This is a genomic window from Gayadomonas joobiniege G7 (genome assembly GCF_000300815.1).
Classification (GTDB): Bacteria; Pseudomonadota; Gammaproteobacteria; order Enterobacterales; family Alteromonadaceae; genus Catenovulum; species Catenovulum joobiniege.
This window is the reverse complement of the sequence record NZ_AMRX01000003.1, coordinates 115343-173013: the sequence shown is the minus strand read 5'-3', so window position 1 is coordinate 173013 and position 57671 is coordinate 115343. Positions and strand designations below refer to the sequence as shown.

Genomic DNA, 57671 nt, shown 5'->3' with positions numbered 1-57671 from the left:
AGATTTAGCTAACTTTCGCCGCGCATTCAAACGCTGGTTCAAAACGACGCCAAGCGAACTTAGACTCGCCTTTTTTTAATCAATTGTATTAACTTTATCCTGATACATGCGCTGATCCGCAACTTTTAACAGACTTTCAATATCTTTTGCATCGGCTGGGTAACAGGCACCGCCCATGGCAACCGAAATGGGTAATTCATGCCCTTGATAAAGCATTGACTGCGATGTGACTTTTTTCTCTAATTGCTCAATTATTTTATTTATATCGGCAAGCTCAGATTGCCTTGGCAAAATAATAAAAAATTCGTCACCGCCCAATCTTGCGACTACATCAGATGCTCGCAATGCGTGTTTAAAACGTTTAGCTACCTCAACTAACAAAGCATCACCAGCGTCATGGCCGAAGTTGTCATTCACGTATTTAAACTTATTGAGATCTAAATTGATCACTGAAAAACTTTGCTGTTTATTACTCTCCACCAGCTCAGTGAGGTGATGCATAACAAAACGGCGATTGACTAACCCGGTCAGTTCATCGTACAAAGACATCTGGTGCATTTTCCGATAAGAGCGATAAACAAGAAAAATTGCCAATACTAAACAAAATAAGGCTGAATAACTCACCCCGCGCACCCAGATAATATTTTGCACAGGGTGAGGTTTAAATTTGACAGCAATGATCCATCGCCCGCCTGGTAAACGGACTGAATCGCTATAATCGGGCTCGTCGAATACACCTTTATCGCCCATAAAAACTTTGCCATCGGCATGTTTAATTGCGAGCTCTGTTTGTTGTTGCAATTGATAAACGCCGGTATCTTCGAATAAACGTTTTACTGGCATCACAGCGCTGACAACTCCCCAATAATTTAAATTGTACGGTGGATCGGTAAATACTGGTAGGCGCGCAATAATACCTTCGTTACCATTTAATAAATTCAATGGACCATTAATCACAATGCTTTGTGATTGACGCGCAGCTCGCACTGACACCCATTGATCGGGCACGTCTATGTATCTAACACCAATAATTTCAGGTTCCCGCCCCAACGGAAATATGTTTCGGATCACATCATTAGGTGCAACGCCAATTTGCGAGGTATAGTTAGATTTGCGTAATAGTTCTGTGGTTAATCGGTCTAGCTCATCTTCATCGGCAAATGAACGCACAGTTAACAAAGTTGCAAGACTATCAGCGATATAAACATCCTGATAAATTGCCGCTTCTAAACGGGCCGATACGGTTGCCACCTGCATAGTCACTTTAAACTTCTGCTGGTTGTCGGCATCTTTTTCTATTTGGCCAACCATGCTTTCGGTTAAATACACAAGCCCAAAAATACAAAGTAAAATGATTAACAAACCTAACGCTTTTGACAATTTATATTTATACATTTATCTAGTCTCTAACTGAGCAGGGCTGGCAATCACAAGCGCGAGTTGTTCAATCGGTACAGGTCGACTTAAAAAGTAGCCTTGTAAAATGTTACAACCTGCACGGCTTAAAAATTGAGCCTGTTGGAGTGTCTCAACACCTTCAGCAACCACTTTTAAGCCCATGCTCTCGGCCATCGCCAGCACAGCTTTGGTGATGGCGATATCGCTTTGGTTATTTGGCAAACCTTGAATAAAACTCTTATCAATTTTTACTTCATCCACCTGCATTTGTTTAATTCGACTCAATGACGCATAACCCGTGCCAAAATCGTCAATAGAGGTTTTCACCCCTTCTTGCCGCCATTTTGCTAACAATGCTTGAGTATCATTGAGCGCCTGCATCGCAGCTGTTTCCGTAATCTCCATAACAATAGTCGGCAACTCTTCAGAAGATGACTGTAAACAGCTATCTATATCAGCGATTACGGCTTTGTGATTCATGAGGCTATGCGAAAAGTTGATTGATAAATAGCTTAGCTCTGCCGATGTAATACCAACCCTGTGTAGTTCTGCGCACGCTTTTTGCACGACCAAACGAGTAATGTCACCAATTAAACCTTCTTTTTCGGCCACTGGGATAAAACGCTCAGGTGAAACAAAACCTAAGGTTTCATGCTGCCAGCGAATGAGCACTTCAGCACCATGCCAACGCTTTTCTGTTAACGACCATTGAGGTTGATACACCAGTGAAAATGTTTGTTTAATACAGGCTTGTTTTAACGCTTTAACCAACTGTAAGTATTCAGTGAGTTCTTCTTCTAACTCTCTGTGAAAAAAGTATAACTGATTTTTACCATTATTCTTGATATGCATTAAGGCCGCGTCAGCAGCACGCAATAGATCCGTTGCATTGGTGCCATGCGGCCCATACTCAGCAGCGCCAATACTGGCTGTGACAAGGTGGGATTGTACAAAGTCTAAATGTTCTGTTTGTAACGCAGTATTTAGTTGGTTTAAGTTGTTAACTACCTTTTTTTTACCGACACCAGACGGTGAAATAAAAGCAAATTCATCACCACCGATACGGGCAATATACCAATCATCAGGCAATACTTGGTTAAAAAGACGGGCTAAATTCAGCACCAGACGATCACCCGCACCATGACCACTGCTATCATTGATGGCTGCAAAGTTATCAATATCTAAAATACTCACACAAAAATATTCTTTTTTCTCGCAGCAGACTTCTAGTTGACGACGAAAGGCATTTCGATTGGCTAACCCGGTTAACTCGTCTTTAAAGGAAACCGCTTCAACTTGCGCGATGCTTTTGCTAATTAAGCGATACAAAAGCAATGCAGAGATAGAAACGTAGATCCAACCTTTTAATGTATGCACATAGGTTAACCATATCGAGTCCTTTAATAACAAGGCAACCATTTGGTCAGAAAAAAGTATCCAAGTTATCGAAAATAGCAGGTAAATTAATGCGATGCGGACCGCATGTAAACGAAAGTTATCAGCCAAAATACTACCTTAAGCAGGATACTTAAAAATCAGCCTAATAGACTACTTTATCAACAAAAAAAAACAAGCTTCAGAACTTATTAATCGATTTTTGTTTGCTCTAAAACAAAACAATTACGGCCTTGATTTTTTGCCGCTTGCAATGAAGTATGAGCAAATTTAAGCATCCGAAAGACATCTGTCGATTGCCCTGTATTTGATCTCAAACACGCCCCAACACTTACACTAACACTTCGATTACCTGTTTCATCAACAGGTAACTCTAATAAGCGCACACTTTTTAATAATTGAGACAATACACTTTCGGCTTCGCTTTCATCACAACAAGCCATAATAATTGCAAAGGTTGCGTCATACAAGCGCACAAGATGACCGTTAAACATCATCAAGCGACCTGCCAATGCATGGGCGACTAAACGCAATACCCGGTCGCCAGCATGCCGCCCCTGGAGTTTGTTGTATCGGGCAAGATCATCAATATCCACTACCGCAAGCAGCAACTTTTCGTCATTTGCACATTTATGCTGAATTTTATTAAATAACTCTTCAATTTGGGCATAATTTGGAATACCGGTTAATGCATCTAGGTGGGTAAGTTTTTCAAACATTCGACGCTGCGAAATGTTTTTCAAATTTACATTTACTCTAGCTTTTAAGATAGAGGCATGAAAAGGTTTTTTAATATAGTCAACCGCACCGCTTAAGAGCGCTTTTTCTTCGGCTTCGTAGCTGTCACTGGCCGAAACAACAATAAGTGGGATATGCTGAGTACGCTCCTCGCTTTTTAATGCATTAATGAGCTCATAACCACTCAAATCAGGCAGTAAAATATCCAAAATAACAATATCTGGTTGCTGCTGACAAGCTTTCTGCATAGCCTCTTGCCCAGTAGAAGCCAATATCACCTGCCCTAATTCTGCTAAAAGCAAAGTTAAAATCTGGCGGTTCGATTTGTCATCATCGACCACTAAAATTTTATATTCAACTGATAAATTATACATCTTAGTTAGTATCCTAATGCCATTATAAGATTAACGTCCATGCCCATTCTTAAAGCCAGCTTTTACATCATAGCCCAATGACAAAATGCATGTGTATTATTATAGACAAAAAATAAAAAAACGATTAACTTTTACTAATTTGCAAAGGCAATAGTTTAATAAGCGAATTAATTTATAACAGACTAATTAAGGGTACTTCATCACAAACGCCAACATTCGCTGGCGCTTGCCCATTATTGTGAAGGCTTTTGGTGTTTTTGTTGCCATTGTGCCTGCATATGGGCACAACGTAAACTGCCAGTGGCGCCTGCGTAGGTCGCAACACAATAAGGCACCAAATAAGTGAAAAAAAATTTAAACCAGTTCACCTCAGCTGGCATGGATAATAATACACTGCCTTGGTTGAGTGAATTTAATAAAGTCCCCACCACGGCTGCTGTTAATAAGGCGTTTTTAATTTGTCGAGGGCAAAATGCAAATTGCCAAAAAGTTCGTTTAACTGGCTCAGTATCATCAATTGAAAGTAAAGCCATTGCACGCTCCGCTAGTTAAAGATTAAAAGCTATAAGTTAAGCCTATAATCTTTTATCTGGCCAGCTCTGACACAAACTTGGTCCTGTATCAGTCGGTCCCAAGGCTCGACGAATAAACGCCCTTTGCAGTGGTTTTAAATGAGCGACTGTGTTTAGTGCCAAGCTACGAAGCATTTTCAGCGGTGGCACAGTCATCGAAAAACCCTCTTTAAATGCCTGCATAACAGCCAGGTTTTCAATTGCTTCTGCTTGCCGGCCTCGCATCTGCTGCCTGATTTTAACAAGCTCTCTGTCACCAAGCTGTGACATTACGTCTGGTAACGAATCAAGCAAATAAAATACGTCTAATAAGCCGAGATTTGCCCCTTGTCCTGCTAATGGATGAATGGTGTGCGCCGCATCACCAACGAGTACGCAGCGGTTATGCACAAAAGATTTAGCATAATGCCCTTTCAGTGGAAAACTGACTCGTTCAGAAGCTAATTCAACATAGCCTAATACACCGTCAAAAGTCGCTGTTAAATGTTTGGCAAACGCGCGATTCGATAGCTGCATTACCTGCTGGGCCTTGCTTTTATCTAACGACCAGACAATAGAACAGCGATGAGTGTCGGCTAATGGTAAAAACGCCAGTGGACCCTCTGGGGTAAATATTTGCCGCGCTATTTGCTGATGCGGTAAATCAGTTGTTACTTCAGCAACAATTGCATCTTGGGCATAATCAGTATGCCAACAAGGTATGTTAAGCATGGAGCGGAGCGCAGAATGACGACCGTCGGCGGCTAGTAATAACAAACCTTGCATTATTTTTCCATCACTGACTTGCAGCCAAACACTTTGATCATCCGTTTCAACTTTAACCGCATTCGCTGTCACAAACTCGCACAAAGGTTCATCTTGTAATTGTTGGTAGACACTTTTTGCCAAATCCAAATTATTTACAATAGCACCTAGCTGCTCGTATTCTGTTTCTTTAGCGGAAAATGCCAGCTGTCCTGTGCTATTTTGATCCCATACCTGCATGTTTTGAAAAATACCGACGTTGGCAGAAATTAATGGCCATACGTTAAGGTTTGCATAGGCATTGATTGATGCTTGATTTAGGGCAACCACTCTTAACTTTGCGGCTTTAGCATGACTGTCATTTTTAAACTGAGCCAACTGCTCCCCCACTAGCGCAACTTTGTAACCTTTTCTGCATGCAGCCAGTGCAGCAGTTAAACCCACTAACCCAGCTCCTACGATGATAAGTTGATATTTATTAATCATTTTGTTCTGTAGCCCATGGCAAAGTGAGTCATCGCCTGTTTAAGAGGTGGTGCAATTTGCAAACCACAGAGTCCGATATTTCTAAGCAGTCTCAGTGGTTGGTAATTATTTGAAAAACATCGTACTAAAAATTCAGTCGCTTGACGCGTAACTAAAATATCCTGCTGACGCCTCTGATGATAGGCGACCACATCTGCAGCTCGCCAAGTCAAACGATTGACGGATTTACTATTATCTAGAAGCTGACAAGCGGCCAGTATATCACGGACAGCTAAATTAAAACCTTGCCCAGCAACCGGATGTAAGGTGTGGCAAGCATTGGCTAAAAACAGTGTACGCTGACAGTAAGCCTGTGGCATCCAATAGCTGTTAAGAGGATAAGTCGCCCCTAAACGTATGGTACGAATGCGGCCAGCTCGATAACCAAGCACTGTGTGTAACGAGTTTATTTGTGCAGCCGCAGACTTTTGTTTAAAGGTAGCTAATTGGGCTGGCGGTAAACACCAGACCAGAGCGAACTGATCCGGTTGTTTTAATGGCAACAAAGCCAGTGGACCAGTCTCACAAAAACGCTCATACGCTCGCCCCGAAAAAGGGTTATCAGAGACTGTGATAATTGCTGTTAAAGCCGATTGATCAAAACCTTCAGTTTGCACAGGTAATTGAGCTAACTGACGAACCTGACTATGGCTGCCATCACAAGCAAGTAAATAATCACAACTTATACGCCCCGACTTATTTAGTGTTAATTCAACCTCTTGCTCATCAGCTGTATAGTCGATGAGCTCATCAGGACTATACCAAGTGATGGACTGACTCAGAGCTGACTCGCTAAGGGTTTGTAAAAACAGTGTTTGCAAATCTGCTGCTGTCACCACATAACCGTATGGCCCTTCTCGTTTATTGCTGTTTAAAAAACTACTAGCTGCACTGCCAGCTTCGCTCACTTCAATGTCTAATATGGGTTCGCTAATTAACGACAACTTTGCATGATCCACCCAGTTTAACAAACTCTGATAGGTACTTTTTGATAATGCAATTGCGCGGCTATCGGCACCATTCCCAGCTTGAGGTGTCAGCACATCTTGTTTATCCAGCACAGCTAACTTTAGCCCGCGGCTGGTAAATTGTTTCAATAAAGCGAGTACGCTGCAAGTGCCTGCGAGCCCAGCCCCAACAATCACGGCGTGATAGTGATTTTTCTGCATAACTTAGCTGCTTTTCATCCATTGCTCGATTGCGGTGATGGTTTTGGGGACCGCCGCGGTCAAAACCCGATGGCCATCGTCTGTGATAACAATATTATCTTCGATACGTACACCAATCCCCTTCCAGCAATCGTCAACATCTGCTTGTTCGCTAATGTATAAACCAGGTTCAACCGTCAAAACCATTCCTGGCGCTAATAAACGTGCTTCTCCATTTTGCTGGTAATTACCAACATCATGCACATCTAAACCTAACCAGTGTCCTAACCCATGCATAAAAAATTGACGATAAGCTGGCGGCTGGCCGTCGCGCTCCTGAATAATATCTTCTAAAGAACCCGACAGTATTCCCAGCTCCAATAAACCTTGGCTTAATACCCGAATACAAATATCCTGCGCGTCTGTTAGTTTTTTTCCTGGACCAAGTGCAGCAAGTGCCGCTGTCTGTGCATCTAATACTAGCTGGTAAACTTTTTTTTGCGCTTCGCTAAAACAGCCGTTCACTGGAAAAGTTCGGGTAATGTCTGCTGCATACCCCTGGTACTCACAGCCAGCATCAATTAACACCAAGTCACCATCATTTAGGATCTGGTTATTCTCTGTATAGTGCAAAATGCAGGCATTCGCCCCACCAGCCACAATACTGGCGTAAGCTTCAAAGCGAGCCCCTTGCATTGCAAATTCATGTTTCAGCTCGGCTTCTAGCTGATATTCATAACACCCAGGCTGTACAAACTTCATTGCTCTTTTATGGGCATCTACGCTGATATCGGCTGCTTTTTGCATCACTGAGATTTCTGCGGCTGATTTAAACAAGCGCATTTCATGCAGCATGGGGCATAGGTCTATCCACTGACTTGGCACCTGAGCGTGTTTCCCTGTTTGCCGCTGAACCTTTAATAGCGCTTGCAGCTTATCGGTAAGTGCCTCATTTGCATGTGACCAATATAAAGTATCACAGCCTTTATTCAGACCAGCGAACTCAGTTGCAAACGCCTCGATAGGATAAGCTTGTGTTACCGCTAACTGGTCAACCGCAGCGTCTGGTCCTAATCGCCGGCCTTGCCAGATTTCCGCCAGCGCATCTTTAGTGCGGCAAAATAATACACTTTGCTGCGACTGGCCAAGGTTCACTAGCACTAAAATGGCTTCAGGTTCGTTAAAACCTGTTAAATAATAAAAGTCGCTGTCTTGGCGAAACGGATATTCAGTATCTCTGCTGCGTTTAGCTTCATCGGCAGCTGCAACGACCGCTAGGCTATTCGGTAACATCTGCGCAAAAACAGCTTCACGTCGAGCAACATACTCTTGTAGCGTGATCATTTTAGTTTCCATCTGATATTTAATTAGTGCAACGTCGGCTTAGCTGGCCCACCAGCTTGCTGGCTGTTGTGGTCCCCTAATTCGGCAAAACACATTAGGGTTGTCATACGGATATATTCCGACACTTCTTCAAAAGCGATCAAATTTTCTTCTGTCTCTTCCATTTCAGTATCCATCTGACTGATAGAAATCAAATCTTGATAAGCTTCTCTTACTTCTTTATCAACGGCAGAAAATTGTTCACCAACCACCGCCCCAAATGCAGAAATAAACGCTGCCAGCCATTCTAATAAAATTTGTGCTTTTTCATTTAATGGAACGTCCTCGGAAGTAGGCAGATAGATTTGAAATGAAAAATCAGGTTCCATTAATTGCTGATAAGTCACTTGGTAAATTTCTCTAAATTTTTCAGCCACTCGATCATCAACTTCAGCATCTTGTAAAACAAATTCGCTAATAAATTTTCGCCACTTAGCTTGTTGATATGGCATACCTGCGCATAAACAGCCACAGATAACACCGTGAATTTCGGCAGCGGTGCAAGTTAGATCGTTTTGATGCAGAAAAAAATCAAATGTATCGTAATCGGGAAGTTGGGCATCGGCCATTTTGACACCTATAATATTAAAAAACTCTGTGTATGTTATCATTGCAAACGAAAGGCCACCAGTCACAAGCGAATCTAGTCTGCTAGCGCTTGCAATTCGTTTTTGACATGTTAAAGTGCGCGCCTCGCTATACAGCATTATCTTAATTATGTTCCCTGAGGTGTTGGCTATTTGGGTTATGTCCCTGAGCCGATACTTTTTTATCAGGATCACATCTTGTCTGCTATTGAGCAAGCTCGGCATGTACCGAGAAGCCTACGGCAGACGGTTGTTTTCCGCCTTGAACTTTACGGTTCAAGGGCTAGACCCGAAGCGGCATTTCGGGGAACGCCCTCTCCAATCCTATAGATTAAGCTTTCACGGTAAGCAGGTGTACACCTGCCAGTAGATTTACACAACTTATTTTTCTTCGAGCTCAGTTAAATAAAACTAAAAATGCTTCATAATAAAAAACCGCCACACGGCGGTTTTTTATTAGGTTATAAATCGTTTACGCGCTGTAATTTATTCAACCTGATCCTGTTCATTAGCAACATCTTCCACTACTTGTTCTTTTTTCGTTTTAAGTAACAAGCGGTCACGTAAGATACCCTCAATTTCATCTGCCATTGCTGTGTTTTCTAATAAAAATTTAATACAGTTGGATTTACCTTGACCGATGCGATTACCTTGGTAACTGTACCAGGCACCTGATTTGTCAATTAAACCTTCTTTTACACCAAGGTCTAATAACTCACCCTGCTTAGAGATCCCTTGGCCATATAAAATTTGGAATTCAGCTTGTCTAAATGGTGGTGCAACTTTGTTTTTAACCACTTTTACACGCGTCTCGCTACCTGTCACTTCGTCACCGTCTTTAATGGCACCGGTGCGGCGAATATCCAAACGAACAGATGAGTAGAATTTTAACGCATTACCCCCTGTTGTGGTTTCTGGGTTACCAAACATCACACCAATTTTCATACGAATTTGGTTGATAAAAATACATAAAGTATTCGACTTTTTGATATTTGCTGTTAATTTTCGCAGTGCCTGTGACATTAAACGGGCTTGCAAACCAACATGTGAATCCCCCATATCCCCTTCGATTTCAGCTTTTGGTGTTAACGCAGCAACCGAGTCAACAATAATGACATCAACGGCCGCTGAACGAACCAGCATGTCGGCTATTTCTAACGCTTGTTCACCTGTATCCGGCTGTGAAACCAATAATTCATCAATGTTAACACCCAGTTTTTCAGCATATAAGGGGTCAAGGGCGTGCTCTGCATCAATAAATGCACAGGTTTTACCTGCTTTTTGCGCTTCGGCAATGGTTTCTAATGTTAAGGTTGTTTTACCTGAAGATTCAGGGCCAAAAATTTCGACCACTCGACCACAAGGCAGACCACCAATTCCTAACGCTATGTCTAAGCTCAGTGAGCCAGTAGAAATACTTTCAATATCTAGCGCCTGATTATCACCTAGTTTCATAATAGAGCCTTTACCAAACTGGCGCTCTATTTGCCCAAGTGCCGCACTCAGGGCTTTTTGTTTATTATCACTCATGGCTCACTCCATCATTTAAATCGTTCAATTCTGCTAAGTATACTGGTTAACCATACAGTATCAAGTTTTATTTGCTGTATAATTTTTTAATAAATGATGCGCTCTATTCAACGCATATTCAATTGCATTGGATCTAACTTGGCTGCGATTCCCGCTAAAAACTTCAGCAGATAAGCTCAACTGTTCTCCTTGCCACAACCAAGCAAAATGCACTAACCCAACAGGTTTGTCAGCCGTTGCTCCACCCGGCCCAGCAATTCCGCTGGTCACTAGCGCAAGGTCACAGTGGCTTAATTGATACAATCCCATAGCCATTTCACTCACTGTTTGCTCACTCACCGCACCATATTTTTGCAAAGTTGCTGCATTAACTTGCAAACGATCTTGTTTTGCCTGATTGCTGTAGGTCACAACGGATTGTTTAAAATAAGCTGAACTACCGGCGATTTCGGTGAGAGCATAAGCAATCCCACCACCGGTGCATGATTCTGCAGTTGCAATTGATAGCCCATATTGCGTTAAAATAGCGCCACATTGTGTTGAGCCGTTTAAAATCGATTGGCTTAACATGTTTAAAATTCTCCTTTCGGCCAAATAGAACCTTTATGCATACAGATATTTATTCAGAACAGTCGCTGAGTCAACACACCCCAATGATGCGCCAGTATTTAACAATAAAATCCGAATACAAAGATATTTTAGTATTTTACCGGATGGGTGACTTTTATGAGCTCTTTTTTGATGATGCTAAGAAGGCGGCTGAACTGATAGATATTTCGTTAACCCATAGAGGAAAAACAGCAGGTACCCCAATTCCAATGGCTGGCGTGCCTTACCACGCAGTCGACAATTATTTAGCGCGTTTAGTCGAATTGGGTGAATCGGTTGCCATTTGTGAGCAAATTGGCGATCCAGCGACTAGCAAGGGTCCGGTTGAACGAAAAGTAGTGCGGGTATTAACTCCAGCAACCATTACCGAAGAATCTTTATTAGAAGGTCGCCGAGATAACTTATTAATGGCCGTTGTTGAAACGGGTAAAGCACAGTTTGGTATTGCCAGTTTAGATATAACATCTGGTCGTTTTGCAGTTGGGCAATTAGCTTCTCGTGAGCAATTGCAAGCCATTTTACAGCAGTGGCAGCCAGCCGAGCTTTTATATCCGGATACTTTTGCTCAACTTGATTTAATTGAAAGCATTAAAGGGCTTAAAAGGCGTCCGGAATGGGATTTTGCAAGCGATACCGCAGCGCGTCAACTTTGTCGTCAATTTAAAACGCGGGATCTAACAGGTTTTGGAATTGAGCAAAATCACGCCGGCGTAGGGGCAGCTGGCGCTATATTACAATATATCAAGGATACTCAAAAATCAGCTATCCCGCATTTACGTGGTCTGCAAGTCATACGGTTAGATGACAAAGTTTATCTGGATGCGATTAGCTTACGCAATTTAGAGATCATACAAAGTTTATCAGGTGCTAAAGGTCAATCGCTATTTGATATCCTAGATCAAACAGCCACACCAATGGCAGCCCGCCTATTACAGCGCTGGTTGGTGCAGCCAATTAGAGATAGGCAAATATTAGAACAGCGGCTTGATGTGATAGAAAGCTTATTAGAGGCAGATATTTATCAAGAATTACGTCAAAATTTTCAACAAGTAGGCGATATTGAACGCATAGTCACGAGAATTGCCCTTGGCAGTGCTCGGCCACGTGATTTTTCGCGCTTGCGCTCGGCGCTTGGCTGTCTACCCAGCATCAAAGACAGCTTAGCTTTTACCCAAAACCCAATATTAATTCGCTACCAAGACACAATTAATACCTTTCCCAAACTCTATCAGCTATTGACTCAGGCAATCGTTGACAACCCACCCGTTGTCGTTAGAGACGGGGGGGTGCTAGCTGAAGGCTACAACGAAGAATTAGACGAATTAAGGCGGTTGAGTTCGGGTGCCCAAGAAACGCTTCAGCAAATTGAACAGCGCGAACGTGAACGCACTGGACTGAATACTTTGAAAGTAAGCTATAACAAGGTTCATGGTTTTTATATAGAAATTAGCCGAGCGCAAGCACAAAATGCACCCGTTGAATATACTCGAAGACAAACTTTAAAAAATGCAGAGCGTTTTATTACGCCAGAGCTAAAAGCTCTAGAAGATAAAGTACTAACAGCCCAAAGCAAAGCATTAGCACTGGAAAAACAACTTTACGAACAACTCTTTTGTTTTTTTGAGCCTCATATTAGCGAGCTGCAAGAATTAACCGACTTAGTCGCGCAGCTGGATGTATTAAATAACTTGGCACAAATTGCCCTCATCCATAATTATGTTCGCCCCGAATATAGCCAGAGTCGCGGCATTGAAATTACCGAAGGCCGCCACCCTGTTGTTGAGCAATTAAGCAGTGAACCTTTTATTGCAAACCCACTTAGCTGCACAGAGGAGCGGCGCTTACAGATTATTACCGGCCCGAATATGGGCGGTAAATCAACTTACATGCGCCAGGCTGCCTTAATTTGCATTATGGCTTATATTGGCAGTTATGTACCAGCTGCCACTGCGGTTATTGGTCCTATTGATAGAATTTTTACGCGAATCGGTGCGTCAGACGATCTGGCTAGTGGCCGCTCTACTTTTATGGTTGAAATGACTGAAACGGCAAATATTTTAAATAATGCCAGTGCCGATAGTCTAATTTTAATGGATGAAATTGGCCGTGGCACTAGCACTTATGATGGTTTATCGTTAGCTTGGGCGGTGGCAGTTGAGTTAGCCAAATCGGTAAAAGCTTACACTTTGTTTGCAACTCATTATTTTGAAATGACGCAACTCGCAGACGACTACCCAGCCGTAATAAACCTACATTTAGATGCAGTTGAAGAAGGCGATCACATTACGTTTATGCACTCAGTCAAAGAAGGCAGCGCCAATCGCTCGTTCGGCCTTCAAGTCGCTAAGTTGGCTGGGGTATCACAAAATGTGATTCATCTGGCTAAACAAAAACTGCATCAATTAGAAAATAACAAAACCTTAAGCAAAGAACCAGATACCGCAGCTCAAGGCGAATTAAACCCAATGCCACAGCCAGAGCATCCAATAGTCAATCATATAAAAAATTGTGACCCAGATAATATGACAGCCAAACAAGCACTCGACTTTTTATATTTGCTGAAACAACAAGCTGAATAAAAAATAAAATCGTGTACCATATACCCATTTTCGGCCAACGCCTGATATAGAGAAGACAGATACATGACAGCGCAAATTATTGATGGAAAAAGCATTGCTCAATCGGTAAAACAACAAGTAAAAATTGCAGTGGACAAACGGCTCGCCGAAGGCAAACGAGCGCCCGGACTCGCTGTAGTATTAGTGGGAGCCGATCCGGCCTCACAAGTTTATGTCAACAACAAACGTCGCTCTTGTGAGCAAGTCGGCTTTGTATCAAAATCATTTGACCTACCAGCAACGACCAGTCAGCAAGAATTACTCGCTCAGGTTGATGCTCTAAACGAAGATCCAGAGATAGATGGTATTTTAGTACAGCTGCCGTTACCAGCAGGGTTAGATGCGACATCTATTATTGAACGCATCGCGCCTGAAAAAGACGTTGATGGTTTTCATCCATACAATATCGGTCGACTTGCGCAGCGTATTCCTTATCTGCGCCCTTGCACACCTTTTGGCATTATAACCTTGCTCGAGAGCACTGGAATAGATATCACAGGCGCGGAAGCCGTTGTGGTTGGTGCGTCCAATATTGTCGGTCGCCCAATGTCCCTAGAGTTATTATTAGCTGGCTGCACCACAACTGTCACTCACAGATTTACGAAAGATTTAGAAAATCACGTACGACGCGCAGATATTTTAGTAGTGGCTGTTGGTAAAGCGAGTTTTATTCCGGGTGAGTGGATCAAACCTGGGGCCATTGTGATTGATGTTGGTATTAATCGGCAGCAAGATGGCACCTTAGTCGGTGATGTAGAATTTAATAAAGCCGCAGAACGAGCTGGCTTTATTACTCCTGTGCCGGGCGGTGTTGGCCCTATGACAGTTGCTAAGTTAATTGAGAATACTTTGCTGGCGTGCGAAAAACGAGAAGCTGCGGCCTGCTAACATTATCAGGCGTGAAAGCCGACCCCAGTTCAAAAAGCCGGTTAGACCAGCCGGCTTTTTATCTTTACTCATTGACTTTATTTAGCAAAATAAGCTTCTAAATCGTCACTACCGCCAATGTGCTGACCATCAATAAAAACTTGTGGAACAGTGTCGCGGCCAGAAACGGCTTTTAAGCTGGTTAAACCAATGCTGTCACCGAGCAAAATTTCTTCATACTGATAGCCATTGTCAGACAATAACTTTTTCGCTTTCGCACAGAAAGGACATCCTGGTTTAGTGAACAAGCTAACAGACTTAGGAACGGCTAAATCCGGTGCGATATATTTCAGCATTGTATCGGCGTCAGACACTTCAAACGGGTCGCCTTCAACTTCTGGTTCAATAAACATTTTATCAATAACGCCGTCTTTAACTAACATTGCATAACGCCAGCTACGTTTACCAAAACCTAAATCTGCTTTGTCAACTAACATGCCCATTTTATCAGTAAACTCGCCATTGCCGTCAGGGATCAAAGTGACTTTATCGGCTTCCTGGTCGGCTGCCCAAGCATTCATTACAAAAGTATCATTAACAGATACACATAAAATTTCGTCAACACCCTGTTGCTTAAACACATCCGCTAACTGGTTATAGCGAGGCAAGTGAGTCGATGAACAAGTTGGCGTAAAAGCGCCTGGTAATGAAAAAACAATGACCGTACGATTATTAAAAATATCATCTGACTTTACGTGCTTAAAACCTTCTTCAGCTTTAACAACAAACTCAACACTTGGAACTCTAGAACCTTCTTTATTGACTAACATCTTATTCTCCTGATTTAAGTAAACTATCTGCGTTGAACACAGTATTAGTATTGAGCTAAATGATGATAATTTAAAGTCAGTAAAAGTATTTTGTTTAATCGAAAATACCGATTAGGAATTTTTCAACAGGAATTAAGGTGATAGTATGGGCTTGTTAATAGATGGGCAATGGCATGACCAATGGTATGATACCAAAAGCCACGGTGGTAAATTTGTTCGTTCAGAATCTCAATTTAGAAAAACAATTAGTACCAGTCACAGTGATCAATTTTCTGCCGAGTCTGGCCGTTATCATTTATATGTGTCACTTGCTTGTCCATGGGCACACAGGGCCTTGATCATGCGTCAGCTTAAATCACTTGAGTCTCATATCAGCGTCTCTGTAGTCAACCCTAAAATGTTAGCTCAAGGTTGGAGCTTCGAGCACTATCCAGGCGCGACTGGTGATAAGCTTTACCAATTAGATTATTTACATCAGCTTTATACCAAAACCAATCCTGAGATCACCACTCGAGTGACTGTGCCTGTTTTATGGGATAAAAAAGAACAGACCATTGTAAACAATGAGTCGAGTGAAATTATGCGGATTTTTAATTCCGCCTTTAATCATATCACCAATAACCAAGAGGATTTTTATCCGACCGAGCTACGCCATAACATAGACCAAATTAATGATTTTGTTTACCATAAAATTAATAATGGCGTTTATAAAGCGGGTTTTGCAACTACTCAAACCGCCTATTTAGATGCAGTGACTGAACTTTTTAATGCGCTAGATAATATTGAATTAAGACTGTCGGAAAGCCGTTATCTTGTTGATGACAGGCTCACAGAAGCCGATTGGCGATTATTTACAACCTTGATTCGATTTGATGCTGTATATGTCAATCATTTTAAATGTAATCTAAAACGCATTGCCGATTACCCTAATCTGCAAAATTATTTACGTGAGTTATATCAATACAAGGATATTCGTGAAACTGTTAATTTTGACCACATAAAATGCCACTATTATTACAGTCACAAACAGATCAATCCCACTCAAATCATTCCGGCAGGCCCAGTATTAAATCTAAACCACCCCCATAACCGTGATTTAATTTAGGTTAAAACGCTCAATTTTTTAAATTGAGCGTTATTATCGTATCTATTGTTAAAAAACCCCATCAAACATTGTTAACTTTATTCAATTAACATAAAATCAAACTAACATCTGTTTATTAAACGCTTCATATATATCATAGTCACTGAGAAACAATAATGAAAAAAATCGTTTTTACCATTAGTTTAGTGCTGGCCATTTCTGCACAGATTGGCTGCCAGAACCAGCAGATAACAGATTCTGGCAGCGCTCAAACACATACGGGTGGGCATAGTGCTGCCTATCATCAAAAACACGAGCGTGGCCCTATTAAGGGTTTAACACCACAAGACTCTTTAGCCACAATGCAACTTCAAGATGGCTATATCATGGAGCTAGTCGCCCACGAACCTATGGTTGAAGAACCTGTACTCGCAACCTTCGACGGCAATGGCCGTATGTACGTCGCTGAAATGTTAACCTACATGCAAGATTTAGATGGCAAAGGGCAGATGCAAGCCACTAGCCGGATCAAGCGACTGATTGATAGCGACAACGACGGCACCATGGATAAGTATACTATTTTTGCCGATGGACTCCTGCTACCCAGAATGATATTGCCATTAGAAGATGGACGAATTTTAGTTCGCGAAACCAATACCTTCGATATTTTATTGCTGGAGGATACTGATGGTGATGGGGTAGCTGACAAAAAATCAATCGCTTTTAAAGGTGGCAAAAGAGGCGGCAACTTGGAACACCAACCCAGTGGGTTAATTTGGGGAATCGATAACTGGATATACGTCACCTATACAAACCGTAGATATAAAATTCAGGGCGACAAAGTGATAGCCGAAAACATGCGTTTTGGTGGCGGCCAATGGGGTCTAGGTCAGGATGCAGAGGGGCGTTTATATTATTCAGCCGCGGGCGCAGAGGAGCCTGTATTTAGCTTTCAATTTCCAACCGTTTATGGCGGTATTCCAGTCAAAGGCGAAACAACTGACGGCTTTAATGAAATCTTCCCAATTGAGCATATTCCAGATGTGCAAGGTGGTTTGCCTAGATTAAGAGACGACAATACTTTAGATAGGTTCACAGGTATCGCAGGCCAGAGCATTTACCTCGGTGATAAACTACCTGAACTATATGGCAACTATATTGCTCCCGAGCCAGTTGGTCACCTGATCCGCCGCGCTGAAATCACTCGCCATGATGGGTATTCAGTGATCAGCCACCCTTATCAATCTCAGAAAAAAGAGTTTATTGCCTCAACCGACAGTGCTTTTCGCCCAGTCTGGAGTGAAACAGGCCCTGATGGCACCCTTTATTTAGTTGATATGTACCGTGGTATTATTCAAGAAGGAAACTGGACCAAACCCGGATCATATCTACGCCAAATTATAGAAAAATTTGGTTTAGATGACATCACAGGACGGGGGCGTATTTATCGTGTTACCAAACCCGGTGTTGAACGCGGAGAACAACCTAGGTTGTATCAAAAGTCACCTGCAGAGTTAGTTAGCTACTTATCCCACCCAAATCAATGGTGGCGGTTAAATGCACAAAAACTTATGGTATTAGCCGGCGATCACAGCATAGTGCCAGATTTAAAAACCATGGCTCGTACGCATAACGAACCGCTCGCTCGCCTACATGCCCTGTGGACATTAGAAGGCCTTGGCATCATTGATCAATCGTTATTGGAGCAAGCTTTTAATGATGCCAGTTCAGTTGTTCGGGTTGCTGCAGTGCGTATTTCAGAACAACTGGTCAATAACAATAATCAGCAAATGATAGATCATTGGCTCAAATTATTGCCAAAGGCAGATGTAGAACTTGCCCAACAGATCTTATTGTCAGCGTTTTATGTTGCGGCCGATGAAAATAAAAGAGCTCAAATTCGAACCAAAGTACTGGCCCGATATGCTAACAAAAAAGGCGTCAAAGCCATAGATACGGCAATGCAGTATCAAATTAAAGAGCAGCAAGCCAAAGCCAAACTGGCGCAAGGCAACAAAGCTTTGGCCGAGGCCCTTGAGCGCGGCCAACAGCATTTTAATTCTCTTTGTGCCAACTGCCACGGAAAAGATGGTTTAGGTACCCCGGCAGGAAACAGCTTGCTGGCCCCCTCATTTAAAAACAACCCCAGGGTACAGGGAAATCTAGCTTTGCTGGGGCGTATTGCTTTAGATGGTTTAACGGGTCCAATTGAAGGTGAAAATTATGCTGGTGTTATCATGGCGTCATTGGCCAGCAATGATGACCTGTGGCTTGCAGACGTGCTGACCTATATTAGAAATAACTTTGGCAATCAAGCCAGCATGGTCACGGCCGAGCAAATTGCTGAATTGCGTAAAAACGACCAACGTAGAAGCCCTTGGACTTTGCCTGAATTAGAGCAAAAATATGGCCACAAACTGACGAATAAAGCTCAGTGGCAATTCAGCGCCAGCCATAATCCAACAGGTTTTAAAAATCTAGTCGACGGCAAAACAGGTTGGGGTAAATGGGATAGTGGCGAACTGCAAAAAATTGGCATGTGGCTACAAATCAAATTGCCACAAAAATACTACATAAGCCAAGTTGAAATGGATTGCCGAAAATGGAATTGGCGTTGCGCACGCTCATTTGACATTGAGTTTTCGGATGATGGAAAAACCTGGGAAAGAGTGGCTCAAGACATATCACCAAGTCCACGCCGAGTTAATCAAACTTTGGGTAAAACGGCTCAATACATTCGTTTTGTATTAACCAATGGTAGCCCTAAACAGACCTGGTCTATCACCGAAATAGATTTATACGGTAGCCCAGTACAATAACCACAAGCGTTAGTGGCAGTTGTTATTCTGCTGCTAACGCCGCAATTGCATCAGCAAAAATAAAAGAGTAACCAAGCCCAGCTAACTTTGCCGTTGAAATACACTTCCCCACTGCCCCGTCAACTAACGGAGGCAATTCAGTTGTAACATCAGAACGGGCAATCGCAGCCTGGTAAAAATCAACCTTAGTCACTGGGATTTGGCTGCTAATATTAATACACTGGTTTTTAATCTCTTGTTGTAATAAAAAATAAATAGCAGCGACAGCTTCCTTTTGGTGCAACATATTAGCGATCGCCCGTTTATTTAACTGACTCATGCGCTTAACAAAACGCGCGGGATCTCTCTGGCCGCCAAATAACCCAGTTAAACGGCAAATAAGATAATCGCCTTGTCGTGCAGCAACTAAAGATTCTGCAGCCAACAATAAACGCGCTTTTTCATTATGTGGGAAAGCAGCTTCCTCATCCATCCACTTATCCTGTTCAGGGTAAACCCCGCTTGATGAAGTCAATAATACTTTTGCCACCTTTTTTTTATCAGCGACCGCCAGCAAGCTTTTGATAATTGTTAAATAAGCTTCTCCTTTGCCATGACGAATGCCGGGTGGCAAAGTGATGATCAAACAGTCGGTTTGCATTAGTTCGGCAAATACTGGCGCGGTAAAGTCAGTATCCGCCTGCAGTGATAACTGCTCGCAGGCTAAGCCCTGTTGAATTAAACCTCGTCGTTTAGTTTCATCTCGAGTGGTGGTTTTTATTTGATGCCCCGCTTTATGTAGCTGCAAAGCAAGCGGATGACCTAACCAACCGGCACCAATTATTGTAAAGATCAAAGTAGACGTCCTTTAATTTAAGTTAGGTTAACAAACAAACCAGGTTCTTATTTGTTTGCGTATCACCCACTGATTCGTTTGTTTAGTAAAACATAAATAATGTGGACTGTCTAAATGACACTGAAAATCTGCTTCACTGTCAAAACGAGAGTACAAAAAAAATAGCTTAGGGTTTTGTCGGCATTGGCTGACTTCAAACTGATGGCAGCCAGCTTGCTCTTTTAATGTCGCTTCCGCTTGCTCTAAAATGGCATCCATAAACTGCAGCAAAGCGGCCGGATCAACTGTAAATTCAATCGTAGAAACAAACATAAACACATCCTGTTTTATTGTTATATTATGCATATGTTAGACTCAAAAGTGACATTCGACTAACAGATGAGTAAATTTTTATGCATATTAGCTTTTTAGATGCCGACACCTTGGGTGAACTCGACTATCAACTTATTAACAAAACTGCAACTTCTATTGACCGCTATTCGTCTGATGAGTTCCGTCAAAATCCAGCTGCTGCACTAGAAAATGCGAATGTAGTGATCACCAATAAAGTGGTTATCGGTGAAGCTGAGCTGGCGCTCGCTAAGCAACTTAAATTAGTCTGTGTGGCAGCAACTGGCTATAACAACGTTGATTTGCAAGCGTGTCAAAAAGCAGGTGTGAAAGTCTGCAATGTCAAAGGCTACTCAACCGATAGTGTCGCACAACATGTATTTGCGTTGTTATTAAACTGGGCGAGCAGAATTAGCGATTATAATCGCACCAGCTTTAACGGTGAGTGGGTCCGCAGCCGGAATTTTTCTTTGCTTAATTATGCAACTTTTGAGCTAGCGGGCAAAACCTTAGGCATTATCGGTTATGGCGATACAGGCCAAGCAACTGCAAACATTGGCCGAGCTTTTGGCATGCAAGTGCTAATCGCAGAGCGACAAGGTGAAAATGAACTTCGTGCTGGCCGGACACCTTTTTGGCAAGTGGTTGAACAGGCCGACATACTTTCTCTGCACTGCCCACTCACAGAGCAAAATATGCATATGGTGAACCGAGCATTTTTAGAGCGTATGCAAGCAGACGCTATTTTAGTGAATGTCGCCCGTGGTGGTTTAATTAACGAACATGATTTATGCCAAGCACTACAAGATAACCTAATTCAAGCCGCTTTATTGGATGGTTTGTCAGTTGAGCCACCACCAAGAGAACACCCTCTTTTACAAAAAAGACTTGATAATTTATCCATAACCCCGCACACCGCTTGGGCAACTTTAGAAGCGCGTCAGCGATTGTTAAATCAAATCGCTAACAACATCAGTGACTTTCTAGCTGGCAATTATGACAATATGCTGGTTTAAAAAATCAATAGGCCACCCAAATTTGGTGGCCTATTGATGTTAGTTTTTAAGAGCTGCCAAAGCCGCTTGATAATCTGGCTCATCTGCCGTCTCTGCAACCTGCTCAGTATATAAAACCTCACCGTTCTCATTGGCGACAATAACACATCGAGAATACAGGCCCTTTAATGGGCCTGTATTAAAGGTTAACCCATAATCATCACCAAATGATGACCGAAATCCTGATAAAACCGCTACATTTTTGATGCCTTCAGCACCACAAAATCGGTTTTGGGCAAAAGGCAAATCAGCCGAAATACAAAGAACTCGGGTATCCTCTAGCTCAGTTGCTTGTTCGTTAAAGGTGCGAACAGACATAGCACAGGTGCCAGTATCCACCGATGGAAAAACGTTTAACACAATTTTTTTGCCTTTAAATTCAGCTAAATTTGCTTCGCTTAAATCCCCTTTAACAAGCGTGAACTCGGGCAATTTGCTTCCTACTTTGGGGAGTTCACCCTGAGTTTGAATTGGCTGACCTTTTAATGTCACAGTTGCCATACGATTTACTCCTTATTGAATTAAAATTTGGTTAAAGTTTTGCTGTGGCATTTTACAATGCCGTTCGGCAGGCAATTGGAATGCTTGATCGACTGTTTGTTCATCCTGCTGACGCAAAATTTGCAAATGTTTCGCAACCGCCTCTATCACAGGTACCTGTTTATATTCAGCAGGGATCATAAACAGGCCCGCTTTTTTAAATAACAGCCCTAACGTTAAACTGCTCGAATAGCGTAAGATTGGTGCCGCCAAGACTAAACCTAATAAAACCGGCAACATCCACCAGAAAAAAACAGGTGCAAAATACCAAGCGACTGCGCCCCAACATACAGCGACTAAAGTCGCCCATCGAGTATAAATAAACGCCTCACGCCAATTTAGCATGCGCCCTTCTCGACTTTGTGAATTCCAGCTAACTTTTTTACCGGCAAATACACAGACGACAAAGTACGCATGAAAGACCATCATGATGGGTGCAATTAAAATCGCAAATACGGTTTCAACCATGGCACTTAATAATAATCTTATCGTGCCCCCAAAAGCTTGGCGATGATACAAGAGGGCAATAATGATCCCCATCAGCTTAGGCAACAGCAGCAGACTCGCAGTGAAATATAATAAAGCGTATATCAACTCGGTTTTGGCAATTTTCCAGCTCGGAAACAGCTGGTAGGCACTGATAAAAAAGTCATTACTGGTAAGAGAACGCCCAACCGCATCAACCGTTGAAAGTGCCAACATGAGAAGCCATACCAATGAAGTAATGTAAGCCAAGGCGCCTAATAAAAAATGAACTTTACTCATCCAAAAAAAACCTTTTTTAGGCAAAAGGGCTAAATGTTGGATGTTACCTTGTACCCAGCGACGGTCGCGCACTGCATAATCTAACATATTACTAGGAACTTCTTCATAACTCCCTTCTAGTTCGGCAAATAAAAGCACTTGCCAACCAGCTCGACGTAAACAGGCAGCTTCAACAAAATCATGGCTTAAAATATCGCCACTGAAAGGCCCTTTGCCTGTTAATGGTGGCAACCCGCAATAATCAATAAATGCGCGGGTACGGATAATCGCATTGTGACCCCAATAATTTGCTGCATCACCTTGCCAAAATGCCAGCCCAGTGGCTAACATTGGACTATATAAAGACGCAGCAAACTGTAAAAAACGGGCAAAAAATGTGTCCTGACGGACAGGTATCGGCACTGTTTGAATCAAACCTGCTTCTGGATTGTGGTGCATGGCATATGTTAGCCGCAAAATACATTTGCCAGTCATTATACTATCTGCGTCCAATACCAACATATGGGCATAATCTTGTCCCCACCGGCAGCAAAAGTCTTCAAGATTACCCACCTTACGGCCGACATTATTTTCCCGCCGACGGTAAAATACTTTTTTGGCTAACGAGGCACCTAACCTATGTTTAAATTTTTGCCACTCAACTTTTTCTCGTTCAGCCAATTCAGGATCTTGAGTATCACTTAATAAAAAGAAATCAAAACCTGCCAATTTACCGGTTTGTTCAAGGGAGCGAAAGCATGCTTCAAACCCCGCCATTACACGCTCAGTATCCTCGTTATAGACAGGCATTACGATCGCGGTTTTAGCTTGTTTCAGACGCCCTTCAGAAACCGCTGCTGTTGCTTTAAACTGTTTCAATGTTAATGGGTCTCGCCGCAATAATTGAATCATAAATCCCAGAGCACCACTCCAAAAGGCCACTGAAATCCATGCAAAAGTGATTGCAAACAACACCAACAAACTCAATTCTAAAATACTGGTCCCGTTGGCCTGTAAAATATCAAACATGAGCCAAATACCCGTCAACATGGTGGCTACGACGAGCACTAAAAATACTGTGCGGCGCAGCCAGAGTACTGGGATCTTAACCTGCTGACGCGCAGAGGTTCTATTCTTCAAAGTCGCTTGCATACCAGACATAATTCCATACCTCTGTAATTGCTTTATTCCGTAAGTGTAAAGACAAACGCATATCTGCTGGCAGTTCTTCATCGGGTGTTAACTTAAACGCAGCGCGCCAGCCAGCGTCACCCGGTAATGCTTTAACTTGTAGATCTTTATAACTGCCATTACTCAGCGTTAGCTTGGCTTGAATTGGTAATTGTTTAGGCAAATCAGCTAATGCCCCACCATTAAAATCAACGATAAATTGGCGTTCACTTTGTGGCGGCGGATTATCCATGCCTGGTAAGGCCGCCCAACCTATGCGTGTGCGAGTGACTTGACCAAGCGTTTGTTGAGACAATGCACCTGCGACTGTCGTTAGACGATAATTAAAAGAAAAACTATCACCTTTATTAAGTGGCGTTTCCGGCACCCAATAAGCGACTATATTATCGTTTGTTTCACTCTCGGTAGGAATTTCAACCAGCTCAACATGCCCTTTTCCCCAGTTTTCAGTCGGCTCAACCCAAAGCCCAGGACGCTCGCCATAATGGGCTTCGGCGTCCAAATAATGACCGAACTCGGTATCCCGCTGCAATAAACCAAAACCTTTAGGGTTTTCGTATTGCAAGGCGTTTACCCGTAACCCATTCGGATTGGTGAGCGGCCGCCAAGTCCATTCCCCCTGCTCAGACAGAACCAATAAACCATCAGAGTCATGTACCTCAGGTCTAAAGTCATCTACCTTGTGCGCTTGGTTTTCACCATGTAAAAACATACTGGTTAACGGTGCTACACCCAATTTGTTAATATCCTCGCGGGCAAACAATTGGCTTTTTACTTGAACCTCGGTAGTGACACCGGGTTGCAAAATAAAATGATAAGCTCCACTGATTGAGGGGCTATCTAACAAAGCGTAAATTTCCAATTCATTGCTTTGCTCGTCTGGTTCTAACAACCAAAACTCAGTAAATGTTGGAAATTCTTCGCCGCTGGCCTCTGCGGTATCAATCGCTAGGCCCCGTGCCGATAAACCATACTGTTGGCCTGGCCCCACCAGACGAAAATAAGAAGCCCCCTGAAAAACAATCACTTCATCTTTATAGGTTGGATTGTTTAACGGAAAATGCACACGAAATCCGGCATGCCCTAACTGAATTTGATCACCGGCTTGTTTCAACGCATCACCAGCACCTGCTGCAGGTCCATCGTATTGGTAACTGGCAGGATCAAAAGGTACTGTAAAGCGCTCACCACGGCCATTAATACGAACGATTTTAACGGGTTGATCATATAAAAAGCCTGGATGGAAAAATTGCACTTCAAACGGTTTTTGACCAGCCCACAATGCAGTGTCCGCTTTAAAACGGATTGCTCGATAGGCTGAATAGTCAAGATCATTTAGCACAGCCTGCTCTATTTTAGAGACCGCCTGATAAGGTTGAGCGGCTAAATTTTTTGCCCGTGCACTTAGTACATCAAACAAATTCTCCGGCGGCGTTTTAACCGACATTTGTGCAGCAGCAATCGCTTGACCAGAGACTAATAATAACCAAAACAAACAAACGTAAATCAATTTAACTTGCATAGTGGTTTCCTTTTATTCCTTTCCTTGCTTGACCTGTGTAAATTGGGTGAGTTCGGTAGTTGTTTGAATTTTGAGACCTAGCCCACACAAGTTCATTTAATACGTAACTTATGTGGGTTTGGATTAATGATGAGGCGATTTAAAACTAACGTTAATTAAGCGGGGTAAATTCAGATATTTGTATGTAAGGGGCATCACAGGCAGAGGTACCACTATCATAATAAACACTTTGAATGACCCCTAGCTCACTGTAATGAGGTAACTTCTGCACTTCTTGCACACTTTTCCCCGCGGCAAAAGGAGACATCCAAAAAGATAGCTTAATTTCGTTTAACAACTCCTCCATTGTATAAAAATCGTCGATATCATTTAATATACTATTATCAGCCAAGTCCATTACTTCGGTGATTTGGCCATTTTCAACTTGCACACGAAAGTGACCATTTTTAGAGTTCTCAGAACAGTCCTGATATGCCGTTTGTATTTTATAATGATAGTCATTGATTTGCGCCTGCTGCCAAATATCTAAATTCGCTTTAATATCATGCATTAGATAATATTTTCGCTGGTCCGAGATCACTTGATATTCACACAAATTATTTAAACTCGCTTGTGGTAATTTACTCAAGCGTTCAAAACCGAGCGCTTTTGCAGCGGCCAAATCTTCTGTGTGTATCGTGTAAATATTAATACTGCCAGTTTCGGAGCCACAGGATTGAGGATAAGAAAATCCATCAGTTCCTTTTTGACTGCAATGCATCGTAATATTTTGCTCGGCCAATTCCAACGCATGGCTGCGAATAGAAATGCCAGAGTCTGGTTGACAGGATAATTGCTGATCGTCTTTATAAATACGTAAATGATGAGGATCGACGCCAACATGATAGTCAATATCATCATCACAAGCGGTAATTAATATAGATGCTGTGAGCACAAATGCTGTTTGTTTTAAGTTCATAATAACCTCCCAAAATAAGCTCGATTTAATCTTAGATCAGCAAGATCAATAAACTGTTAAACTTTGTTATCTGTACATTTTATTACAAAAAATAAAAAATAACGCTTTTTTTTAACATAGGTGGCAATTCATGATCATTTTTAACCTTCATAAAACTGAAATATTTATTCTGTTCCCCCTTGACAAAAAAAAATTTCAAACTGATTAAAAATTAAGCTTTTCAGCCTGCCAAAAAATCCGTAAACTAGCCCGCCTTTTTCAGGTGATGCACTTTTAACCAGTTGACTAAGATGATTCAGATAGGCGCACATAAAATTTTAAGTCCAGTTTTTTTAGCGCCGATGGCCGGTGTCACAGATCAACCTTTTCGTCATATCTGTTTAGATTTAGGCGCAGGTTTAGCAACAGGTGAGATGCAATCGAGTAATCCGCAAGTGTGGGATACAGACAAATCGAAAGCACGAATGGACCTGAAACAAGAAAAAGGTATCAAAAGCGTCCAGATCGCGGGCAGTGATCCGGCGCTAATGGCAGCCGCAGCCCAGTTCAATGTTGAGAACGGGGCACAAATTATTGATATTAATATGGGCTGCCCAGCCAAAAAAGTGAATAAAAAGCTCGCGGGGTCAGCTTTGTTGCAAGACCCTAAATTAGTTGAGCAAATTTTAACTTCAGTTGTGGCCGCAGTTAACGTACCTGTGACCTTAAAAATTAGAACGGGTTGGTCACAACAACATAAAAATGGTGTAGAAATTGCGCGTATCGCGGAAGCGGCTGGTATTCAAGCGCTCGCTGTTCATGGTCGTACTCGCGAATGTATGTTTAAAGGCCGTGCTGAATATCAAACGATACGCGCCATTAAACAGGCAATTAATATTCCGGTTATTGCAAACGGGGATATTTGCTCGGCACCGCAAGCAAAAGCTGTAAAAGAATTTACGGGCGCTGACGCCGTTATGGTTGGTCGCGGCGCTCAAGGCAATCCCTGGTTAATTCAGGAGATTTGCCAGCTGTTAGAGGACGGAACAATACCAGAGCGACCGCCATTGCCGCAAATTGCTGAAATGGTTCTGTCCCACGTAGCCCAGATCCATAAATTTTATGGTGAAGAAAAAGGATATCGTCTGGCGCGTAAACATGTGAGCTGGTATTTAAAGCAGATCCCTAACAGCGATCAATATAGACGGGCTTTTAATGCCATCGATGATGCCGTTGGACAGCTTCAAAGTCTGACAGATTTTTTTGATAATTTAATCACTTTAAAAGAGAAGAGTAGTTAATATGTTCGATCAAAATGTTTCTCCTGAATTAGTTACTGGTACTGTTACCCCATCGCAAGAACAAACGCAAAAACCTTTGCGCGCCTCTGTAAAGCAGGCAGTGACTAACTACTTGTCACAATTAAACGGTCAGGACATTGATGACTTTTATGAAATCGTGTTATCAGAAGTCGAAGCACCATTATTAGAAGAAATCATGCTTTACACTCGAGGCAACCAGACTCGTGCAGCTAACATTTTAGGTATCAACCGTGGTACTTTGCGTAAAAAGCTTAAAAAATACGGCATGAACTAAAATTTTTTTTGTTTATTTAAAAGCACCTAAGGGTGCTTTTTTGTTTTAATTTATCGTATAAAGGTACATAAAATGGACAATGCACGCCCGATTAAGCGCGCTTTAATTAGTGTTTCAGATAAAACTGGTATTGTGGAATTTGCCTCCGCCTTAAACCAAGCTGGTGTTGAGATTTTATCAACCGGCGGGACCTATAAATTATTAAAAGAAAATCAAATCCCAGCCGTTGAAGTATCTGACTATACTGGCTTTCCTGAAATGATGGACGGCCGAGTCAAAACTCTGCACCCCAAAGTTCATGGCGGTATTTTAGGTCGTCGTGGGCAAGATGCTGAAGTTATGCAAGCGCATGGCATTGAGCAAATTGATATGGTTGTAGTGAACCTATACCCCTTTGCAAACACTGTGGCTAAACCTGACTGCACGTTAGAAGACGCTATTGAAAACATTGATATTGGCGGCCCTACTATGGTTCGTTCGGCAGCTAAAAACCATAAAGATGTCACCATAGTTGTGAATGCCAATGACTACCAGCGCGTACTGACTGAAATGCAATCAAACAATAATAGCTTAAGCTATCAAAGCCGGTTTGATTTAGCGATTGCAGCATTTGAACACACAGCCGCTTATGATGGCATGATTGCCAACTATTTTGGTCGTTTAGTGCCTGACTACCACAGCGAAAAAGCAGACGAAAGTCCGTTCCCACGAACTTACAATAGTCAGTTTATTAAAAAACAAGATTTACGCTATGGCGAAAACAGCCATCAAAAAGCGGCTTTTTATGTTGAAAAAGAAAGCCAAGAAGCTTCTGTTGCCAGTGCAACTCAATTGCAAGGCAAAGCCCTGTCATACAATAATATCGCAGATACAGATGCGGCGTTAGAATGTGTTAAAGAGTTCAAGCAACCGGCTTGTGTCATTGTAAAACATGCTAATCCATGTGGCGTTGCATTAGGTGAAAACTTACTGCAGGCCTACGATAAAGCCTATCAGACAGATCCAACCTCTGCATTTGGTGGCATTATTGCATTTAACCAAACTTTGGATGCCGAGACTGCTGCCGCCATTATCGAACGCCAATTTGTTGAAGTCATTATTGCACCAGAGGTGTCTGCTGAAGCAGCTGAAGTGATTAAAGCAAAACAAAATGTCCGTTTATTAGCCTGCGGCCAATGGCAAAATAAAACATCAGGTTTTGATTATAAGCGTGTTAACGGTGGTTTATTAGTCCAAGATCGGGATCAGGGTATGGTCACCGAAGCTGACTTAAAAGTGGTCACTAAAAAACAACCGACTGCCGAAGAGCTAAACGACTTGTTATTCTGCTGGAAAGTGGCAAAGTATGTAAAATCGAATGCCATTGTATATTGTAAAGGCAACCAGACAATTGGAGTCGGCGCGGGTCAAATGAGCCGAGTTTATAGTGCTAAAATTGCTGGTATCAAAGCGGCTGATGAAAATTTAGAAGTAGCAGGTTCAGTGATGGCCTCAGATGCATTTTTTCCGTTTCGCGATGGCATAGATGCAGCTGCAGCAGCGGGTATTACGGCTGTGATTCAACCTGGCGGCTCAATGCGTGACGAAGAAGTAATTGCGGCTGCCGATGAACATGGCATGGCAATGGTCTTTACTGGCATGCGCCATTTCCGTCACTAAACGGATACGGCGGGGATAGGTCATGCTAGCCCCGCCAATTTTTTCAGCTAATTTGTCCATGCTCTAACCGTAAGGATAAAATAATGCGATCTACCGTCAAAGCTATACAATATGCAGCACTTGTTACTGCAGGTTTAATGATAAGCACAGCATGCTGGGCGAATGACTCGCTCCGAACAGCCCAAAATATCGCCCGAGACCAAGCGCGTCATCCACATCAAACTTTGGCGTTTTTTGAGCTTAAACATAGTGATACTGTTGTTGAAGTATGGCCTGGCGGTGGTTGGTATACAGAAATTTTAGCTGCTAAATTGCATCCGCATGGCAAATTGTATACGGCTCATTTTCCGACCGATCTTGATAATGCATTTTTCAAACGCATGCGAGAACAATTTGCCGATAAACTGCAGACATCTCCGGTATATAAAAATGTGACGCTAACGAGCTTCCATCCTGCCTCTCAATCGCCCATTGCGCCAGATAACTCGGTCGATAAAGTATTTACTTTTAGAAACCTGCATAATTGGTACATGTATAATGGTGATGAGGCTGCGGTGGCAGCGTTTAAGCAGTTTTATAAAGCACTAAAACCCGGTGGGGTTTTAGGCGTTGTTGACCATAGATTGCCAGAACATTTAGAACAAAAAAGCCATATAAAATCAGGCTATATTAAAATGAGTTTGGCAATTAGCTGGGCGTTGCAGGCAGGTTTTGTGCTTGAAGCTAGTAGCGAAATCAATGCAAATACAAAAGACACGGCAGATCATGCCAGCGGTGTTTGGACTTTGCCTCCGACCCTGCGGGGATTAAAAACAGCAGCCGAAAAAGAAAAATATCAAAACATCGGTGAAAGCGACAGATTTACGTTAAAATTTAGAAAACCCATTTAAAAATTAATCGCAAAAAATTGCCGTAAGAGGTTTTAATGAAAGTATTAGTAATAGGCGGCGGTGGCCGTGAACACGCACTCGCGTGGAAAGCAGCTCAATCTCCGTTAGTTGAGCAAGTGTTTGTAGCCCCTGGCAATGCAGGAACCGAACTAGAAGCTAAATTGAGCAATGTTAAAATTGCCGTTGACGATATCCAAGGTTTGGTTAAATTTGCTAAACAAGAAGCTATCGGCTTAACCATTGTTGGCCCAGAAGCGCCTTTAGTCATTGGTGTTGTTGATGCATTTAGAAAAGCCGATTTAAAAGTTTTTGGTCCAACAGAAAAAGCTGCTCAGCTTGAAGGTTCAAAATCCTTCACTAAAGACTTTTTAGCCCGTCATAATATCCCGACAGCCGATTATCAAACCTTTACTCAAATAGATGAAGCTTTAGCTTATTTGAATGAAAAAGGTGCGCCAATCGTTATTAAAGCTGATGGTTTATGTGCCGGCAAAGGGGTCATTGTTGCGATGACAAAGCAAGAAGCAGAAGATGCGATTAGAGATATGCTAGCAGGAAATGCGTTTGGCGAAGCAGGCAACAGAGTCGTGATCGAAGAGTTTTTAACCGGTGAAGAAGCCAGCTTTATTGTCATGGTCGACGGCAAAAACATAGTACCAATGGCTACCAGCCAGGATCATAAACGTGCTGGAGATGGTGATACAGGGTTAAACACCGGCGGTATGGGAGCTTATTCACCCGCGCCCGTGGTAACAGAAGAAGTATACCAGCGCATTATGGAGCAGGTGATCATTCCAACCGTTGAAGGTATGGCAGCTGAAGACAATGAATACACTGGCTTTTTATATGCTGGTTTGATGATTTCAGAACAGGGCCAACCCAAAGTTATCGAATATAATTGCCGCTTTGGCGATCCAGAAACTCAACCTATCATGTTACGTTTGGAGTCTGATCTTGTTGAACTTTGTTTAGCGGGCGCTGAAGGCCGTCTAAACGAAGTGACCGCAAACTTTACCCCGCAACCAGCTGTCGGTGTGGTGTTAGCCGCTGGGGGTTATCCAGGTAGCTATAATAAAGGTGATTTAATTACAGGTTTACCTGAAGAAGAAGTCGCTGGCGAAAAAGTATTTCACGCCGGTACCGCGATGGAAAATGGTCAAGTTGTCACCAATGGTGGCCGCGTATTATGCGCAACTGCGTTAGGAAACTCAGTGACTGAAGCACAACAATTGGCTTATCGGTTAGCACGAAGTATTCAATGGCAGGATGTTTATTTAAGAACAGATATTGCGTATCGCGCGATTGCTAGAGAAAAACAACAAGGTTAATCCGTTATTAACTTTTATTGGGGAGTCAATTTGGCTTCCCCTTGCCGAACACCTTCATCTAAAAACGCCACCGAAACTAAGTTTACATTCATCCCGCTGTACTGACGTAAAACCCGCATAAATTCGTTAGAAGCTTTGTTTGAAGTGAAGGTATATTTAGCAATAAAGGCACGACCGTCAGGTCTAATATCCAGTAGCTCAATACCGTCAATTTTATTTTGTTTGACCTGCTCTTGCCAGTTTGGTTTTTGCGGCTGATGTTTTTTAAAATCTAAAATTTCTCCACTTTGATTTTCATCACAAGGGAGATCTTTAAACTCAACTAATCCTCGTGCATCAACACAACGGTATACTTCGTAAGAAGCCGCCTGAAGCGGCCGCAAAATACTAAATAAAACCAGCAGACCAGCCACTATCCAATGCATGATAAATAGGATATTAGGCGTCGATTGAGTTGATTTCGGCTGCATTTAAATATCGCCATTCCCCGGCTGCTAAGTCTGTACCTAATACTATCTCACCAATTTGCTGCCGGTGCAATCTAGTCACTTGATTATCAAAGGCTAAAAACATGCGCTTAACCTGATGAAAACGACCTTCGCAGATCTTAACCCTAGCTTGATTCGGCGCGGTAAATTCAATTTCAGCCGGCAATGTTTTTTTATCATCACCGGACAAATAAAAACCATCGGCAAATGCTTGTATTAACTTTGTTTGCTCTGTATTCGAAACAGGATTAAGTAATTCGACTAAATATGTTTTAAAACAACCGCGCCTGGGTGACGTCACTTTATGAGACCATAACCCGTCATCTGTAATTAAAATTAACCCTGTTGAATCGACGTCTAACCGCCCAGCTATATGTAAGCGCTCTGGTTTATCTATTAACATCAGAGAGATAACTGATTGGTAAAGCTCTGTATCTGAAGTGGTGCAAAGCGTGTCCACTGGCTTGTTCATCATGATATAGCGTAAACCAACAGGTTCTATCCGTTCACCATCAAGTGCAATTTGTTGCTCAGGTGCAACATGAACCGCTGCTTTTTTACAGACCACGCCGTCTATTGTAATTAATCCAGCCTTAATTAAACCTTTGGCTTCTTGTCTCGTCGAATCTGTTGATTCACAAATATATTTATCTAGCCGCATGAACGCTCAAAATTTTTTCTGTCATGTGGACATTGTAACCTAGCTATCGATTAATTTATATCCTGCAAATTACAGAATCTTGCATGGTTTTTGCCATTATTTTTAGCTTCATATAACTTACTATCCGCCATTTTATAAGCTTTGGTAAATCCGACTTTTTCTAACCAAGGTTCAACTAAAATAACGCCAGCACTTACCGTGGTATGAGGCGCTAATTGCTGGCCAGTAGCTTTAATAATTTCGTTAATGATGTTTTTAAGCGCCGTAATGTTTTGCCCGCTGATCATTACAAAAAACTCTTCCCCACCGGCCCGAGCAATAATATCCATAGGTCTATGTACGTGGTGGCGTAAAAGATCGGCAAATTGAATCAGTATCTCATCACCAATATCATGGCCATAGGTATCATTGAGCTTTTTAAAATTATCTATATCAAATAAAGCTAAACAAATATGCTCTTGATTACGTGCAGAGTTTTTATAAGCTCTTGTATATTCCTCAGATAAACCACGACGATTACGCAACTGCGTGAGCGGATCTCTACGCGCTTGTTCAACTAAATCGTTTTGCACCTCTTTTAATCGAGAAATATCCATACCACTAAACATGATATATTCCTGTCCGCTGACACTTGAGATGCAAGTATCAAACTCAAAAGGAACTTTTTCACCAGCAAAGTTTTTTAATTCAGCTTCGTATTTTCGATGGCCTTCTTCGCGTACCTTGTTTACAAATTCAATCCATTGCGTACGGCTGTCAAATTGCTCAGACAGTTCAACATAAGAGCTACTTCTTAACTGCTCAGTCGTCAAGCGAGAGAATCGGTTAAGGGCTAAATTAAAAGAGATGAGCTGGCTGGTATTGGTATCGCAGACCATGAGTAAGTTCGACATCTGATCAACTACATTGCGTAACATTGCTAGCTCAAGCGCAGATTTTTGCTGAATTGCTTCCACTTTTTTCTGCGCCAAAATTGCGCTAACCACACGATTAAAATCTGGCCCGTTTAAGTCTCGGTAATTGACATAATCATCAACACCAGCTTTAAACGCATTCCTTACTAAGTGGTAGTCATTGTCTTCATTAATATAAATCACCCCAACCAAATGACCTGATACCTTAAGCTGAGAGATAAAAGTAAAACCGTCATCAGGTAAACAGGAATGAGCAATAATTAAACAATCGACCTGAATTGTTTTAAAAACCATGTTGGGATTTAACTGTTCGTTAAAGGTCAGGATTTGAACGTCACCCCGCATCGAATCTAACAAATTTTTTAACGCCTCAGCCTTCGTTTGGTCTTTTTCGAATATCAGCAAAGTACTTTGCATTTTAGGCCTCTATTTATTTTAAATTTATGCGGCGCTCACCCTAAGCATAGCAGGTAGCCATTTAAACTCCAGTGGCCTTTGTAGATCAGCCACCAAAGAGTCGCTCTAACCAAGTTTTTTCTTCGGCCTCAGGCTCACGCCACTGGCCACTATCGGCACAACTTTTTGGCTCCGGTAATGCGTCAACTATCGCAGGCAACAGCACCAGATTTTTGCAGCCTGGTAAACTATGCCGAGCTGTCTCCTTATCAAAGTATCGCATCTCAACACCCTCTGGAATTGCCATTGTTAAGTTTTCTGGTGTTCGGCTTTTTTGATAATCAATAAACACTTTTAATGCGCCTGATGCCCCTGTTAGTGGCAACCCTTGATTATTATCCTTACCTAACCATACCACTGCAGTTTCAATTTCGTCATAACCTGCAAACCAGCTATCCCGACCATCATTTGTGGTACCGGTTTTCCCCGCAAATTGAGCACCGGGTAGTGCTCGTCGCAAGCTTTTTGCACTGCCTCTTTTAGTGACTTGATTCAACGAATAATTGATTAAATAAGCGACTTTTTCTGAGATAATCTGCTGGCTTCTATCCGGCTGTTGCCAAAGCTGATAATTTTCATTGCTATAAACAGCACTTACCGCATGCTGTTTACGTAAAATACCGTCATTCGCCAATGCTTGGTACATTTGCAAAACATCAAAAGGTGCTAAGGTAACCGAACCCAGCAATACTGACGGATAAGCAGGTATTGACTGTTTCACTGAGAACTTTTTTAATGTTTTAATAACTCCTTCAACGCCAATTTGCATCCCTAAATTAACCGTAGGAACATTAACTGAATCGACCAAAGCATCTAATAAACTGATCTGACCTGAAAACTTTTTATCAAAATTTTCAGGTGCCCAGGTTTTACCTTGCTGATTAGTCAATTTAATAGGTTTGTCCTGTAAAATACTGGCAAGCGTATAGCTGTTTGCTGATTCTAACGCGGTTAGAAAAACATAAGGTTTAATCAGCGAGCCTATATTACGCTGCGCATTGAGCGCCCGATTAAAACCTTCATAACTAGCGTCGCGATCACCAACAATGGCTTTGATCCCTCCACTGCGACTATCTGCAATTAACATAGCGGCTTGCAATTCGTTTAAGTTACGCTGCTGTTCAATTTCTCGCAATGTTTTTTGCACACTCGCCTGCGCTCTATTTTGGGCTAACGGATCAAAATGTGTATAAATTTTTAATCCTGAATAAAACTCTGTATCCAGGTGGCTTAAACGCGCCAACTCAGCTTTAACCTGATCTAAATAAGCAGGAAAACGGCGCTTTTTTAGATCTTTTAAGGGGATCACAGAGAGCGGCTGTGAGATGCTGTATTGATATAACTCAGGGCTGATAATGGCGTTTTCCGCCATCACTTGCAAAACTAGATCACGGCGCTCTTTAGCCCGTTCTGGGTTCCGTCTGGGGTCGTAATAAGAAGGCCCCTTAATAATGCCGATTAACAAAGCGATTTCATGGGCACCAAGCTCGTTCAGTGGTTTGGCAAAATAGAACTGACTGGCCAATCCAACGCCATTGATAGAGCGGCGATTATTTTGTCCTAAATAAACTTCGTTTAAATAGGCTTGTAAAATTTCTTCTTTTGAATACCTAGTATCCAATATCAACGCCATAATCGCTTCTTTAGCTTTTCGTAATAAGCTGCGCTGATTCGTTAAAAACATATTCTTTACTAACTGCTGAGTTAAGGTGCTACCTCCTTGTACCGTACGACCCGCTTGCACATTCACCCACATAGCCCGAGCAATAGCCATAGGAGAAACCCCATGGTGGTCAAAAAATTTACGATCTTCTATGGTTAACAGCGTGTGCAATAAGATATTCGGTACTTGCTGTAACTCAACTAACACTCTGTCTTCATAACTATTGGCTTGCAGGCGATCGAGCAAATAAGGCTCCAAAGTGAATGCTGATAATTGAGTTTGCTGCTCATTATCAACAATCCCAGTGATCCTGTGTTTGCGAAAACTCACGGTTAGCCTTTGTTCAGCAAAAGTTTCTCGGTACAAACTATAAGCACGGCGAATAAACTCAACTGAGTCCGTATTGACCTTGTAGTCACCGGGTTGACGCACTTGCGCACTGGCACGATAATCTAACAACTCTAAGTGCGCCACTAGGTCATTCTTTGTTAACGCATCCCGGTCCCGGTAGGTGTGAGCAACGCCAAAAACCTGGGCCGGAAGCTGCCACTTTTGGCCACTAAATTTATCTTTTATTTGTGCGTCAAAATAGATCACGATTGCGACCAATAAAATCAGCGCTACAATCGTTAATTTGATAAAAAACGAAAATAATCTACGTTTAAATGAGTCCGTGTGATCAGACATATACAGCTAACGACCTTTTGTTTTAATTGAACGTCCTGCGATGGCTTCTAATGGTTTTTCTGGCCAACGGTGTTTAGGGTACCTTCCGCGCATTTCTTTTGCGACCTCAAAATAAGAATTTTCCCAAAAATGCGACAGATCACTAGTTGTTTGAATCACACGCCTCGCTGGTGACAATAACTCAAAGCGCAGCTGTGTTTTTTTATTCGCCAAACTGGGTGATCTCACCTCTCCAAAAACCTCTTGCAATTGGATCGCAACAACCGCTTCTGGCCTCGAATAATCTATACGTACTTTTTTACCGGATGGACTAACGTAATAGTCTGGCGCTGCTTGATCTAGTGTTTGCTGCTCGGATAAATTGAGCCGTGCGAGCAACAATGGATATAAATCTTGCTGTTTGAGCGCTTTTAAATCAACTTGGTTGGGTAAATAAGCCAGCAACCACTGATCAATCTCAGAAATCAACTGAGAATGTTCCATCACTGAAAATTCTGGCAAATAGTGCTGCAACCAGCGACAACGCTCAAGTAAACGAAGACTTTTATCGTCCCAGTTCAACAGCTGATCTGCATGCGAACGAAGCAGCGGCACAAGGTGATGATTGATATCTGCGTCGGTTGCAGCAGTGAGTTCGCGACTGATTTCAATTGCGCCTATGTATTGACGCCGACAGCGTTGAAAACGGGACATGTTTTTATCGGTTATTACAAAGCTTTGCTGCTCAATTAAAAAGTCAGCATTGACCTGTACTTCTGCTAAGGTGAGTGGGTATGCTAGATAGACAGTACCATCAGCATTTTGACCATCACAATGACAGACCAATAACCATTCACTGGCACTGATAGGATCAGAAGTTTGCACTGTGACGCCGCGTCCATTTGCAAGTAAGTATCTTTGTTTAAGGGCACTTTGTTGCTTATTTTTACAATAAGCCAGCCTATCAGGAAAAGCTGCAATCAATAGTTTGGCATAGTTTGCCTGAGAAAAGTCCGTTAACAAATCAAAATCAGACGCCAGATGCAAACGTTTGGCAAAAGCATTTATCTGCAACTGCACTTGCTGTAATTGTATATTGGATACACTGGCTGTTTTTGCAGGCTGTTTTTGCATCATGCTCAACAAATAATTAACGCGCAGCTGCAAGTCACAACTATCCGCCTGTGGCAATAGGTCTTTTTCCGACAAAATAGCGGCTAAAATACAAGCGAGTTGCTTTTCAGCAACTGAGTTTGCCGCGAGCAGAAGCGCAGAAACTCTAACATCGGCACCCATTTTCTGTGCTTGGTAACCTGTTGCCGTCACTCTTTGCTGCGGATCTAAATAACCCAGTGTTTGATTCAGCTTAACAGCTGCATCAAAATGCACTTTCGGCGGCGGAGTAAACCAGTCTATGTCTTTATATTGAGTACTTCCCCAGACCGCGATCTCTAACTGCAATTGACTTAAATCTGCGCGCTCTATTTCAGGCTGGTCAAATTGAGCTAAACTTTGCTGCTGGTTTTGGCTCCATAAACGAATGCATTGGCCCGCCTTAAGTCGGCCTGCCCGACCACTACGCTGGGTCGCAGCCGCTTGGCTGATCATTTGCAACTGCAAGCGAGACAGACCTGACTTTACATCGTAATACAAGACCCGTTCTAAACCTGAATCCACAACTGCGGTGACACCATCAATTGTCAAACTGGTTTGCGCAATATTCGTCGTTAAAATAATATCCGGCTGTGGACACTCATCGTTTGGAGTTAATACAGCCTGCTGTTGGGATAATGGTAACCGGCCATGCAAAGTCAGTATATGATACTTGTTACCGGTTTTCTGCAAAGCTTCTGCCGCATGGCGGATCTCTTTAACACCGGGTAAAAAAACTAAAATGCGTTTATGTTCAGCTTGCACTAACCTATCGACAGCACGACCAATATTAACCGATAGCTCTGTTTTGCGTGTCATCAAATAACTGATATCTACTGGGTATTGCCGCCCTTGGCAGAAAATGTATTCTGCTCCCTGTAGATAATCAATCACACTTCGTTGATCTATGGTTGCAGACATAATCAGCAAACGAAGATCGTCGCGCAAAGCAATTTGGCTCTCTTTGCACATTAACAAAGTTGAGTCGGTAAACAAGGAACGTTCGTGAAACTCGTCAAAAATCACTAAGCCGTATCCTTCTAAACTTGGATCGGCTTGCAGTTTACGATTTAAAATGCCTTCAGTGACAACCTCAAGACGTGTTTCCGAACTCATCTTTTTTTGATTTTTAACCTGGTAACCAACCGTCTGGCCGACCTTTTGTTTAAGCTGAGCGGCCAAAAACGTCGCGAGCGTACGGGCAGCTATACGGCGTGGCTCTAACATAATTATTTTTGAATCGGAAAACCTCTCGCTTTGTAACAAGTGCAACGGAACTAACGTTGACTTGCCAGCACCTGGTTCGGCTTGCAATACTAAGTTTTTATGGTGTAAAGCTTTTTCTATCTCGGCCAAGTGGGCAGCCACTGGTAAATGCTGGGTCACAATCACTCACAAAAATAAATTATAAAAATAAAAGTAAAAAAAGTGTAGATAACTTGTAATCATTAAAAAAAGCACTACACTGAAATAGTCATCTTAATGATGTTTGTTTGGATGACGTCCGTGTGTATGTTAGATGTTAGTGCTTTTAGTCTAATTCCAATGTGCTTTAATGCGTATTGGAATGACAGGGAAGCATTTTGCAGCGCCAAATCGGCGCTGCTTTTTTAGTTTTTATCCTGCGCGTTTAGCACATCTTGCCGTTGTTTTTGATAGGTTTCATAATCCACTTGATATTGTTCTTCGCATTTCTCTTTATCTAATTCATTAACAATATCTCGACAATTTTGCTGCCGACCTGCTTCCTGCATACCTTGATACCAATTTTTTTGACTGCATGCTGCCAGTGCCAGTACGCTGCTTAAAACAATTATTTTAATTTTCATCATCATTGGCCCGAAAAACTAATTAAATATCGCCCTTGAGCGTCAGGGTTACCTAAAAAGCGCATCGCCTCACGCAAATTTTTATCCGCATTTTTGCCAGGCGCTACATGGCCCGTTAATTTATAGGCCTTGCCATCCCAGTCTGCCGTAAGGTCAACCTTGAGTCGATCTGGGTTGCCACTAATTTGCGCTTGCAGTGCACCACTCAAACAATGTAAATCGGTTTTTATATCACCATAACTAAAATTTAAGTTATTTACATCAACAGACGCAAGTCGCCAAACGATATCGCCGCTCAATTGACCACAAACCGGTGTGCCTAAACTCGCTTTTTCAATATTCACTTCAACCAAACCTGCGGCTTGTATTGGAAACCCTAACTGAAGCTTTTGGGCAACTAAATCTGCCGGAAAACGAGCACTGAGGTCCGTTAACTGAGCCCCGTTAAAACCATACTCCGCAGTCAACTGGCCACTTGGCTGCAATACTTTGCGCGTCTGCCCAAAGTTGATGTCGTAGCCCAGTTTACCTGTTAATAAAGAAGCGGGGGTCATTTGCCATGATACATTTTTTAATGCAATCCCCTCTATCGCCAGCGCAGATAAGTGCCCGTTCCATATTGTGCCAGTTGCATTGCCAAGCTGAACATTTTTAGGTGGTTGAAATTGATCAATCACTAAATTAGCAGGCAAGGTCGCGATTAAAAAAACTAAATAACACAATAATAAAAAGAAAATGCGTGAAACCCAAGCTGTCATTATTTTTTCACCTGCAAACGTCTAACTCTAACCACACCAGATTGCTCTGCGGCATGAACGTCAATCGCCTCAATCGTCAACCCTTTGTTTTGTGTTAGATCAGCCATCCAGCGCACCAATTTATTGAACTCAATTTCGTCTAATTGAACATTGAGAGAGTCACCTTGCGGCTGCATTCGTGACAAAGATATGCCACTTGAGCGCGCGGCACTGCTGACGATCTGACTCAGGCTACCATTAACTGCTTTGCGATCTTGGCGCTTCATCTGCTGATATTCAGCTGTTTTTTCGTTCATCCAAGTTAATAATTGCTGCTGGTTGTTTACTTTTTGACGAGCGTTTTGTTCGGCTTCGTTAAGTGGCCCCCAAACGAGCTGCATAAATAAACCAATGACCAAAACAATACTTGCCCCTAACACTAATTGACGCTCGCGTGGTGCTAACGATTCAAACCAGTTTTTCATGACATGCTCCGTATACTGATGGCACCAACCACCTGACTACCTTGGTTATTTAACGAGCCTTGCTCTACTTTCAAATTATTCTGCTCAGCAACCGCTTTAAACTTTTCAAAACTTTGAAAGTTTGGTCCCCTCACATTCAGCCGTATCTCACCGCGCTTAAAATCAAATCTAAAATTTTCTGGTTTTAGTTCAGGGACGCTTGCAAATGCTTTCGCGCTAGTTTCAAACAAAGATAAAACAGATACGCCTTGCTCACCACCGCCTAAGTTTGCTAATTCACGCTGTAGCTGTTTGCGCATGATCACAGTGGATAAGTTTTTTCCGTTAGGAAAAACTCGACTATAACTGGTTCGAATTTGTTCTTCAATTTGCTCAGCTTGGGCGTTTAATTGATAAACAGACACCCCTTTAAAAGCAAGATTTATCGTCAGGGCGACCGCGGCTAAAATAGCTGCGTTACGCCATATTTTGATATATTTTGCGGTATCTTTTTTAAACGCGAAACGGCCTTGCCGCAAATTCAATTGGCTTTGATTAATATATTGATTGAGCACCTGCATGGCCGGCAAGAAGTCATGTTCAACAGGCTCAAGATCCACTTCGATGCCATCAGGCAAAGGTGAATAACAGTGTAAAGTAGTCGCTTGACCTTGATTATTTAATTCATTTAACCAAAAATTTAATTCGTCTTGTCGGCAATTAAAACCGCCAAATTCATGATGCCGTATTAACCATTGATTGCCAACTTGTATTAAACTGATGCCTTGCTCGAAATAAGGCAGCGCTAAACAATCTGGTCGCATGACGTGCGCCTGAATGCCGGCATCGGCTAACCAATTAAGCCAAGTTTGCATTTTTTCTATCGCCACTGCTGCGACTTCAATATAATCTTGCTCACCATTGTTGAATTGACGTCCAGTTGCAAAAAACAGTTCATCGACATCCGTCGCCAAGTCTTCTTCCATTGCATAAGGCAGAGCTAAAATAAATTGCTTATTGGCTTTACCTGGAGTTGCCAACTGTTTTAATACACAATCAGACGCTGGCACTAATACAGTTGCCGTGCGCAAATTTACCCTTTGTTGCAAGCTTTGCATATCATCAGCGCTAGTCAATACCCCAGACGCTATGATCTCATTTTCGTGAGTAGACCAAACCAGCCAATCTATTGGCTCGTCGGCATGGCTGCCCAGCTTTATTATTAATTGTTCAGACACATTAGACTCCAATCTTACGCGCAAGGACGACAAACTTGCCTTGCTGATCTCTGGCTAACAGAGAAGTTAAGCTTATCCAGCTATTGTTATATTCGGTTTTACTGAACAGCTGAAAATAACGACTTGTCGTTGCAAATTGTTTTTTAAAATCGCTGGATATTTGCCCAACTGCTTTTATTTCGGGCAAATTCCAAAAATCATTAATATCGTTAAACCCATCATCCGGTCGGGATTCTATAACTTCGCGTGCCGCAGTAACCGTTAATTTATTATTAAACATAGCGGCCAATACTTCGGCATTTTCAGCTTTAATCGTATTTACGTTCAGTATCATCTCATTTTCTGACGGAATAACACAGGCATGCTCTAATAAATCTTGCAGGTATTGATAGCCATTGGGCGGGCTGTCAAATCCTTTAACCAACCGCAATTCTGAGGCATCAGCAAACATGCCATTAGCAGGCAAGTAAGGTGCGGCTTTAGCTTCGTAAAAATAATCTTCAGCACCATAACTGCGTGTTTGTGAATCTGCATCTAACCAGTCTGCAACACTGTCGCGCAGAGCTTCTGCTTCATAATTATCTATACCTATGTTTTCTAACAAATACGTAAATTGTTCTAATCGAGTTGGGTTCAGTGCCTTTTTATCATCCACTTGTGAACTATCTTCATCTGTATTACTATCATTTAATGAGCCATCACTCTGCTCTGCACCCTCATTAACCACAACGGCATTTAAATTAAAGCAGCTTTGTAAATCTTTTGCGGTTCCTGTGATAACTGCGCCATTTTCGATCGGATAACTTTGTTCTTCAACTGCCCAAGGTTGATTTAAATTAATTGCCTCAGCGTTTTCTTTATAGGCTTCAGTCAGCGCTAAACGCGCGAGCGATTCACCTGCTATTGCATACCAATAAGCTTGTTGGTTAGAAGATATATTATCAACACGTTTAATTTGCATTTGCATACGCACTGCCATTTCAGCGGCAATGATAGTCACCAATGCAACAATCAATAATACGGTAATTAAAGCTACGCCTTTATTGGGTCGCATCATTTAGACTCCCACCGGATTTAAAATTTCCGCCGGCTAACGCAAACACCCGCTCTAGTGCGCCCAAATCTGTATGCTCAATGACAATTTTGATACCGCCTGGAAGCTTAGCTTCTGACCATTCGGTTAACCATTTTTTACTATTGCTGTCATAAAACTCAAAGTGTAAAGATTTAACTTGGTCCATTAATACCTGGATTTTGTAATCTTCACCTTTAACCGGATCGGGATAGTTAAAATATAAGCGCTCTAGTTGCTCATCCCTGACTCGATAAGCGAGTGATTGTATTTGGCTGCGGGGAAGTATATTCAATGGGTTTAGCCAACCGTTACGGCGAAATGCCAAGACTTCTGACTCACTCTCTAAAATCAACTCACCATGCGCTATCGTCCTTGGTTGAGGTTTAATTTCGCCTTGAACTCTTACCATGCGGTGAGCCATTTGCATAAGGTCACGTTCAATGATTAACATGCTGCGCTGAAGTTTGTTTAACGCTTCGCTATGTTTAATAGAGGCTTCATTGCTATTGACTGTGTTGTTCAAAATGCTAAAGCCAGCCATACCCATCAAGGCAAAAATGGTGAATGCCAATAACATTTCGATTAAAGTAAACCCGGAGTTTGCTTGTTTAAATTTCATGGTTTACTCAAATAGGTCGTCATTTCAGTGACATAGTCTTGCCGTTCTGCATCGCTGTAAACCAGTACTTTAACGGCCACCAATTCATCACCAAAAGCGGTTTTTAAAACATCGAGCTGCCAGTACCAATTGCGGCCACCGATCTCACTTTCTCCTTTTTGACCTTTTTTTATCGGCCAGTTTTGTGCCATAAGCAGCTGATTAAGTTGATTAGAAGCAACCCAAGACGCCATTGCATGCTCTTGTAAGCGGGCTTGGTTGTTAATATGAACTGAGCTGGATTGCACCACAGCAACCCCGGCTGTTGCTAAAATACCAAGCGCTACTATCACTTCCAAAATGGTAAAACCTGCAGATTTTTTAGGTGTTTGGCACGCGTTTACGTTAGTGCTTAACTTATTGTTCAAGTTGCCCCTCCGTATCGCTAATTTTAAGCGGGAAACCGCCAGCGCCAGTCACTTCAAAAAATAACGTTTGCTCACTGTCGCCAACCCAAGTAAAAGTTAAACTGAATTCACTTGGGATGTATTCACCACTACTAAATAAATACACTTGCGGTATTATTTTATCTTTATTATCTTGCCCAGTGTCTGAGTCTTCTTCGTTGCTCCCTGCAACACTAAAAATGCCTTCGTCTTGCTGCTGGTCACTCAACCAATCAATCTGCTGCATGGTTAAGCTTAATTCTATCTCTTGGCTTAATTCATGTTTAGATAAACTTTTGTCATCCTCTAGCGTTTGCCAGTTATCCCCATCAAACGCAACAAACTGATAAGTCGCCTTGTCGACAACAAGCCCAAGTTGAAAACTATTTAACAACGCATAATCTGAAGCGAGTTGAAAAGCAGCTTGAAACCGACGCGCTTCGTCTTTAACTTTATCGTAGGGACTACGTAAGTCAAAAGACAAACTAATGCTTGATACCATCACGGCCAGCAATACCATAACCAACATGACCTCTAATAAAGTAAAGCCGTGCTGATATTTTTTGTGGTTAAAACTAGCCGTTTTCATAATTTATAAAAAGTCGTTGACGTTCCAATTACCAATATCGTCTTCGGTATCGGCTTGCCCATCTGGACCAATTGAAAAAATATCGATTTTGCCATTTTCACCTGGGCTTAATAATTGATATTCATTGCCCCAAGGATCTTCTGGTAATCGGCGAATATAACCACCATCTGGATAATTTTTAGGAACCGGATCAATTGTGGGTTCTTCGACTAATGCCGACAAACCTTGCTCGGTTGATGGATAAACATGATTGTTTAATTTGTACATATCCAGCGCTTGCTCTAATGTCACTATGTCGGTTGCCGCCTTTTTAACTTTTGCTTTATCACTTTCACCAATAAAGTTAGGCGCAATCATGCCTGCCAAAATACCTATTATGACCAATACGACCATAATCTCTAATATTGTAAAACCTTGTTGCTGTTTGATCGCTTTCATCTTTATCCTACCATTGAGTTAAGCGCCATAATTGGCTGTAAAATTGACATCACTATAAAAAATACCACAGCGGCCATACTTAAGACCATGGCCGGGCCAATAATGCTCAGTGTGATATTCACTAAAGATTCAAATTCTCTATCTTGGTTATCGGCTGCCCGCCCTAACATATTCTCCAGCTCACCACTTTTTTCACCACTGGCTATCATATGCAGCATCATGGGTGGAAAAAGCTTGGTTTGCTCAAGTGAACCGCGCAAGCTAGCCCCTTCCCGCACTTTTAAGCGAGCACTTTGAATGGCGTCTTTAATATAATCGTTGCTTAACACATCGCCAGAAATCTTCATGCTTTCTAATAAAGGCACGGCGCTAGCCGTTAAAATGCTGAGCGTTCGAGCAAAACGAGCCGTATTTAAGCCTCTCGATACCTTGCCAACCAAAGGCAGTTTTAATAACAACTGGTGGTATTTAAAACGTATTTTTGGCCGCTTGATCGCCCGCTGAAAAGTAATACCAGCGGCTAAAATAAAAATAATAAAAAAGATCCCATACTGGGTTAAAAAGTCACTGACCGCTATCATAAATTGAGTTGAGGCGGGCAGATCCCCACCCAATCGATCAAACTGAGCAACAATTTTAGGGACGACAGACGTTAATAAAAAATACACAACAGACAAAGCGACCACCATCAACATGATTGGATAGATAGAGGCTTGCTGTATTTGCGAACGGGTTTGCTGGCGCTGTTCTGTGTAGTCGGCCAGACGTTCTAATACTGTATCCAAGTGGCCTGATTTTTCGCCAGCAGCCACCATAGCACAAAATAGATTGTCAAAAATATGTGGATATTCGGCCATGCTATCCGCTAGGTTGTAACCTTCGGTCACTCGCGAACGAACCGCCATGACCATGCTTTCGATACGTGGCTTTTCAGTTTGCTGAGCCACGGCAAGCAGGGCTTCTTCAATCGGTAAACCAGATGCTACCAATGTGGATAACTGACGCGTTAATAACGCCAAGTCGGTGGCTGATATCTTTTTTTCGAGCGTGAACCAGCTTTTGCTGCGTTTGCCTTTATTGCTTTCTTGCGAGCTGGCTGTCTCTATTGCGACCGGCATTAAACCTTTTTCTCGCAAGAGTTGGCGTGCAGCACGCGGTGTATCCGCTTCAATGATGCCTTTTTTATTACGCCCTTTTTTATCAAGCGCTTTATATGCAAATGCCGCCACTAGATTAATCCTCCCGCGTGACGCGGATCACTTCTTCCAACGAGGTGATGCCTTCCAGCACTTTGCTACAGCCATCTTGACGAATACTTGGAGTGGTTTGACGCACGAGTTTTTCAATCGCTTGCTCGCCAACTCCATTGTGGATCATTTCGCGGATCTCTTCGTTCACGGTCAGCAATTCATGAATGCCAGAGCGCCCTCGATAACCGGTATGATTACACTCAGCACAGCCACCCGGTCTATAAATGGTTACATCGTCCGTTTCGCTTAAGCCCAAAATTTCACGTTCGCGGCTGTCGGGTTGATGCGACACTTTACAATCTTCACACAGGGTTCTAACTAATCGCTGAGCCAACACGCCTAACAACGACGATGATAATAAAAAAGGTTCTACTCCCATATCTTCAAGCCGGGTAATAGCGCCAGCAGCGGTATTTGTGTGTAGCGTAGACATAACCAGATGGCCCGTTAAACTCGCTTGCACGGCGATGTGTGCAGTTTCTAAATCTCGGATCTCACCCACCATCACGACATCGGGATCTTGCCGCAAAATAGCCCGTAAACCACGAGCAAAAGTCATATCCACCTTAGTATTTACTTGAGTTTGTCCAACACCTTCAAGGGCATATTCGATCGGATCTTCAACTGTTAAAATATTACGATCGTCCGAGTTAAGTTGAGACAAACCAGCATATAAGGTAGTAGATTTACCCGAACCCGTTGGACCTGTAACCAAAATAATACCATGAGGTTTATGAATTAATTGATCAAAGCGCTCACGGTTAGCTGCCGTCATGCCAAGGTCAGCTAAATTTAATCTTGCGTTATTTTTATCTAATAAACGTAATACGGCCCGCTCACCATGACTTGATGGCATGGTACTCACCCTAACATCAACAGCACGACCGGCAATACGTAACGAAATACGCCCATCTTGAGGCACGCGCTTTTCGGCTATATCTAGTTTAGCCATAACCTTGATCCGAGAAATGAGTACCGACGCCAGTTTACGGTTTGGTTTAAGCACCTCACGTAAAATACCATCCACCCGAAAACGCACTTTCAAATCTTTTTCAAAGGTTTCTACGTGAATATCCGAAGCGCCCTCTTTTATAGCTTCGCTGAGCATTGCATTAATCAATTTAATGATAGGTGCATCATCTTCATTTTCGAGCAGGTCTTCTGTCTCTGGCAGTTCATCGACCAACGAAAATAAGTCGGCTTCGTTTCCGATATCTTCCATTAATTGACGTGCTTCAGAAGAATCTCGTTGATAGGCTGTTGTTAACCGTAACTCAAATGCTTCGCTGTCAATTTTTTCAACCGTAAACGGCTTGCTTAAAAAGCGTTTAACTTCTAATAAACTGGCGAGTGAGACATTATTTCGGCAAACCGCCACCCAACTGCCGTCATCATTTTCTTGTACAAAAACACCATGCCGATTGGCGTAAGCAAAAGGCAAACGGGCATGTCCAGGTGGCAAAAGATCTTCGTCTGACACCTCGGGCGCTAATAGCTCGCTTTGTTCTTCAGCTAGACTCGCTTGCAAATCACTCATTATTCTTGCTCGTCATGTTTTTTCAAATACTCTTTTAACGCGCCTTTTTCGCTTAAGTACTCTTCAAACGAAGGGGGCAATGCCATATGGTCATCCCACTCTGGCAAAACAGAAATGTCATCACTGTATGACAAAAAGTTGCCTTCAGATTGGCGTTTAATTTGCTGAGCACGCAAGAAGTTATATTTTCGATGACTCACTTTGCTTTGGCTTAAACCATCCCGAATAATGGTCGGTTTGATGAACACCATCAGGTTGCGCTTACGTTTCGTATTACTGGTTGATTTAAACAGGTTGCCAATAATTGGAATATCTCCTAACAAAGGCACCTTAGAGACACTTTCTTGAATGTCTTCATCAATCAAACCACCAAGAACGATAGTCGCACCATCATCAGCCATTACCGTGGTTTTAATTTCACGTTTATTAAAACTTACATCCACACCGGTTGCGCCCGCCACACTAGACACTTCTTGTTCTATTGTCAGCATCACAGCATTACCTTCATTAATTTGCGGCGTTACTTTGAGTTTAATACCGACTTCTTTCCGCTCAACGGTCTGAAATGGATTTGAATTAGTGCTAGATGCCGTGGCGCCTGTGATTGTTGGCACTTCTTGACCCACGATAAATGAAGCTTCTTGGTTATCTAATGTCGTTAAACTGGGTGTTGCCAATATATTAGAATTAGTTGCCGTCGTGACCGCTTGCAGCACTGCCCCCCAACCATCTTTAACAACCCCAACTAAAGTCCCGTTGACGCCCCCTAATAAGCTAGCAAGCGTGCTAAAATCACCTTGAATCTCGTCACCTTCAACCACGCTGGCAATAACTCGGTTGCCGTCATCGTCATAAACGGGCGCACCTGATGAGTCTGTACGGTAAGTAATTTCATCGGCTTCATATCGCGTTCTTGCTTGCTCTGCACCAACAGCAATTGAACCAATCGGCGTGCTATTGGTGAACTGCACCATGCCACCATCTTCACTAATCCATTGCACACCTAAATTAAATCCGTCACCTTCAAACACTTCAACAATAATAGCTTCAACTTGGACCTGCGCGCGGCGAATATCTAATTGCCGGATAACAGCTTCAAGTGAGCGCATCATATCTGGCTCGGCAGTGATCACTAAAGCATTACTGTCTGGGTGTGCTTCGATACTAATATCACGATTACTTTTACTGCTGGTCGTTGTTTTAGCGCCTCCTGCTTTATCCTGTGCGATACTTGAGCTCACCCCTTGCAGTACTTTTACCATATCTTCGGAATTAGCGTATTTGAGATAATAAACTTTGGTATTACCACTGCTTTCTAGTTCACTGTCTAACCGTTTAATCATTTGGATTGTGCGATTGCGCGCTGTACCTTCCCCACTGACGATAACACTGTTAGTTCTGTCGTCCGCTACCACCTTGGGGATTAAATTGTCTGGCGTTCGGTTTTTGGCCGCATCTTTATTCAAAGTATCTATGATACGAACAACTTCTGTGGCAGAAGCAAATTTTAAATTAACAATTTCAACTTCTTGGTCACCAGCTTGATCAACCCGTCGAATAATCTCTGCTAATCGGTTCACTACGGCAGCTCGGCCCGTTAACATGATCACGTTAGAGGGGTCATAATGCACTACGTTACCACCACCGGCCTGGTCATTAAGTTGTCTTAACAAAGGCGAGAGTTCTTTAACTGATACATTATAAACCTGCACGACGCGAGTCACCATGGCATCGCCATCACCTTGCTCTTGGTCTTCTACCACGGGTATAGATGAGGTTTTTGCATCTTTGTCGCGAATAACCTTTATCACACCATTGGACATTTCGACCACGGCGTAGTCATACACTTCGAGGACATTTAAAAAGAACTGATAATACTGATCTTCGGTTAGCAAATCATAACTACGAACATTAATTTTACCGCGAACATTGGGATCAACAATAATGGTCTTTTTTAAGTTTTTACCAACAATATTGATAAACTCATTAATATCTGTGCCTTTAAAATTTGGTGAATACTCGGCACTAATGGCAGTAGGGGCCGAAAAAATCATGGCCGCTGACAGAGTCAGTGCAGAAATCTGCTTGATAAGTCCCGGGCGAACTAAAATACTCATGCCCTTACGCTCCGTTTTTTCTTTATTTTTCATAATCAGTACAAGGATATAAAAATTTGCTGCAAGGCGTTATCACGTTCAACCATGATAGTGGCTTCTTGCGCGTCTTTTAATTGCGTCATCGCCTGCATTGCCTGAGATAAGTTGGTTAAGTCATAACCATTGATTTCGACCGCTATGTCGCCAGCTTTTAAACCCACTGAACGAAATACTTCAGGTTTTTTGCCCGGATATAGCCGATAGCCGACTAAACGATTATCACGTCGCACCGGCGATACTTTTAAATAGTCCACTAACTTCCCAGGATCTTTAAAAGCTTGCTCACGCAGGTTGTCTATTTCTTTTTTTGCCTCTCCGTTCACTACATTTTTTTGCGGTTGAGGCTTAACTACTTGTTTAGTATTGTCTGTATTTGGTTTCTCAGAGGCAATTGCGTTATAGTCTCGCCCTTCTAACATCAGGGTTTCACGACGCCCCGACTGTTCCAAAATAATCCGATCAGCGTAAATTTCCCGAATTATAGCACGCGTACCATCGATTTTTTCGTCAATACCATAGACGTCTTGACGGCCTGATTTTTCAATGATGGCAGCTGCTCGCTGTGGGTTAGTGCTAGGTACCACCCCAGTGAGCTTTAACGCCAAGCGTGTTTCAGGCGCATCTTCGACTTTTTGCTCAATGATTTGCTCAGGTTTTTTATTATAATCGCCAAATAAATTAAGTGAGGTAATTTTGCTGATATCAGCGACAACAGCCCCATTTGAGGATGTGCCAGCTGACGATACTGTTACCGCCTTGATTTCAGGTTGTGGCATTAACTTCCAACTTAATTGGGCTAACAGCCATGCTATATAAACCAGCAGTAAAAGCTGGACAACCTGACTTATTTTTTGTTGAGGAAGCTTAGCAAAAAAGGCCATCCCCGTACGCATATGTTCTTGCAAACTATTCAACCGTATAAAATATCTTGTGTTTTCTTATAGAACCGGAAAACAAAAACCAGTCCGCTATTGTCGCAACAGAATGTTACGTTTTTAATAAATTTGCAACCCGAATATGCAAATCCCTGACAATATAGTTTGTAACTCGCAGTTATTCTGAAAAAGAGTGTACAATACGAGTTTACGTCAATGTGCTTAGTATCAGTAATCAGAATCTTATGGGCGAAAAAAGTTCACAGTCAGATCCTCAATTACAGTCCGTTCGCCTTGATAAATGGCTATGGGCTGCCCGTTTTTTTAAAACTCGAGCATTAGCTCGCAGTGCTATTGAAAGCGGCAAAATAAAATACGACGGGCAAAAGTGTAAACCCAGCCGCACCTTATACAGCGGTGCAGTGTTGACCATTGTACAAGGCTTTGATGAAAAACAGGTGACGGTCCTTGCGTTAGCTGAAAAGCGCCTTAGCGCACCGTTAGCACAAACCCTGTATCAAGAAAGCGAAGCCAGTATAGCAAAACGGCAGGAGCAAGCTCAAATGCGAAAACTTCAGCATGCGATGAATCCAAAGCCCGAGCATAAACCCGATAAAAAACAACGACGCCAGTTAATCCAGGTTAAACAATTTAGTGAGAAGTAATATGCAAACTCCAGATCAGCTGATCCGATATTTATTTGATAAACACTCAGTTAGAGGTGAGCTTGTGCAGCTTAAACAAAGCATTGCTGACATGACTCAAAATCATCAATATCCAACCGTTATCGCCGACGTACTAGGCCAGCTCGTTGCCGCTACTAGCCTGCTAACGGCCACGCTGAAGTTCGAAGGCGACATTGCTGTACAAATTCAAGGTGATGGACCTGTTTCTTATATTGCGGTTAACGGTACCCATCAACAAGCGTTACGTGGTGTTGCCCGTTTTCAAGAAGTGCCTGAGCAAGGTGACTTAAAAAGTTTGTTTGGTAAAGGCTATTTAGTCATAACTATTACCCCAAACAAAGGTGAACGTTATCAAGGCGTAGTCGCGCTGGAGCAAGATACTATCAGTGCCTGTTTAGAAGATTATTTTTTACAGTCGGAGCAACTGGCTACCCGAATTTGGTTGTTCAGCGACCCGGGCCAAACATTCGCTGCTGGTATGTTATTGCAACAGTTGCCAGCCGCTGATGGCAGTGTAACTGAAAGCATGGATCACTTGGCTAGCCTAACTGAAACCATGACCAGTAAAGAGATTTTTTCACTACCAGCTGAAGAAGTACTGTATCGCTTGTATCACCAAGAAGAAGTAAAAGTGTACCCTGCACAAGCCGTTAGTTTTGTTTGTGGCTGTTCGCGTGAAAAAAGTTTGAATGCTATAGCTGGGCTAAAAAACGAAGAGATGGAAGAAATTTTAACCGCAGAAGGAAAAATTTCAGTCAAGTGTGAATACTGTTTAACTGAGTATGTTTTTAATCGGCAAGACTTAACGGAACTGCTACATAGCCGTCCGCATTAAACGAAATAACGGCCAGCATCGCTGGCCGTTATTGATAACTAGTGTAACAATTATCTTAGTTGAGCATCTAGTTGATCGACCACTTCCGCCCAATTTGAATCATCTTCTAAAGCCTCTTTTAAAAAAGCAGCCTGCCCACGACTCCAAAAATCAGCATCATAAATCGCTGTTGACTCATCTAATGGTCTGTGTCTGGCAATAAAAGCATCTATAGCTGCGTCTGAGTTATCCAATCCTAATTGTTCAAATAACTGTTCTAGCGAGTGATATTCTGTTTCCATAATAATGCTCCATGGTTATTTAACTGCTTGTTGTGGTGGATTGGCCAAGTAGCTTTTGAAACTCTTCGACCTCTTTTAACGGTTCAAACATACTTTCATTAGCAAGCTCACTACTGAGTGCTGGAGATTTTTCTAATGCGGTTGTGAGATCATCCATCGCACTTTCTATTTGCCCTAATGCTGCGTGTGCACAGGCACGTTGCCAATAGGCTAACGCGTAATTTTCGTCTAACTCAAGCGCTTTGCTAGATAAGTTAAGCGCCCATTCACATTCACCCAACTCTAAAACCGCATCGGCTTTATAAGTAATTGCTTCGATATCTTCGCTATGCAAAACCAAAATTTCATCATAGATCTGTACCCTTTGTTGCGGATTAGTTTCTAAACCTGCCCGCATCCATAACGCATGTAACTGATTAGCCCGAGCCACCTCTTCTTGGGTGGAAATGATTTGCTCAGAGCGTTTTTTAAGTTTTTCTTCAACATCAAGCAAACGTTTTTCGTATTCTTCGCTCACCGCTGTGACCCGGCTGCTAACATGCTCTTCAACCTGAGTTTGAATATCACGCAATGAACGCCAGCCCATCAATACTAAAACAGAGGCGGCGGCTGTAATAATAAAAAAAACATTATTTACCGTATCTGCGGTGTAACGGATGGCGCGATCCGATGATTCTAATTTAGCGGCAGCGAGCTTTTCGGCAATTTCTGCTCGCAGGACCTGCTGCTCTTGACGAATCACTTTTACTTCGTCTAACAAATAACGTTCAACAAACGGGTTGTATAAAGGCGCTTCTAGCGACTTGATCCGTGCCTCTAACTCAGTGACTTTTTCGTCAAACGTTAAATTTTTATCCAGCTCTTGTTGCGCAGCAAATGCGACTGTCAAAGTACTAAAAAACGCCCAACAAAAAACCAATGTACGAATCAAAACCACTACTCCAGCTAAAATTTTTTAAATTATTTTCTTTCTGCTGTTACCTTAACGTCTGCGCTTGGTAGTCGCAACAAGTAAAAGCTTAACGTACCGATTAAAATACCACTTAAACCTTCATAAATATAACTATGCCAACCTAATTGACGCCATACAATCGCGCTTGCCACACTAATAACAACAACAAAAATAGCTCTGCCTTGGCTAATTTTCCAATGGCGAATATAACCAATTAATAATGGTGCCACAGCACAGCCTAGTGTTGCCCAAGCAAAAACGACTAAACTGAATACACTTTGTTTAGCAAAAATTGCAACCAGTAATGTAAATAAAGTAACCAACAAGGTGATGACTTTAATAATAGCTGTTTTATTGATTGGCTTTTTAAAACAGTCCTGAGATACCGCTGCCGAGGCACTTAAAATCAACGAGTCAGAAGTCGATAAGGTTGCAGCAAATACGCCCGCTAACACTAAACCCACTAACCAGTCCGGTAAAAGTTCGACAGCCATTAGTGGTAACGCTAACTCTGCATCAAAGGAGTCCCCCCCCTCTAACATTAGTCGACTTAACATGCCAACACCGGTCGCCATGCAATAAAACACAGTAAACCATATATAATACCAGCTACGCATGACCCACATTTTTTGATCATTTTTTAATGCGATAAAGCGCACCATAACATGTGGCTGTCCTACCACAGAAAAACCAGCAAACATCCAACCAATGGCGAATGATAAAACACCAGCAGCACCCGGAAATAACATGCCTTCAGGGGCCCAATCTACATAACCAGGGATTGCAGTCAATTTGTCATAGACTTGGCCTAAGCCACCTTGATTATCAACCGCCGTGTAAAGCATGATAGACATTGCAATTATCATTACAAACGATTGCGCAGCATCGGTCCAAATTGAAGCGCGGATACCACCTGCAAAACAATAAGCGGCGACTAAGACAGATACCAAAATGGCGCCCATCCAAATTGGCCAATCTAACAAAACATGCAGTGCCTTACTGCCAGCAATAAATTGTGCGCCTGCGTATGCGATCATAAGTACCAAAGCGATCCAAGATAAACTGCGACGCAGCAGTACTTGGCTATCGCCCTGCCAACGACTGACCAATGACATAATAGACACAGCATCACGCTCGCGAGCTTTTTGCTGAACTTTAGGGTGAATATAAATTGACGCGACTAAATCACCTATAATCCAACCGACCATTAACCAAGCCGCAGCCAAGCCAGTGGCATAGGTATAGCCGATAACGCCAATAAACATATAACCACTATTATTGGTCGCCACCGCAGATAAACCTGTTAACCAAGCAGATACATTGCGCCCAGCTAAATAATAATCATCACGGTCTTTTTTAGCGAACATTGCAGAGCTTAACCCTACCAATGCAAAACAAGCTAAAAATCCAATAAAACTTAAGAGCATGACGTTATCTAACATAAAATATCCTTAATCGGGTTCACCGACAGTATGTACCCTTGTGTATCTAACGGTTGTTCGATTGAATAGCCCTGAAGAGAAACTTGTTGGTATATTTGGGTATCTTCAGTCAGTCGCAGAAAAGATCTTCGGCCTGTGTCTGCCAATAAAAAAACCGTATCTGTGCGACAAATTAAACGTTCTATTAGCTGGGTAATAGCGGCTTGAGTTTTACCATCGTAACAAATATCAGAGGCGACTATGAGGTCAAATGGGTGTAATTTTTGGTCGTTAATTTGCTCAATTGAACAGGTTTCGCTCTGCACTTTACTGTGATTTCTCCGTGCCAGCAGCTGTTGGTAAGGTGCCACTTGCTCGTCTAAATCACACGCAGTCACTTTGGCATTATAATGTTTGTTTAAAAACACACTCAACGAACCCCATCCTGCGCCAATTTCTAATACGTTAAGTTGTGTTTTTGGCGGCCGACGGGCAAAAAAATCCATTAATAAAAAATTGGACTGCCAAACTTTTTTAGCAAAGTGCACAGGGTTGTGGCCCGCAGCAACCAATTTGTGCACTTCAGGATGACTAGGTTTAGCTATGTTGACACCGTAGGCCCAAAAATCACTTTCTGGGCCACGGATCGAAGTGGTTTTAAAATTAATGACCAGCCTCGTTTTCCTGTTCGACTAGATGCTGGTGCAATGCCACAGTGGCAGTTTCAAAGTGCGATTCATCCAACACGAATTGAATATCAACCTGTCGCATTGATTGGTGCAAGGCCTGAATACTTATGCCTTGTTCGGCAATCGCTTTCACCGCTTTAGCCAACATACCGGCTTCCTGCATATCACTACCAATGGCAGAGACAATACACACTTTACGCACATTAACTTCCGCTTCTGGAAATTGTTTTTCTAATAAAGTCTGTAAGCGTTTAGCTTTTTTAAGGTTACAGCTTAAATAATGAGTGATGCTGTTGGCAGTCACATCTTTAGACACCATTTGTATTTTAAGCTCATTAATCAACTCAAGTATCTGCGTATCAAAGCGGTTAACTTGTCCCATCATGTCTTGATCAAACAATTCAAACGCATACACATTTTCTCGTCCTGCAACAATTTCAACTTTAGGTTTATCGCTGACGTAAGTTGAAGTGATTAACGTTCCTTTGTGGTTTGGTTCAAAAGTATTTTTAACACGTAAAGAAATCTCAGACTGTCGCAAACCTTTAGCGGCTCTTGGATGGATAGCTTCCATACCTAAGTTAGCCAATTGATCAGCGACGTCATAGTTGGTTAAGCCAATTGGCACTACTTTATCCAACCCAACCATTTTAGGGTCTGCACTACTTAAGTGATATTCTTTGTGGATGATTGCTTCTTTAGCACGTGTTAGCACCGCGATTCGGCTGAATGTCATCTCACTATAACCACGGTCAAACGTTGCCATAAGGCCTTTAGCACTGTGGCAATACCCAGTGGCGATAGGTAAACATTCAGATAAATCAAGCGACCAGAACTTTTCTTTGATCAACTCATCCATATCAACCGCTTTGTCTATATCCCAACCGGTCAAGTCAACAAATACGGCATTAATGCCTTCTTTTTGAAGCAAATGAGCAAGGTTCCATGCGCTGTGAGCTTCACCCAAACTGGCCAACATTTCACGCACTTTTAATAAGTGGTCGCCAATTTCAAAATGGCCATGCTGACATAAGTTATTTAGGTCGGTTAGCGCACGCTCAGCATCTTCTAAACGGCGTGAAATAAATTTATCGGCCTTGTCTTTTAAAGCGCCATCACCAAAAAGTTCTTGGTTAATTTCCAGCATACGATTACGCACCGCGGTAAAAGCTTCAACCCACGACTGATCTTCTTCCGCACTAGCAAAACGGCCATAGACACCCGGTTCTGCCGTTTTTTTATGCTCTAACAGCAGGTTAGTGATGCCAGCATAAGCAGAAACAACAAAAACCCTTTGGTACGGGTTTTTTAATTGTTCATTAAACATAATGTTATCTCGCACCGCGAGATACTGACTCATCGAAGTACCGCCGATTTTCTCAACAGTATGCAAGTTAGATGTTTTCATCTTAATAAAAATTCTCTATTGCTAATAGTATATTGGGCAGGAAAAGGTCTGGCTGTTCGCCAGACCAAACTGAATTAGTCGTTTACTTCTTCAGCATCTAGTGCGTACGCACCTGTTTCATCATGAACTTCTTTACCGTTTAATGGCGGATTAAAAACACAAGCCATTTTCATTTCTTCGGTTGCCCGTAAAATATGTTTATCGTGTTTGTCTAAAAGATAAATAACACCAGGTTCAATCTGATGTACTTCACCTGTGGCCAAATCTTCGATTGAACCTTTACCAGAAACACAATACACAGACTCTAAATGATTTTGAT

General features: G+C 42.3%; 54 protein-coding genes and 1 other RNA gene (2 of these 55 running past the window's edge). 14 read left to right on the top strand and 41 right to left on the bottom strand.

What is annotated here, in order from left to right; translation table 11 throughout:
* A protein-coding gene (locus C727_RS0104790; protein WP_017444491.1) for an AraC family transcriptional regulator crosses the window boundary here: on the top strand, window positions 1-79 show its 3' end. Its footprint begins 926 nt before the window's first position; the window shows 79 of its 1005 coding nt (coding positions 927-1005); its start codon lies beyond the left edge, outside the window; its stop codon occupies window positions 77-79.
* Here C727_RS0104790 and C727_RS17985 read toward each other — a convergent pair.
* From C727_RS17985 to C727_RS0104750, 8 genes are all read right to left on the bottom strand, one after another.
* Window positions 76-1395, bottom strand: a complete 1320-nt coding sequence (locus tag C727_RS17985; RefSeq protein ID WP_017444490.1) for a diguanylate cyclase — start codon at window positions 1393-1395, stop codon at window positions 76-78. The two genes, C727_RS0104790 and C727_RS17985, sit on opposite strands and share 4 nt — an antisense overlap.
* Complete coding sequence (locus tag C727_RS0104780; RefSeq protein WP_017444489.1) at window positions 1396-2904, bottom strand: putative bifunctional diguanylate cyclase/phosphodiesterase; 1509 nt, start codon at window positions 2902-2904, stop codon at window positions 1396-1398. It abuts the gene before it with no gap.
* An 80-nt stretch (window positions 2905-2984) separates the two neighbouring features.
* Window positions 2985-3905, bottom strand: coding sequence for a GGDEF domain-containing response regulator (locus C727_RS18965; protein WP_017444488.1), 921 nt, complete (start codon window positions 3903-3905; stop codon window positions 2985-2987).
* A 233-nt stretch (window positions 3906-4138) separates the two neighbouring features.
* Window positions 4139-4438 (bottom strand): nitrate/nitrite transporter NrtS, encoded by a 300-nt coding sequence (gene nrtS, locus C727_RS17975; RefSeq protein ID WP_017444487.1) that lies wholly within the window; start codon window positions 4436-4438, stop codon window positions 4139-4141.
* Between the two features lie 42 nt (window positions 4439-4480).
* Window positions 4481-5707 carry an FAD-dependent oxidoreductase gene (locus C727_RS0104765; RefSeq protein WP_017444486.1) on the bottom strand — a complete coding sequence of 409 codons (1227 nt, stop codon included), beginning with the start codon at window positions 5705-5707 and terminating at the stop codon, window positions 4481-4483.
* Entirely contained in the window at window positions 5704-6915 is a 1212-nt protein-coding gene (locus tag C727_RS0104760; protein ID WP_017444485.1) for an FAD-dependent monooxygenase, read from the bottom strand. The genes C727_RS0104765 and C727_RS0104760 overlap by 4 nt, the downstream gene beginning before the upstream one ends.
* Window positions 6916-6918: 3 nt before the next feature.
* Window positions 6919-8238 (bottom strand): Xaa-Pro aminopeptidase, encoded by a 1320-nt coding sequence (gene pepP / locus C727_RS0104755; protein WP_017444484.1) that lies wholly within the window; start codon window positions 8236-8238, stop codon window positions 6919-6921.
* Window positions 8239-8261: 23 nt separating this feature from the next.
* The gene (locus C727_RS0104750; protein ID WP_040459190.1) at window positions 8262-8846 is read right to left on the bottom strand and encodes a UPF0149 family protein; all 585 of its coding nucleotides are present in this window, start codon (window positions 8844-8846) and stop codon (window positions 8262-8264) included.
* Between the two features lie 149 nt (window positions 8847-8995).
* Here C727_RS0104750 and ssrS point away from each other — a divergent pair.
* Window positions 8996-9177, top strand: a non-coding RNA gene (ssrS, locus tag C727_RS19295) — 6S RNA.
* A 173-nt stretch (window positions 9178-9350) separates the two neighbouring features.
* Here the strand turns inward: ssrS and recA are convergent.
* Together recA and C727_RS0104740 are read right to left on the bottom strand one after the other, a co-directional pair.
* Complete coding sequence (gene recA / locus C727_RS0104745; protein ID WP_017444482.1) at window positions 9351-10394, bottom strand: recombinase RecA; 1044 nt, start codon at window positions 10392-10394, stop codon at window positions 9351-9353.
* A gap of 60 nt (window positions 10395-10454) precedes the next feature.
* Window positions 10455-10964, bottom strand: a complete 510-nt coding sequence (locus C727_RS0104740) for a CinA family protein (RefSeq protein ID WP_017444481.1) — start codon at window positions 10962-10964, stop codon at window positions 10455-10457.
* Window positions 10965-10999: 35 nt separating this feature from the next.
* Between C727_RS0104740 and mutS the strand changes: the two genes are divergently transcribed.
* Both mutS and folD read left to right on the top strand, forming a co-directional pair.
* Window positions 11000-13582, top strand: coding sequence for a DNA mismatch repair protein MutS (mutS, locus tag C727_RS0104735; RefSeq protein WP_017444480.1), 2583 nt, complete (start codon window positions 11000-11002; stop codon window positions 13580-13582).
* A gap of 63 nt (window positions 13583-13645) precedes the next feature.
* Window positions 13646-14509, top strand: a complete 864-nt coding sequence (gene folD, locus C727_RS0104730) for a bifunctional methylenetetrahydrofolate dehydrogenase/methenyltetrahydrofolate cyclohydrolase FolD (RefSeq protein ID WP_017444479.1) — start codon at window positions 13646-13648, stop codon at window positions 14507-14509.
* Between the two features lie 77 nt (window positions 14510-14586).
* Here the strand turns inward: folD and C727_RS0104725 are convergent, their stop codons facing one another.
* Window positions 14587-15318 carry a glutathione peroxidase gene (locus C727_RS0104725; protein ID WP_017444478.1) on the bottom strand — a complete coding sequence of 244 codons (732 nt, stop codon included), beginning with the start codon at window positions 15316-15318 and terminating at the stop codon, window positions 14587-14589.
* Between the two features lie 145 nt (window positions 15319-15463).
* Between C727_RS0104725 and C727_RS0104720 the strand changes: the two genes are divergently transcribed.
* A complete protein-coding gene (locus tag C727_RS0104720) occupies window positions 15464-16423 on the top strand; it encodes a glutathione S-transferase family protein (RefSeq protein ID WP_017444477.1) in 960 nt (319 codons plus the stop codon).
* Window positions 16424-16578: 155 nt separating this feature from the next.
* Entirely contained in the window at window positions 16579-19221 is a 2643-nt protein-coding gene (locus tag C727_RS0104715; RefSeq protein WP_017444476.1) for a DUF7133 domain-containing protein, read from the top strand.
* 22 nt (window positions 19222-19243) lie between these two features.
* Here the strand turns inward: C727_RS0104715 and C727_RS0104710 are convergent, their stop codons facing one another.
* Both C727_RS0104710 and C727_RS0104705 read right to left on the bottom strand, forming a co-directional pair.
* Window positions 19244-20056 (bottom strand): NAD(P)H-binding protein, encoded by an 813-nt coding sequence (locus C727_RS0104710; RefSeq protein ID WP_017444475.1) that lies wholly within the window; start codon window positions 20054-20056, stop codon window positions 19244-19246.
* 27 nt (window positions 20057-20083) lie between these two features.
* Window positions 20084-20368: a putative quinol monooxygenase gene (locus tag C727_RS0104705; RefSeq protein WP_017444474.1), complete on the bottom strand. Its 285-nt coding sequence runs from the start codon at window positions 20366-20368 to the stop codon at window positions 20084-20086.
* 80 nt (window positions 20369-20448) lie between these two features.
* Here C727_RS0104705 and C727_RS0104700 point away from each other — a divergent pair, with 80 nt between their 5' ends.
* Window positions 20449-21402, top strand: coding sequence for a D-2-hydroxyacid dehydrogenase (locus C727_RS0104700; RefSeq protein WP_017444473.1), 954 nt, complete (start codon window positions 20449-20451; stop codon window positions 21400-21402).
* A gap of 39 nt (window positions 21403-21441) precedes the next feature.
* Here the strand turns inward: C727_RS0104700 and tpx are convergent, their stop codons facing one another.
* From tpx to C727_RS17965, 4 genes are all read right to left on the bottom strand, one after another.
* Window positions 21442-21942, bottom strand: a complete 501-nt coding sequence (gene tpx / locus C727_RS0104695) for a thiol peroxidase (protein ID WP_017444472.1) — start codon at window positions 21940-21942, stop codon at window positions 21442-21444.
* Window positions 21943-21954: 12 nt separating this feature from the next.
* Window positions 21955-23886 (bottom strand): glucans biosynthesis glucosyltransferase MdoH, encoded by a 1932-nt coding sequence (gene mdoH, locus C727_RS0104690; RefSeq protein WP_017444471.1) that lies wholly within the window; start codon window positions 23884-23886, stop codon window positions 21955-21957.
* On the bottom strand, window positions 23855-25438 hold the full coding sequence (locus C727_RS17970; RefSeq protein WP_017444470.1) for an OpgD/OpgG family glucan biosynthesis protein: 1584 nt from the start codon (window positions 25436-25438) through the stop codon (window positions 23855-23857). The genes mdoH and C727_RS17970 overlap by 32 nt, the downstream gene beginning before the upstream one ends.
* Before the next feature lie 151 nt (window positions 25439-25589).
* The gene (locus tag C727_RS17965) at window positions 25590-26396 is read right to left on the bottom strand and encodes a DUF6174 domain-containing protein (RefSeq protein WP_017444469.1); all 807 of its coding nucleotides are present in this window, start codon (window positions 26394-26396) and stop codon (window positions 25590-25592) included.
* Window positions 26397-26689: 293 nt separating this feature from the next.
* Here C727_RS17965 and dusB point away from each other — a divergent pair, with 293 nt between their 5' ends.
* The 5 genes from dusB (at window position 26690) to purD (ending at window position 31848) form a co-directional block, all read left to right on the top strand.
* The gene (dusB, locus tag C727_RS0104670; protein WP_026052566.1) at window positions 26690-27676 is read left to right on the top strand and encodes a tRNA dihydrouridine synthase DusB; all 987 of its coding nucleotides are present in this window, start codon (window positions 26690-26692) and stop codon (window positions 27674-27676) included.
* Window position 27677: 1 nt separating this feature from the next.
* Entirely contained in the window at window positions 27678-27971 is a 294-nt protein-coding gene (gene fis, locus C727_RS0104665) for a DNA-binding transcriptional regulator Fis (protein WP_017444466.1), read from the top strand.
* Between the two features lie 72 nt (window positions 27972-28043).
* Window positions 28044-29630 (top strand): bifunctional phosphoribosylaminoimidazolecarboxamide formyltransferase/IMP cyclohydrolase, encoded by a 1587-nt coding sequence (gene purH, locus C727_RS0104660; RefSeq protein ID WP_017444465.1) that lies wholly within the window; start codon window positions 28044-28046, stop codon window positions 29628-29630.
* A gap of 83 nt (window positions 29631-29713) precedes the next feature.
* Window positions 29714-30520, top strand: coding sequence for a class I SAM-dependent methyltransferase (locus tag C727_RS0104655; protein ID WP_017444464.1), 807 nt, complete (start codon window positions 29714-29716; stop codon window positions 30518-30520).
* Window positions 30521-30555: 35 nt separating this feature from the next.
* The gene (gene purD / locus C727_RS0104650; protein ID WP_017444463.1) at window positions 30556-31848 is read left to right on the top strand and encodes a phosphoribosylamine--glycine ligase; all 1293 of its coding nucleotides are present in this window, start codon (window positions 30556-30558) and stop codon (window positions 31846-31848) included.
* A gap of 14 nt (window positions 31849-31862) precedes the next feature.
* On the opposite strand, the gene C727_RS0104645 is transcribed toward purD, so the two are convergent.
* The 18 genes from C727_RS0104645 to gspC form a co-directional block, all read right to left on the bottom strand.
* Window positions 31863-32318: a DUF4124 domain-containing protein gene (locus C727_RS0104645; protein WP_017444462.1), complete on the bottom strand. Its 456-nt coding sequence runs from the start codon at window positions 32316-32318 to the stop codon at window positions 31863-31865.
* Entirely contained in the window at window positions 32287-32997 is a 711-nt protein-coding gene (locus C727_RS0104640; RefSeq protein ID WP_017444461.1) for a pseudouridine synthase, read from the bottom strand. The genes C727_RS0104645 and C727_RS0104640 overlap by 32 nt, the downstream gene beginning before the upstream one ends.
* Window positions 32998-33047: 50 nt before the next feature.
* Window positions 33048-34328: a diguanylate cyclase gene (locus tag C727_RS0104635; protein ID WP_017444460.1), complete on the bottom strand. Its 1281-nt coding sequence runs from the start codon at window positions 34326-34328 to the stop codon at window positions 33048-33050.
* An 85-nt stretch (window positions 34329-34413) separates the two neighbouring features.
* Window positions 34414-36717, bottom strand: a complete 2304-nt coding sequence (gene mrcB, locus C727_RS0104630) for a penicillin-binding protein 1B (protein WP_017444459.1) — start codon at window positions 36715-36717, stop codon at window positions 34414-34416.
* Window positions 36718-36723: 6 nt separating this feature from the next.
* The gene (gene hrpB / locus C727_RS0104625; RefSeq protein WP_040459170.1) at window positions 36724-39234 is read right to left on the bottom strand and encodes an ATP-dependent helicase HrpB; all 2511 of its coding nucleotides are present in this window, start codon (window positions 39232-39234) and stop codon (window positions 36724-36726) included.
* 224 nt (window positions 39235-39458) lie between these two features.
* Complete coding sequence (locus C727_RS0104620; RefSeq protein WP_155949172.1) at window positions 39459-39677, bottom strand: hypothetical protein; 219 nt, start codon at window positions 39675-39677, stop codon at window positions 39459-39461.
* 2 nt (window positions 39678-39679) lie between these two features.
* Entirely contained in the window at window positions 39680-40435 is a 756-nt protein-coding gene (locus tag C727_RS0104615) for a type II secretion system protein N (RefSeq protein WP_017444456.1), read from the bottom strand.
* Complete coding sequence (gene gspM / locus C727_RS0104610) at window positions 40435-40899, bottom strand: type II secretion system protein GspM (RefSeq protein ID WP_017444455.1); 465 nt, start codon at window positions 40897-40899, stop codon at window positions 40435-40437. The genes C727_RS0104615 and gspM overlap by 1 nt, the downstream gene beginning before the upstream one ends.
* Window positions 40896-42116, bottom strand: coding sequence for a type II secretion system protein GspL (gene gspL, locus C727_RS0104605; protein ID WP_017444454.1), 1221 nt, complete (start codon window positions 42114-42116; stop codon window positions 40896-40898). Before gspL ends, gspM begins: the two co-directional genes overlap by 4 nt.
* Window position 42117: 1 nt before the next feature.
* Entirely contained in the window at window positions 42118-43173 is a 1056-nt protein-coding gene (gene gspK / locus C727_RS0104600) for a type II secretion system minor pseudopilin GspK (protein ID WP_017444453.1), read from the bottom strand.
* Complete coding sequence (gene gspJ, locus C727_RS0104595; protein ID WP_017444452.1) at window positions 43157-43810, bottom strand: type II secretion system minor pseudopilin GspJ; 654 nt, start codon at window positions 43808-43810, stop codon at window positions 43157-43159. The genes gspK and gspJ overlap by 17 nt, the downstream gene beginning before the upstream one ends.
* Window positions 43807-44217, bottom strand: coding sequence for a type II secretion system minor pseudopilin GspI (gene gspI / locus C727_RS0104590; RefSeq protein ID WP_017444451.1), 411 nt, complete (start codon window positions 44215-44217; stop codon window positions 43807-43809). Before gspI ends, gspJ begins: the two co-directional genes overlap by 4 nt.
* Window positions 44207-44824, bottom strand: coding sequence for a type II secretion system minor pseudopilin GspH (gene gspH, locus C727_RS0104585; protein ID WP_017444450.1), 618 nt, complete (start codon window positions 44822-44824; stop codon window positions 44207-44209). The genes gspI and gspH overlap by 11 nt, the downstream gene beginning before the upstream one ends.
* A 3-nt stretch (window positions 44825-44827) precedes the next feature.
* Window positions 44828-45262 (bottom strand): type II secretion system major pseudopilin GspG, encoded by a 435-nt coding sequence (gene gspG, locus C727_RS0104580; RefSeq protein ID WP_017444449.1) that lies wholly within the window; start codon window positions 45260-45262, stop codon window positions 44828-44830.
* Between the two features lie 2 nt (window positions 45263-45264).
* A complete protein-coding gene (gspF, locus tag C727_RS0104575) occupies window positions 45265-46491 on the bottom strand; it encodes a type II secretion system inner membrane protein GspF (RefSeq protein WP_017444448.1) in 1227 nt (408 codons plus the stop codon).
* Between the two features lie 4 nt (window positions 46492-46495).
* Window positions 46496-48049 (bottom strand): type II secretion system ATPase GspE, encoded by a 1554-nt coding sequence (gspE, locus tag C727_RS0104570; RefSeq protein ID WP_017444447.1) that lies wholly within the window; start codon window positions 48047-48049, stop codon window positions 46496-46498.
* Window positions 48049-50166 carry a type II secretion system secretin GspD gene (gspD, locus tag C727_RS0104565; protein WP_026052563.1) on the bottom strand — a complete coding sequence of 706 codons (2118 nt, stop codon included), beginning with the start codon at window positions 50164-50166 and terminating at the stop codon, window positions 48049-48051. Before gspD ends, gspE begins: the two co-directional genes overlap by 1 nt.
* A gap of 35 nt (window positions 50167-50201) precedes the next feature.
* Complete coding sequence (gspC, locus tag C727_RS0104560; RefSeq protein ID WP_155949171.1) at window positions 50202-51110, bottom strand: type II secretion system protein GspC; 909 nt, start codon at window positions 51108-51110, stop codon at window positions 50202-50204.
* 215 nt (window positions 51111-51325) lie between these two features.
* On the opposite strand from gspC, the gene C727_RS0104555 reads away from it, so the two are divergent.
* Together C727_RS0104555 and hslO are read left to right on the top strand one after the other, a co-directional pair.
* Window positions 51326-51745, top strand: a complete 420-nt coding sequence (locus C727_RS0104555) for an RNA-binding S4 domain-containing protein (protein WP_017444444.1) — start codon at window positions 51326-51328, stop codon at window positions 51743-51745.
* Between the two features lies 1 nt (window position 51746).
* Window positions 51747-52601 (top strand): Hsp33 family molecular chaperone HslO, encoded by an 855-nt coding sequence (hslO, locus tag C727_RS0104550; protein WP_017444443.1) that lies wholly within the window; start codon window positions 51747-51749, stop codon window positions 52599-52601.
* A 50-nt stretch (window positions 52602-52651) separates the two neighbouring features.
* On the opposite strand, the gene C727_RS0104545 is transcribed toward hslO, so the two are convergent.
* The 6 genes from C727_RS0104545 to C727_RS0104520 all read right to left on the bottom strand — a co-directional run.
* Entirely contained in the window at window positions 52652-52882 is a 231-nt protein-coding gene (locus C727_RS0104545; RefSeq protein WP_017444442.1) for a DUF2789 domain-containing protein, read from the bottom strand.
* A gap of 19 nt (window positions 52883-52901) precedes the next feature.
* The gene (locus C727_RS0104540) at window positions 52902-53819 is read right to left on the bottom strand and encodes a tetratricopeptide repeat protein (RefSeq protein ID WP_017444441.1); all 918 of its coding nucleotides are present in this window, start codon (window positions 53817-53819) and stop codon (window positions 52902-52904) included.
* A gap of 23 nt (window positions 53820-53842) precedes the next feature.
* Window positions 53843-55276 (bottom strand): sodium/proline symporter, encoded by a 1434-nt coding sequence (locus tag C727_RS0104535; RefSeq protein WP_017444440.1) that lies wholly within the window; start codon window positions 55274-55276, stop codon window positions 53843-53845.
* Window positions 55270-55836 carry a class I SAM-dependent methyltransferase gene (locus tag C727_RS0104530; RefSeq protein WP_237742318.1) on the bottom strand — a complete coding sequence of 189 codons (567 nt, stop codon included), beginning with the start codon at window positions 55834-55836 and terminating at the stop codon, window positions 55270-55272. Before C727_RS0104530 ends, C727_RS0104535 begins: the two co-directional genes overlap by 7 nt.
* 82 nt (window positions 55837-55918) lie before the next feature.
* Window positions 55919-57352: an aspartate kinase gene (locus C727_RS0104525; RefSeq protein WP_040459169.1), complete on the bottom strand. Its 1434-nt coding sequence runs from the start codon at window positions 57350-57352 to the stop codon at window positions 55919-55921.
* A 74-nt stretch (window positions 57353-57426) separates the two neighbouring features.
* Window positions 57427-57671: the 3' portion of an ectoine synthase gene (locus tag C727_RS0104520; protein ID WP_017444437.1), read on the bottom strand. Its footprint extends 154 nt past the window's final position; only the last 245 of its 399 coding nucleotides appear in the window; its start codon lies off the right edge, out of view; it ends in the stop codon at window positions 57427-57429.

What these genes read in the sequence shown, in the direction of transcription:
- C727_RS17985 (WP_017444490.1), bottom strand. Translation starts at nt 1,395, where the DNA reads ATGTATAAATATAAATTGTCAAAAGCGTTAGGTTTGTTAATCATTTTA.
- C727_RS18965 (WP_017444488.1), bottom strand. Translation starts at nt 3,905, where the DNA reads ATGTATAATTTATCAGTTGAATATAAAATTTTAGTGGTCGATGATGAC.
- nrtS (WP_017444487.1), bottom strand. Translation starts at nt 4,438, where the DNA reads ATGGCTTTACTTTCAATTGATGATACTGAGCCAGTTAAACGAACTTTT.
- C727_RS0104765 (WP_017444486.1), bottom strand. Translation starts at nt 5,707, where the DNA reads ATGATTAATAAATATCAACTTATCATCGTAGGAGCTGGGTTAGTGGGT.
- C727_RS0104760 (WP_017444485.1), bottom strand. Translation starts at nt 6,915, where the DNA reads ATGCAGAAAAATCACTATCACGCCGTGATTGTTGGGGCTGGGCTCGCA.
- pepP (WP_017444484.1), bottom strand. Translation starts at nt 8,238, where the DNA reads ATGATCACGCTACAAGAGTATGTTGCTCGACGTGAAGCTGTTTTTGCG.
- C727_RS0104750 (WP_040459190.1), bottom strand. Translation starts at nt 8,846, where the DNA reads ATGGCCGATGCCCAACTTCCCGATTACGATACATTTGATTTTTTTCTG.
- recA (WP_017444482.1), bottom strand. Translation starts at nt 10,394, where the DNA reads ATGAGTGATAATAAACAAAAAGCCCTGAGTGCGGCACTTGGGCAAATA.
- C727_RS0104740 (WP_017444481.1), bottom strand. Translation starts at nt 10,964, where the DNA reads ATGTTAAGCCAATCGATTTTAAACGGCTCAACACAATGTGGCGCTATT.
- mutS (WP_017444480.1), top strand. Translation starts at nt 11,000, where the DNA reads ATGCATACAGATATTTATTCAGAACAGTCGCTGAGTCAACACACCCCA.
- folD (WP_017444479.1), top strand. Translation starts at nt 13,646, where the DNA reads ATGACAGCGCAAATTATTGATGGAAAAAGCATTGCTCAATCGGTAAAA.
- C727_RS0104725 (WP_017444478.1), bottom strand. Translation starts at nt 15,318, where the DNA reads ATGTTAGTCAATAAAGAAGGTTCTAGAGTTCCAAGTGTTGAGTTTGTT.
- C727_RS0104720 (WP_017444477.1), top strand. Translation starts at nt 15,464, where the DNA reads ATGGGCTTGTTAATAGATGGGCAATGGCATGACCAATGGTATGATACC.
- C727_RS0104715 (WP_017444476.1), top strand. Translation starts at nt 16,579, where the DNA reads ATGAAAAAAATCGTTTTTACCATTAGTTTAGTGCTGGCCATTTCTGCA.
- C727_RS0104705 (WP_017444474.1), bottom strand. Translation starts at nt 20,368, where the DNA reads ATGTTTGTTTCTACGATTGAATTTACAGTTGATCCGGCCGCTTTGCTG.
- C727_RS0104700 (WP_017444473.1), top strand. Translation starts at nt 20,449, where the DNA reads ATGCATATTAGCTTTTTAGATGCCGACACCTTGGGTGAACTCGACTAT.
- tpx (WP_017444472.1), bottom strand. Translation starts at nt 21,942, where the DNA reads ATGGCAACTGTGACATTAAAAGGTCAGCCAATTCAAACTCAGGGTGAA.
- mdoH (WP_017444471.1), bottom strand. Translation starts at nt 23,886, where the DNA reads ATGTCTGGTATGCAAGCGACTTTGAAGAATAGAACCTCTGCGCGTCAG.
- C727_RS17970 (WP_017444470.1), bottom strand. Translation starts at nt 25,438, where the DNA reads ATGCAAGTTAAATTGATTTACGTTTGTTTGTTTTGGTTATTATTAGTC.
- C727_RS17965 (WP_017444469.1), bottom strand. Translation starts at nt 26,396, where the DNA reads ATGAACTTAAAACAAACAGCATTTGTGCTCACAGCATCTATATTAATT.
- fis (WP_017444466.1), top strand. Translation starts at nt 27,678, where the DNA reads ATGTTCGATCAAAATGTTTCTCCTGAATTAGTTACTGGTACTGTTACC.
- purH (WP_017444465.1), top strand. Translation starts at nt 28,044, where the DNA reads ATGGACAATGCACGCCCGATTAAGCGCGCTTTAATTAGTGTTTCAGAT.
- C727_RS0104655 (WP_017444464.1), top strand. Translation starts at nt 29,714, where the DNA reads ATGCGATCTACCGTCAAAGCTATACAATATGCAGCACTTGTTACTGCA.
- purD (WP_017444463.1), top strand. Translation starts at nt 30,556, where the DNA reads ATGAAAGTATTAGTAATAGGCGGCGGTGGCCGTGAACACGCACTCGCG.
- C727_RS0104645 (WP_017444462.1), bottom strand. Translation starts at nt 32,318, where the DNA reads ATGCAGCCGAAATCAACTCAATCGACGCCTAATATCCTATTTATCATG.
- C727_RS0104640 (WP_017444461.1), bottom strand. Translation starts at nt 32,997, where the DNA reads ATGCGGCTAGATAAATATATTTGTGAATCAACAGATTCGACGAGACAA.
- C727_RS0104635 (WP_017444460.1), bottom strand. Translation starts at nt 34,328, where the DNA reads ATGCAAAGTACTTTGCTGATATTCGAAAAAGACCAAACGAAGGCTGAG.
- mrcB (WP_017444459.1), bottom strand. Translation starts at nt 36,717, where the DNA reads ATGTCTGATCACACGGACTCATTTAAACGTAGATTATTTTCGTTTTTT.
- C727_RS0104620 (WP_155949172.1), bottom strand. Translation starts at nt 39,677, where the DNA reads ATGAAAATTAAAATAATTGTTTTAAGCAGCGTACTGGCACTGGCAGCA.
- C727_RS0104615 (WP_017444456.1), bottom strand. Translation starts at nt 40,435, where the DNA reads ATGACAGCTTGGGTTTCACGCATTTTCTTTTTATTATTGTGTTATTTA.
- gspM (WP_017444455.1), bottom strand. Translation starts at nt 40,899, where the DNA reads ATGAAAAACTGGTTTGAATCGTTAGCACCACGCGAGCGTCAATTAGTG.
- gspK (WP_017444453.1), bottom strand. Translation starts at nt 43,173, where the DNA reads ATGATGCGACCCAATAAAGGCGTAGCTTTAATTACCGTATTATTGATT.
- gspJ (WP_017444452.1), bottom strand. Translation starts at nt 43,810, where the DNA reads ATGAAATTTAAACAAGCAAACTCCGGGTTTACTTTAATCGAAATGTTA.
- gspH (WP_017444450.1), bottom strand. Translation starts at nt 44,824, where the DNA reads ATGAAAACGGCTAGTTTTAACCACAAAAAATATCAGCACGGCTTTACT.
- gspG (WP_017444449.1), bottom strand. Translation starts at nt 45,262, where the DNA reads ATGAAAGCGATCAAACAGCAACAAGGTTTTACAATATTAGAGATTATG.
- gspE (WP_017444447.1), bottom strand. Translation starts at nt 48,049, where the DNA reads ATGAGTGATTTGCAAGCGAGTCTAGCTGAAGAACAAAGCGAGCTATTA.
- gspD (WP_026052563.1), bottom strand. Translation starts at nt 50,166, where the DNA reads ATGAGTATTTTAGTTCGCCCGGGACTTATCAAGCAGATTTCTGCACTG.
- C727_RS0104555 (WP_017444444.1), top strand. Translation starts at nt 51,326, where the DNA reads ATGGGCGAAAAAAGTTCACAGTCAGATCCTCAATTACAGTCCGTTCGC.
- hslO (WP_017444443.1), top strand. Translation starts at nt 51,747, where the DNA reads ATGCAAACTCCAGATCAGCTGATCCGATATTTATTTGATAAACACTCA.
- C727_RS0104545 (WP_017444442.1), bottom strand. Translation starts at nt 52,882, where the DNA reads ATGGAAACAGAATATCACTCGCTAGAACAGTTATTTGAACAATTAGGA.
- C727_RS0104535 (WP_017444440.1), bottom strand. Translation starts at nt 55,276, where the DNA reads ATGTTAGATAACGTCATGCTCTTAAGTTTTATTGGATTTTTAGCTTGT.
- C727_RS0104525 (WP_040459169.1), bottom strand. Translation starts at nt 57,352, where the DNA reads ATGAAAACATCTAACTTGCATACTGTTGAGAAAATCGGCGGTACTTCG.